The sequence below is a fragment of the Novosphingobium sp. TCA1 genome (genome assembly GCF_009811895.1).
Classification (GTDB): Bacteria; Pseudomonadota; Alphaproteobacteria; order Sphingomonadales; family Sphingomonadaceae; genus Novosphingobium; species Novosphingobium panipatense_A.
This window is the reverse complement of record NZ_BLJH01000006.1, coordinates 1-57,168: the sequence shown is the minus strand read 5'-3', so window position 1 is coordinate 57,168 and position 57,168 is coordinate 1. Positions and strand designations below refer to the sequence as shown.

The following is a 57,168-nucleotide window of genomic DNA, read 5'->3' as shown; positions in this document are numbered from 1 at the left end:
CGCGAGATCATGCGTCACGATCCGCACCTCCTCTTCGAAGGCGCGCTGGTCGCGGGCTTCGCCATGGGTGCGCGCGCGGCCTACATCTACATTCGCGGCGAATATATCCGCGAGGCAGAGACGCTGTTCGCTGCGCGTGAAGAGGCTTACGCAGCCGGTCTGCTGGGCAAGAACGCCTGCGGTTCGGGCTACGACTTCGACGTCTTCGTCCACCGCGGCGCCGGCGCCTACATCTGCGGCGAAGAAACCGCGATGATCGAAAGCCTCGAAGGCAAGAAGGGTCAGCCCCGCCTGAAGCCGCCGTTCCCGGCCGGCGCAGGTCTCTACGGCTGCCCCACCACGGTCAACAACGTCGAATCGATCGCCGTCGCGCCGACCATTCTGCGCCGCGGCGCCGCGTGGTTCTCCAGCTTCGGCCGCGAGAACAACAAGGGCACCAAGCTCTTCCAGATCAGCGGGCACGTGAACCGTCCCTGCGTGGTCGAGGAAGAGATGTCGATCCCGTTCAGCGAACTGATCGAGCGTCACTGCGGCGGCATTCGCGGCGGCAAGGACAACCTGCTGGCGGTGATCCCCGGCGGTTCGTCGGTTCCGCTGGTTCCGGCGGCCGACATCTGGGACGCGCCGATGGACTTCGACGGCCTGAAGGCGGTCGGCTCCGGTCTCGGTACCGCTGCCGTCATCGTCATGGACAAGTCCACCGACATCGTCCGCGCCATCAGCCGCATCTCGTACTTCTACAAGCACGAATCCTGCGGCCAGTGCACCCCTTGCCGCGAAGGCACGGGCTGGATGTGGCGCGTGATGGAGCGCCTGCGCACCGGCGACGCGGAAGTCGAGGAAATCGACATGCTGCAGCAGGTGACCAAGCAGGTCGAAGGCCACACCATCTGCGCCCTGGGCGACGCTGCGGCGTGGCCGATCCAGGGCCTGATCAAGCACTTCCGTCCGGAGCTTGAGCGCCGGATCGCAGATAACGTCCGCGAGGCTGCCGAGTAATGCCCAAGGTCAAAGTCGACGGCGTCGAGATCGACGTCCCCAACGGCGCAACCGTGCTGCAGGCCTGTGAGCTTGCCGGCAAGGAAATCCCGCGCTTCTGCTATCACGAACGCCTGAGCATCGCCGGCAACTGCCGCATGTGCCTGGTCGAAGTGAAGCCCGGACCGCCCAAGCCCCAGGCTTCGTGCGCGCTTCCGGCCTCCGAAGGCCAGGAAATCCGCACGGATTCCGAAATGGTCAAGAAGGCGCGGGAAGGGGTGATGGAGTTCCTCCTCATCAACCACCCGCTCGACTGCCCGATCTGCGATCAGGGCGGCGAGTGCGACCTTCAGGACCAGTCCGTCGCTTACGGTCGCGGCGCTTCGCGCTATGACGAGAACAAGCGCGCGGTCACCGAAAAGTACATGGGTCCGCTCATCAAGACGACGATGACGCGCTGCATCCACTGCACCCGCTGCGTGCGCTTCTCGGAAGAAATCGCCGGCGTGGACGAGATCGGCGCGCTTTATCGCGGCGAGAACATGCAGATCACGACCTATCTCGAACATGCTGCCAAGCACGAGATGTCGGCCAACGTGATCGACCTGTGCCCGGTCGGTGCGCTCACCTCGCGTCCCTACGCGTTCGAGGCCCGTCCCTGGGAACTTAAGAAGACGCTGGGCATCGACGTGTCGGACGCCACCGGCGCCAACATCCGCATCGATGCGCGCGGCCGCGAAGTGCTGCGCGTGCTTCCTCGTAACAACGATGACGTGAACGAGGAATGGATCAGCGACAAGGCGCGCTACATGGTCGACGGCCTTACCAAGCGCCGCCTCGACAAGCCGTTCCTGCGCCGTGACGGCAAGCTCGTCGCGGTCAGTTGGAACGAGGCATTTGCCGCCATCGCCACGCTGAACCCGGGCAATTCGATCGCCGCCGTCGCCGGCGACATGGTCGATTGCGAAACGATGTTCGCGGCCAAGAAGCTGGTCGTCGCGCTTGGTTCGAAGCTCATCGAAGGTCGCCAGACGGGGATGGACTACGCGACCGACAGCCTCGCTGCCGTCAACTTCAACACGACGTTCTCGGGCATCGAGACTGCCGATGCGATCCTGATCGCGGGCAGCCAGGTGCGCTGGGAAGCCCCGCTGCTCAACGTTCGCCTGCGCAAGGCGGTGAAGCGCGGCGCCAAGGTGTTCCTGGTCGGTCCCGAGTGGGAAACCACTTTCGGCGGCGAGTTCCTTGGCGAAGACCTCTCGGTCCTTGGCAATCTGCCGCAGAACGTCGCCGATGTGCTGTCGAACGCGAAGCATCCGGCGGTCATCCTCGGCGGTGCGGCGCTCGGCCGTGGCGGTCTGGAAGCGGGCCTTGCGCTCGCGGCCCAGTTCAACCTCGTCCGTGATCTCGAAGACGGCACCAAGTGGAATGGCTTCAACGTCCTCCACATGGCGGCGGCCCGCATGGGCGGCCTGATGCTCGGCTACGCGCAGCAGGGCGGCATTGCCGACCTCGTCGCCGCCAAGCCCAAGGTTCTGCTCGCGCTCGGCGCCGATGAAGTGGACTTCACCCAGTTCGCCGGTTCGATGATCGTCTACATCGGTCACCACGGCGACAAGGGCGCCCACGCGGCGGACGTGATCCTGCCGGCTTCGGCCTACACCGAAAAGGCAGGCACTTACGTCAACACCGAAGGCCGCGTGCAGTGGTCCGACAAGGCCGTGTTCGCACCGGGCGATGCCCGTGAAGACTGGACGATTCTGCGCGCGCTCGCCGATGCCTTCGGCGTGACCGTCGGTTTCGACACCTTCGATCAGCTGCGAAACGCAATGATCGAGGAAGTTCCTGCACTTGGCAGGGAAGGTCTTGCCGACTACGGGAGCGTTCTGCCTCTCGGCGGCGGTTCCGCTGCCGGTCAGATCGCCTATCCGATCAAGGACTTCTACATGACCAACCCGATCGCCCGTGCGAGCGCTGTCATGCAGCGCTGCTCGGCTGAACTTCTCCACGGGGAAGAGATCGCGGAGGCAGCGGAATGACCGCTTTCTTCCAGAATCTCGGGATGAGCTACGAGTGGGCATGGTTCGTGTCCACCGTCTGCGGCATCCTGCTCATCGCGCTGCCGCTGATGCTGGCCGTCGCCATGATCATCTATGTCGACCGCAAGATCTGGGCCGCCATGGCGCTGCGCCGCGGTCCCAACGTGGTCGGCCCGTTCGGTCTGCTCCAGTCCTTCGCGGACGGTCTGAAGGTCTTCCTTCAGGAAACCATCGTTCCCTCGGCGGCGAACAAGGGCCTGTTCCTGATTGCGCCGATCGTGACTTTCACCCTGGCGCTGCTGTCCTGGGCAGTGATCCCGTTCAACTCGGGCGCGATCCTGGCCGATATCAACATCGGCCTGCTCTACATCCTCGCGATCAGCTCGCTGGGTGTCTACGGCACGATCATGGCGGGCTGGGCTTCGAACTCGAAGTACCCGTTCTTCTCGGCGATGCGCGCCTCGGCGCAGATGATCTCCTATGAAGTCTCGATCGGCTTCATCCTGATCTGCGTCGTTCTCTGGGCGGGCACGTTCAACATGAACGAGATCGTCTGGGCGCAGAAGGGCCACGTCTTCGGCATCATCAACGGTTTCGTCGCGAACCCGCTGCTGTTCCCGATGTGGGTGATGTTCCTGATTTCGAGCCTTGCGGAAACGCAGCGCGCACCCTTCGACCTTGCCGAAGCGGAATCGGAACTCGTCGCCGGTTACCAGACGGAATACTCGTCGATGGCTTTCGCCGCCTACTGGCTGGGCGAATATGCCAACGTGCTCCTGATGTGCGCGCTCAACGCGACCCTGTTCTGGGGCGGATGGCTGCCGCCGCTCGACATCCCCGTTCTCTACCTCGTGCCGGGCTTCGTATGGTTCCTGCTCAAGGTCTTCTTCTTCTTCTTCGTGTTCAGCTGGATCAAGGCCACCGTTCCCCGGTACCGCTATGACCAGCTGATGCGCCTGGGCTGGAAGGTCTTCCTGCCCGTATCGCTGCTGTTCGTCGTAATCGTCAGCGGCTACCTCATGGCTACCGGACACTTCCAATGACCGTCGGACAACTCATAAAGAGCTTCACGCTCTGGGAGTTCGTGAAGGCGCACTGGCTGACCTTGAAGTATTTCTTCAAGCCCAAGGCGACGATCAACTACCCCTTCGAGAAGAACCCGCTTTCGCCGCGCTTCCGTGGTGAGCATGCCCTTCGCCGTTATCCCAACGGCGAGGAGCGCTGCATCGCCTGCAAGCTCTGCGAGGCGATCTGCCCGGCGCAGGCGATCACGATCGAGGCTGCACCGCGCACCGACGGTTCGCGCCGTACCACGCGCTACGACATCGACATGACGAAGTGCATCTACTGCGGCTTCTGCCAGGAAGCCTGTCCGGTGGACGCCATCGTCGAAGGGCCGAACTTCGAATACGCGACCGAAACGCGCGAGGAACTGCTCTATGACAAGGCCAAGCTACTGGCGAACGGGGACAAGTGGGAGCGTGCGATTGCCGCGAACCTTGAAGCCGATGCGCCGTACCGATAGGGGCCCGCGGACATGATCCAGACCATCGCCTTCTATCTGTTCGCCGTGCTGACGATCGCGTCGGCCGCTGCGACCATCCTCTCGCGCAATCCGGTCCACTCGGTGCTCTTCCTGATCCTGGCGTTCTTCAACGCCGCCGGGCTCATGATGCTCACTGGGGCCGAATTCATCGCCATGCTGCTCGTCATCGTCTATGTCGGTGCGGTCGCGGTGCTGTTCCTCTTCGTCGTCATGATGCTCGACATCGATTTCGCCGAACTGCGGGCAGGCTTCATCAAGAACTTCCCGCTCGGCATGCTGGTAGCCCTGGTGCTGCTGGCCGAGATGGTGCTCGGTATCGGTGCCTACAAGGCCGGATCCCTGACCCTCGGCACGCCGGACGGTACGGCGGCGACCCCGGCGGGCGCCTCGAACATCGAGGCCATCGGCGGCCTGATGTACAGCCGTTACCTGTTCCTGTTCGAAGCGGCCGGCCTGATCCTGCTCGTTGCGATGGTTGGCGCCATCGTGCTGACCCACCGCCAGCGCGGCGATACGCGCGGCCAGAAGATCAGCAAGCAGGTTGCGCGGCGTCCCGAAGAGGCAACCTTCAACGTCAAGCCGGAAGTCGGCAAGGGGGTCCAGCTGTGATCGGCGTCGAACATTACGTGGTCGTGAGCTCGATCCTCTTCGTGCTCGGCGTCCTCGGCATTTTCCTGAACCGCAAGAACGTCATCGTTCTGCTCATGGCGATCGAACTGATCCTGCTTGCGGTCAACATCAACCTCGTCGCGTTCAGCGCGTTCCTGCACGACCTCACGGGCCAGATCTTCGCGATGTTCGTGCTGACGGTCGCTGCCGGCGAGGCCGCAGTGGGGCTCGCAATCCTCGTGATCTATTTCCGCGGACGCGGCAGCATCGCTGTCGACGACGTCAACCGGATGAAGGGATAAGGCCTTGCACCCGATCCTATTCATCGTCTTCCTGCCGTTACTGGCAGCGATCATCGCCGGGCTCGGCAACAAGCAGCTGGGCAACGTTCCCGCAAAGGTCCTGACGACCGGCGCGCTGTTCGTCGCCTGTGCGCTGAGCTGGCCGATCTTCATCGGTTTCCTCACCGGAAACGCCGAAGCCAGCGTCGTGCCGGTCCTCAAGTGGGTCCAGTCCGGCGCCATGACCTGGGACTGGTCGCTGCGGGTGGATTCGCTCACGGCAGTCATGCTCGTGGTCATCACCTCGGTCTCCGCGCTCGTACACCTCTATTCCTGGGGTTACATGAGCGAGGAGCCGGATCAGCCGCGCTTCTTCGCGTACCTCTCGCTGTTCACGTTCGCCATGCTCATGCTGGTGACTGCGGACAACCTGGTGCAGATGTTCTTCGGTTGGGAAGGCGTGGGCCTTGCCTCGTACCTCCTGATCGGCTTCTGGTTCCGCAAGCCTTCGGCCGGTGCTGCCGCGATCAAGGCCTTCGTGGTCAACCGCGTCGGTGACCTTGGCTTCATGCTCGGTATCTTCGGCTGCTTCCTGGTGTTCGGCACCGTCTCGATCCCCGAGATCCTGCAGGCCGCACCCAGCATGGCCGGTTCGACGATCGGCTTTCTCGGCCACCGCTTCGACACGATGACCGTGATCTGCATCCTCCTGTTCATCGGTGCGATGGGCAAGTCGGCGCAGCTCGGCCTGCACACCTGGCTCCCGGACGCGATGGAAGGTCCGACCCCGGTTTCGGCGCTGATCCACGCAGCCACCATGGTCACCGCGGGCGTCTTCATGGTCTGCCGCCTGTCGCCGCTGTTCGAAACCAGCGAGACGGCGATGCACTTCATCGCCTTCATCGGCGCCTGCACCTGCTTCTTCGCTGCCACCGTCGGCTGCACGCAGTGGGATATCAAGCGCGTCATCGCCTATTCGACCTGTTCGCAGCTCGGCTACATGTTCTTCGCCACCGGCGTCGGCGCCTATGGCGCGGCCATGTTCCACCTGTTCACGCACGCTTTCTTCAAGGCGCTGCTGTTCCTTGGTGCGGGCTCGGTCATCCATGCAATGCACCACGAGCAGGACATGCGCTTCTACGGCGCGCTGCGTAAGCACATCCCGATCACCTTCTGGACGATGACGGCGGGTACGCTGGCCATCACCGGCGTGGGTATCGCAGGCTTCGTGGGCTTCGCAGGCTTCTATTCGAAGGACGCGATCCTCGAAGCGGCCTTCGGTTCGGGCACGGCAGTTGGCGGTTTCGCCTTCTGGATGGGCATTGCCGCCGCGCTGATGACCAGCTTCTACTCCTGGCGCCTGGTCTTCCTGACCTTCTTCGGCAAGCCGCGCTGGATCCAGTCGGAGCACATCCAGCACGCCGTCCACGACGCGCACGGCCACGATGATCACGGTCATGACGATCATGCCCATGCTCACGACGACCATGCCGACGATGCACATGCCCATGCCGCACCCGAACTCGGTTCGCGCGGCCCGGACTACACGCAGCACGGTGACGGCACGGGCGGATATCATCCGCACGAAAGCCCGCTGGTCATGCTGCTGCCGTTGCTGATCCTCTCGATCGGTGCCGTCGCTGCGGGCTTCGTCTTCAACCACGCCTTCGTCTCGGAAGGGACCGGCGAATTCTGGAAGGGCGCCCTGGTGTTCCACGAACACCTGATCCACGCGATGCACGGCGTGCCGACCTGGGTTAAGTGGGCACCGTTCACGGTGATGTCGCTGGGCCTGCTGATCGCATGGTACGGCTACATCAAGAACCTCTCGTTCCCCAAGGCAGTCGCCGAGCAGCTCGGGCCGGTCTACACCTTCGTGTTCCGCAAGTGGATGTTCGACGAACTCTACCACAACATCTTCGTTCGCCCGGCCTTCTGGCTCGGCAAGGTGTTCTGGAAGGTCCTGGATATCGGCGTGATCGACAAGTTCGGTCCCGACGGTGCCGCCTGGGTCGTCGCCAGGGGTTCGACTTACGCGCAGAAGGTCCAGTCGGGCTATCTGTACAGCTACGCTCTTGTCATGCTGCTGGGCCTTGTCGGCGCCATCAGCTGGGTGATCGCGGGATAAGATGATGAGTGGTTTTCCGATCCTCAGTCTGATGTTGCTGGTGCCGCTCGCGGCGGCACTGGCATGTCTCTACCTTGATGCCAAATCGGCACGCACGGTGGCGCTTCTCGCCACCCTTGCGAACCTTGCCCTTGGCGTCGTCCTCTGGCTGAACTTCGATGTCGGCGGTGCGCAGTGGCAGTTCCAGGAACGGCATGAGCTGTTCTCGGGCTTCTCCTACGCCCTCGGCATCGACGGCATCGCGCTGCTCCTGATCGAGCTTTCCGTCTTCCTCATGCCGATCTGCATCGGCGCGAGCTGGAACTCGATCGAGAAGCGCGTGGGCGAATACATGGCGGCGTTCCTGCTCGTCGAAACGCTGATGATCGGCGTCTTCGCGGCCCAGGATCTCTTCCTGTTCTACATGTTCTTCGAAGCCGGCCTCATTCCGATGTACCTGATCATCGGCATCTGGGGCGGCGCGGATCGCATCTACGCCTCGTACAAGTTCTTCCTCTACACGCTGCTTGGCTCGGTGCTGATGCTCGTGGCGATGCTGTGGATGGTCCACACCGCCGGCACGACCTTCATCCCGACGCTCATGACCTATGACTTCGACCCGCAGGTCCAGACCTGGCTGTGGCTCGCCTTCTTCGCCAGCTTCGCGGTGAAGATGCCGATGTGGCCGGTCTACACCTGGCTTCCGGCGGCGCACGTCCAGGCGCCGACCGCAGGCTCGGTGATCCTGGCAGGCGTGCTGCTGAAGATGGGCGGCTACGGCTTCATCCGCTTCTCGCTGCCGATGTTCCCGGAAGCCTCGGCCTACTTCGCGCCGCTGGTCTGGGGCCTGTCGATGGCCGCCGTCGTCATCACCTCGCTCATTGCGCTGGTGCAGGACGACATGAAGAAGCTGATCGCCTACTCGTCGGTCGCGCATATGGCCGTCGTGACCATCGGTCTCTTCGCCTTCAATCCGCAGGGCCTCGAAGGCTCGATGCTGGTCATGCTCAGCCACGGCCTCGTCTCGGGCGCGCTGTTCCTCTGCGTCGGCATTATCTACGACCGCCTGCACACCCGTGAGATCAGCCGCTACGGCGGTCTTGCCATCAACATGCCGCGTTACGCGCTGTTCTTCCTGCTCTTCACGATGGCCTCGATCGGCCTTCCGGGCACCAGTGGTTTCGTCGGCGAATTCCTGAGCCTTGGCGGTATCTACCAGGCATCGAGCTGGACGGCGCTGATCTGCACCACCGGCATCATCCTGGGCGCCGCCTACATGCTCTACCTCTATCGCCGTGTCGTCTTTGGCGACCAGAAGAATGCCGATGCCGCCGCCATGGCCGACCTCGACCTGCGTGAATACCTGATGGTGATCCCGCTCGGCCTCGCGGTGCTATGGATGGGCGTCTATCCCGAGAGCTTCATTGCTCCGATGCGCGCAGACATTGCCGCGCTCGACGCCCGGCTCGCTCGCGCAAAGCCGGAAGGAGACTCCAAGTTGGCCATGGGCAAGGAAAAGCCTGCACATGAAGAAGCAGCCGCGCATGAGGGGGCACACTGATGGACTGGTCACAGTCGCTGCGCCTGATCGCGCCGGAAGAAACGCTTAGCGTCGCAAGCCTGGTCTTGCTCCTTGTCGCCGCCTGGGGCGGTGACAAGGCGGCGAAGCTGATCTCCGTTCTCGCCGTGGCGGCGCTCGTCGCCGCCGGCATCCTGGTCGCTCCCGCGCTTTGCGGCGGCGCGATGGGCGCCGAAACCTCGGCCTTCTTCGGCCAGTACCGTGCCGACGCCTTCGCGTCCTACGCCAAGATCCTGATCTACCTTTCGGCGGCAGTGTCGCTGGTGGTGGCGCCGGCCTACTTCGACCGGTTCAAGGCCATGCGGGCCGAATATCCGGTCCTCGTGCTGCTGGCCTCGATCGGCATGGGCATGATGGTTTCGGCCACCGACCTGCTGACGCTCTACATCGGCCTCGAGATGAACTCGCTCGCGGCCTACGTTCTGGCGGCGTTCCTGCGCACCGACGGTCGTTCGGCCGAAGCGGGCCTCAAGTACTTCGTGCTGGGCGCGCTGGCCTCGGGTATCCTGCTCTTCGGCATGAGCCTGACGTACGGCTTCGCTGGCACCACTTCGTTCGCGGGTATCAGTGCCTCGATGGCGCAGGGCCTCTCGAACGGCGCGCTGTTCGGCATCGTCTTCGTCTTCGCCGGTCTGGCCTTCAAGATCAGCGCCGTTCCGTTTCACATGTGGACCCCGGACGTTTACGAGGGCGCGCCGACCCCGGTGACCACGCTCTTCGCGACGGCGCCGAAGGTTGCCGCCATGGCCCTGACCATGCGCGTCGCCATCGAGGCCTTCGGCGACCAGGCTGCGGCCTGGCAGCAGATCGTGGTCTTCGCCGCGCTCGCCTCGATCGTCGTCGGTGCCCTTGGCGCCATCGGCCAGACCAACATCAAGCGCCTGATGGCCTACTCGTCGATCAACAACGTGGGCTTCATGCTCGTCGGTCTCGCCGTGGCGACGCCGCAGGGCGTCTCGGCCATGCTGTTCTACCTCGCGATCTACGTCGCGATGTCGGCGGGCGGTTTCGCGGTGATCCTGATGATGAAGGACGCGGACGGCAACCCGGTCGAGGAACTCGCCAAGATGGCCGGTCTGTCGCGCACGCGTCCGGGCCTTGCGCTGGCACTCGCCATGGTCATGTTCAGCCTTGCCGGTATCCCGCCGATGTTCGGCTTCTGGGGCAAGTTCCTGGTCTTCAAGGCCGCTGTGGACGGTGGCATGATCGCTTTGGCGGCGATCGGCTTCGCGGCCTCGGTGATCGGCGCCTTCTACTACCTGAAGGTCGTCAAGGTCGTCTATTTCGACGAACCGGCCGATGTGGTGAAGGGTGAAAGCGACGTCTGGCACAAGCTGATCCTGGTGCTGTCGTGTGTGTTCATCTCGCCGCTCGGCTTCCTGCTGACCAAGTGGCTCGGCCACCTGAGCGAGACGGCTGCGGCCGCACTCTACTCCGGCCTTTGATAGAAGTCGTCGAAGAGACCGCTTCGACCAACGCGGACCTTTCCCGGCGCCTCGGCGCCGGGGAGGGCCTCGCGGAAGGGTTCTGGCTGCGAGCGGTCAGGCAGAGCGCCGGGCGCGGTCGCCGCGGTCGGCAATGGTCCTCGCCGGAAGGCAATCTCTACGCCAGCACGATCGTCGCGCTGAGAGCCGAGGATCCCTCGGTCCATACCCTGGCATTCGTCGCGGCACTGGCCGTTTACGACCTGATGCTGTCGCAATTGCCGCTCGAAGCGGACTGCCAGCTGAAGTGGCCCAATGACGTTCTCGTCGGTGGCGCCAAGATCTGCGGCATCCTGCTGGAGCGCGCGGGCGATCATGTCATCATCGGCATAGGCGTGAACGTGGTCAGCGCGCCCGATCTTCCCGATCGTGCAACCACTTCGATCCTTGCTGCAAACCCCGATAACGACAACGACGCGCAGGCCATTCTGGAAAAGCTCGTCGCCTGTCTCGCGGAGCGCCTGTCGCAATGGCGGCGGGAAGGCCTCGCGGCGACGCTGGCCGCATGGATCCGCCACGCGCATCCTCAGGGAACGCCGCTGCTGGTCACGCTGGACGAGGAAGGGCTGTTACCAGGCGCCTTCGCCGGGCTTGACCCGGACGGAGCATTGCGCTTGCGTCTGGCCGACGGGTCCCTACGTGTCGTCCACGCCGGTGACGTTTCGCTCGCCTGAAGGAAATTCCATGCTGCTTGCCATCGATGCCGGCAACACCAATGTCGTCTTCGCGCTGTTCGAGGGCCGTACCTTGCGCGGCCGCTGGCGCATCGCCACCGATCCGCGTCGCACGGGCGACGAGTATGCAGTCTGGCTGATGCAGCTTCTCTCGATCCGCGGCGTCGCGGCGGAAGAGATCGAGAACATCATCATCTCCACCGTGGTGCCGCGGGCGCTGCACAATCTGGAAATTCTCTGCCGCCATTATTTCGACGTCGAACCGCTGGTGGCAGGTGTCGGCAAGGCAGACTATGCGATCGACATCGACGTCGATCAGCCCAAGTCGCTGGGTGCCGACCGCGCCGTCAACGCCATCGCGGCGCATGAGCGGCACGGCGGTGACCTTATCGTCGTCGATTTCGGCACCGCGACGACGTTCGACGTGGTAGACTACAACGGCGCCTACAAGGGCGGCATCATCGCGCCGGGCATCAATCTCTCGCTGGACGCGCTGGTGGGCAATACCGCCAAGCTGCCGCGCATTGCCATTGCCGTTCCCGCCAGCAAGAGCGTGATCGGTCGCAATACCGAGGACCAGATGCTGATCGGCGTATTCTGGGGCTATGTGGCGATGATGGAGGGCCTGATCGCCCGCATGCGCGCCGAAATCGGGCGGCCCGCCAAGGTCATCGCGACCGGTGGGCTTGCCGTATTGTTCGACGAGGCTTCCGATATTTTCGACGCGGTCGATCCCGACCTGACGCTCGAAGGCCTCGCCATTCTTGCCGAAAGGGCATCGAAGACGTGATTCCAGGTAACGAACTGCTGTTTTGTGCGCTCGGGGGCTCGGGCGAGATTGGCATGAACGTCAATCTCTATGGCTGCCAGGGCAAATGGCTGATGGTCGACCTGGGCATGACTTTCGGCATGAACGAATATCCCGGCGTCGATCTGGTCTTCGCCGATCTCGACTTCATCGAAGGCGAGCGGGAAAACCTTCTCGGGATCGTGCTCACCCACGCGCACGAGGATCATATCGGCGCGGTTCCCTACTTTGCCGAGGAACTCGGCGTGCCGATCTATGCCACGCCCTTCACCGCGCGCTTGGTGGCCGCGAAGCTGGAAGAGGCAGGCATTCTCGATCAGGTCGAACTGATCGTCATCGATCACCTCGACCGTTTCGAACTCGGGCCCTTCGGCATGCGCTATGTGCCGCTCGCGCATTCGATTGCCGAAGGCAATGCGCTGCTGATCGACACGCCGTTCGGCAAGATCTTCCACACCGGCGACTGGAAGCTGGATGACGAGCCGCAAGTCGGCACCCCGGCGACCAAGGCGGAACTGACCGCGATCGGCGACGAGGGCGTGCTGGCACTGGTCTGCGATTCCACCAACGTGTTCAATCCCGAGGCTTCGGGCAGCGAAGGCGAAGTCTATCGCGGGCTGCTGGAAGAAGTGAAGAAGCATCGCGGCCGCCGCGTGCTGGTCACGACTTTCGCCTCGAACGTCGCCCGTCTCCAGACGCTGGGCGAAGTGGCGCGGAAGACCAATCGCAAGCTCTGCGTGGCCGGGCGCTCGCTCGACCGCATTATCGAGACCGGACAGGCCAGCGGCTATCTCAAGAAGCTGCCCGAACTGGTCGATGTCGAGACGGCGATGGACTTGCCGCGCGGCGAAGTGCTGATCGTCGCGACGGGCGGGCAGGGCGAGCCGCGCGCCGCGCTTTCGCGCATTTCGGAGGGCAATCACCCGATCAAGCTGGAGAAGGGTGATGTCGTCCTGTTCTCCAGCCGCCAGATCCCCGGCAACGAAATCCCGATCGGGCGTATCCAGAACCGCCTCTCGGACGCGGGGATCGTCATCGTCACCGACCGCCAGAGCATGATCCACGTTTCCGGCCATCCCGGTCGGCCGGAACTCGTTGCGCTCTATGGCTGGCTGCGGCCCGAGATCCTACTACCGGTCCACGGCGAGATCCGCCACATGCGCGAACAGGCCCGGCTCGGGCTGGAAAGCGGCATTCCGAACGCGGTATTCCAGAAGAACGGCGATCTCGTCCGCCTGGCACCGGGCAAGCCGGGCAAGTTCGGGGAGGTCCATTCGGGCCGCCTGATCCTGGACGGCGACATCATCGCGCCTGCCGACGGCGACGCCATGGTCATGCGCCGCCGCATCGCCTTCAACGGCGTGGTTTCGGTGGCGGCCGACCGTAAGGGTCATGTGCAGGTGGCGGCGATCGGCCTGCCGCTCGACGAGGACTATCCCAAGTTCGTCGAGGAAGCGCAGCGCGATGTCGCCGATGCGCTGGGCCGTGCCAAGAAGTCCGACCGCGAAGTACGTGTCGAAGCAGCTCGCCTTGCCGCGCGCCGCGCCGCCACGCGCTGGTCGGGCAAGAAGCCGCAAGTGCAGGTGATGCTGCTGGAGGATTGACGGCGATGGCGATGCAATGGACCTCGATGGTGGCGATCTACGGCCTGCTCTGGGTCTTGAGCGCCTTCCTGGTCATGCCGTTCGGCCTGCGCACCCCCAGCGAGGTGGAAGGCTACAAGGTCGAGAAAGGCCATGCCGACAGCGCCCCGGTCAATTTCCGCCCCCGCATGATCGCCCGGCGTGCGACAGTCTTGGCGCTGGTCCTGTTCGGGCTCTATTACGTGAACTATGCGGAGCAGTGGATCACGGTCAGCGATCTCAATTTCTTCGGAAAACCACCCGTCGAAGACCTCGGTTACTGAAATAAAAGGAGGCCCGCCTGCGTTACAGGCGGGCCTCTTTTTGTAGGGCGAAGATGGCTGCGGATCAGCTGCGAAGCCTTTCGATCCCCTGCGCCAGGGCGACATAGAGTTTGCCCATGTCCGAGGAGAGCAGGGTAACACCCAAGGCATTGCCGTCCCGGGTCGAAAGCACCTGACGCAGGATCGATTCGAAGTCGTGGATGTAGCGGCTCACATGCTCGCGGAAGGCCTCGTCGCGTTCGAACAGTTGCTGGATCGACTTGATTTCTCCTGCATCCAGCAGGGAAACCGCCCGGCGCGTGAAGATCCCGCGATCGCCGCGCAAGTAGGAAGCCCAGGCGGTGTCCGAGACTTCGCTCGACAGGGCCGAGGCGATATCGATGGCGTTCGAATTGAGCGCTTCCGTGATCAGGGCGACGCGGCGGGCAAAATCGTTGTCGACCTGCTCTTCGGCCTTGTCGCGGGCATCCGCGACGCGGCTTTCGAGGTTACCGACGAGTTCGTCGACTTTCGAAAGCTGGTCGCGCAACTGGATCGTCGCCTCGCGGGTGGCGCCGGATGCGTGGGCCACGGCCTGATCGAGCTGGCCGGTGACTTCGGCCACGCGCGTCCGCATCGAGCGATCGATGGCCTGCGCGCTTTCCGTGCCGAGGTTCTCGGCGACGCGGGCGATGCGAACGGCGCTGTCGGTCTCGATCGCGGTGACGGATTCCTCGATCGTCTTGCCGAGCGCGCCAATGGCTTCGCGCAGTTCGTCCTGCGCGCGTCCGGCGGCAGTCTTCGTTGCGGCGTCGATATCGTCGAGCGAGGTGCGCAGGACCTGCAACAGGCTGACGTGGGCCGCGCCGTGCTCGGACAGATCCGAGTGCATGGCCGAAAGCTCGTCGGCAAAGTCCTTCAGATTGTTGCCCGAGGTTTCGACCCCGCCTGCGAGTTCCTCGCCGCTGCGTGCCGATTGGGCAAGGCCCTCGAGTACCGCCGTAATGCCTGCCTGAAGCCGCTCGAGGCGGGTTTCGGAAACCGTGAGAGCCTCGGGAAGATCGTGATGGGCATAACGGGCGCTGCCCTGGATCAGTTCGAGGAGGCGCACGCTGGTTTCGGAAAGCCTTTCCACGTCGCCGTCGGTCGCGGAAAGCGTGGCACGGGCGGCCGTGAGGCGTTCGGTCAGGGCAGCGAGACTGCCGCGCAGGCGTGCTTCGAGCGTTTCGCCGCTGCCGACGATCGCTTCGAACCGCGCTTCATATTCGCCGAGCTCGCCGGTGACGGCGGCGGCGCGCTCGCTGAGCACGGCTGCCTGGAGGCGGTGGCGCTCCAGGCGTTCCGCGATGGCATTGTCGAGATCGCCCAGCATCTGGTCGATCCGCGAAATGGCGTGGCGTTCCTGTTCCGCCTGGCGGGCCTGACGCTCGCCGGTTTCCACCGCAAGCTTGTCCCGGCGCGCGGCGATCTGCTGGTCGAGTGCGGCGGCATCGCTGCCGACGGCTTCGAGGCCGCCGCGTAGCGCGGTTAGAGCGGCTTCCTGTGCGCGCGAAATGCCGCGTGCGACTTCGGCCTGTTCCTCGTGAATTTCCTCGAGAGCCTGTCGCCAGGCTTCGGCCGCGCGGCCTTCGCCGTCGCGCAGGGCGCGCGACACGACGTCGCTTTCCTCGCGGAGCGCAACCAGGCGTGCCCGCAGTGACGTCAGGCTTTCTTCCTCGTGACGGTCGAGCTGGCTGCGGGTGTCGATGATCTCGGCTTGCAGCGCGGCCGCGCGGGTGCGGATCGATGCGAGGGCGGCGGCTTCGTGGCCGTCCAGTTCCGCGCGCATGGTGCTGCCGTGTTCGGAGAGTACGGCGAAGCGTTCGTCGGCAAGTGTGCCGATCTGCTCGCTGCGGGCATGGATCGCGGCGAGAGCGGCGTCCACGCTTTCACCGAGCCGGGCGACCTGCCGTTCGCTGGCAGAGCCGAACTCGTTGAGGCGGTTGAAGCCGTTGATCATGTCCTCAAGCTGGACATGCGCCGCGCGGCCGGCGTTGCCGATATTGTTGGTGACGTCCTTGGCAGAGCTGGCAATTACCGGGAGCTGGCTGCGCAGCTTTTCCATATTGTCGAGCGCGGCCTGACTGACCCCGCAGATCGATTCCACGCGCGCGCCGTTGTCGCGGATCAGGTCCTGCAATCGATCGGCATTGGTGGACAGGCGTTCCGTGGCGATGCGGCCGAGTGCCTCGAGGTCGCGCGACTGGGCGGCGATGAACTCGCGCGCCAGGCTGAGTTCGCGGTTTACCGTGATCAGGCGGGTCTCGAGCTGCGCCGATTCGCTTGCCAGCGTGCGGGCGACATGGCCGAAGCGCCTGCTTTCACGGGTGCTGTGACGGATCACCAGCAGCCAGATCATGCCGATCAGCAGGAGCGGGACGGCCCACTGCATGACATAGGCAGATACCGCATCGAGACCGGCACCCTGCTCGAACACGGCGCGGTGGGCGTAGAGAAAGAAGGCGGTCCAGACGGCGGCGGCAGCGCCTGCCAGCGCCGGGGCCAGCCATTCCCGCGCGGGCGGTGTCTCGGCCGAATCGTCCGTGGCGACCCATGCATTACGCCAGACATCGTCCGAAATCTCTTGTCCGCTATCCTGCGGGGAGACGCCGAGCGCCTGGGATTCGTTCATGGGGTCTTCCGATTTTCCGTTCGAAGCGCGGCCCGAGCCGTCTTCTCGATCCGAGCCGTTTTCCCGGTCCAAGCCGTTTTCACTACCGCTCGCACCGAATGCGATGATCCTGTTTTCCCCAGCCATGCCGATCAGGATAACACGCAGGGGGCGTCGATAAAGCCCGCTTTAACCCTTTGGGCATTAAGCTGGGGAAATGGCATATGAAGCAGGCGCCCTCGAAGCGACGCTCGCCGCGGCTGCGGGCGGTGATCCCGCGCTTTTCGCGGAGCTGCGCGCGTCCTATCTGGAAAGCGTGGCGCGGCAGATAGACCTGCTGTCCCGCGCCCGGTGCGACGGCAACTGGAATCTTGCCGCGATGCGACTCAAGGGGCTGGCCGCGAGTTTCCATTCCGCCGAGCTTCTGGCCCTGGCCGAACGTGCCCTGGAGGGTGCGCCGGGCGAACCGAGCGTGATACGCCGCCTTCAGGCCTATCTTGCCGAGTTTTCCGCCGCCTGATGCACGTGCCCGGCTTGGCACCACGCAGCCCTTTGCCTAAGGGTTGAGGGTCGCTGGAGTGTAACGAACTGCGTATCGCATTGCTCGCCATGATGGAGCCTGCCGTGGCGGGCCAGTCCCTGTCGCGTGCGTTCCTGCGCGTCGGCGGCGCTACGCTTGCGCAGCATCAGCTGGGCCTCGCCCTGGCGCTGGATTGTCAGCGCATCATCTGCCTCGCGCGCGGAACCTCGCCGGAGATGATCGCCCTGCAGCGCATGGCGGAAGACGCCGGCCTGCAATTCTACATCGCGCCCGGTGCGAGGCCCCTGGCAGGACTGGTGACCGCCAGCGACGAACTCGTGGTGATCGGTGAAGGGCTTTTCGTCGATCCTGCGAGTGTCGCGCCCTTTTTCGAGGGACGGTCTTCCGCGGTTCTGGTGCAACCGGTGGAGGGCGGACTGGCGGCGGGCTTCGAGCGGATCGACATCAACCGCGCGAGCGCCGGGGTCATGCGCATTCCGGGGCATCTGGTGGAAAATCTCCAGGAGCTTCCCGACGACTGCAACGTTCCCTCGGCATTGACCCGGATCGCCCTGCAGGCGGGCGTGCCGATGCACGAGGTTCCGGCGGACCTTCGCAGCGGCGTGAACTGGCGGCTGATTCGCGACGAGAGCGAAGCGCATGTCGTGGAAATGGAATGGCTGCGGGATCGTTTTGCGGACGGGGAGGGGACGTCTCCGGGCCGGGCGATCGCGCGCTACGGGGTTCTGACATTCGGATCCTCGCTGCTCCACGCGGGCAATGCCAGCAACATGGTGAGCCTTGGCGTGATCGTGGCTCTGGCGATCGCGGGTGGTTTTGCCTGGTTCGGGTTCGCTGCTGTCGGATTTCTCGTGCTGGTCGTGGCCGCGGTACTCGTGGAAGCGAGCCGTTTCCTGCGTTCGGCCGAGCGTCATGCGCTGGGTCAGTTGCCGCCCGCGATCCCGCGCGCCAACGTTCTGCGCTGGCTTGTCGATGCGGTATTCGGGCTGTCCCTGCTTGCCGCGATTTCACGTCTCGGCGGCGAATCGCTGATCTCATGGATGTTTCCGCCGGCCGTACTGATGATGCTGCTGGCGATGATTCCCCGCTTCGTGACCGGGACGGCCGCATCGCTGGCGGCAGACCGTGCCACATTGGGACTTTTGCTGGCTTTTGCCGCAAGTTTCGGGCAAGTTGAAGCTCTGGTGGAGGTTCTGGCGATCGCGCTCATTGTGATCGGCATGTCACTTCCGCTACGTCGGAAGAACTAACCGGGGCTTAACCAGATACAGGGTAAACGGGACGGATGATCGACAACGCTGTTCATCCGGCCGACGACCAGACCGCGGAGGCCTTGCTCCGTGCGGAGCTGGCGCGCGGCGATGCCATGGCCGATAGTGTGCTGCCGATCCTGCAGTATCTGCTGGCGGCGGAAGACAGCGCGCTGTTCAGTGACGAGATTCTCGCGCGGGTGCGCGGAATGGTGGCCGACATGGCGCGCCAGATCGTGGAGCAGTTGTTCTGCGATTCTGCCGGACCGGGGCAATTCGCCGAGGATATCGAGGATCTCTCGCGCGCCTTCATGGCGGATTCGCTGCTCCTGGCCCACGTTCATGCCCTTGCGCTGGAATGGCAGATGACCGAGCGGCTTCAGTCCCGCCTTGCCCTCGATCCGGTGGTTGCGCCGCTGGTTCAGGCGATGATCGCGTCTGCCGAGGGCACCGTTCACGGGCTGGCGGTGAGCTGGCTCGCGGCGCAAGCGCGCTGGTGCCAGGCCCAGCGGCGCATGAGCCTGCCGTTGGAGGAGCTTCCGGGCGACCTGCTTCACCGAGTGTTGCTGGCGGTGCGCGGAATTTTCGGCGCAGGGAAGGCGCCGCTGGCGATCCGCTCCGGCGAAACCGGAACTTTGCGGGACGAGCGAAGCGAAAGGCTGGCACTCGCGGAAGCGGCCATTCGCCGGCAGTACGATGAAGGCTCTACCCGGCTCGGTCTGGCTTCGCGTCTTCTGACCGGTCTTGGCGGCGCGAGCCATATCGCCTTGTCGGTGAGCCATGCGGGGGTCGCCCTGTTCCTGACGGCGCTTGCGAGCGGATCGGGCCTGAGACGGGAGGCGGCGGTTCTCGCCACGCACGAAGCGCAATTGGCGCGCCTGGCTCTGGCATTGCGTGCCGCGGGCCTCAAGGCGGCGGATATCGAGAAGCAGTTTCTGGCCATTCACCCGGAAGCGATGCTGCCTGAAGGGTTTGAGAGACTGGGGGCGGACGTCGCGGCGTCCATTCTGGCCAGCGGACGGCAGGGCGGCTGATGCTGATGGAAGGTTCCATTCTTGCCCGCGCCGTCAGCGACGCGCAGGACCGGCTGCTTGAGGCGGACGAGCCTCTGGCCGGTCTTCAGGAGCGCTGCGGCGGCGAACTTCCCGGTACGATCGCCGTACCCGAACTTCTGGAGCTGGTGCGAAAGGCGCGCCGATACGGGTTCCGCCTTGCCCGGGCCGTTTCGGCACATGACGGCGGAGACGTGATCACCGCCTGGGTGGAAGTCGAGCCGCAGGGGCTGGGCGAGGGGTGCCAGATCGTCGTGCGCAACTGGCAGGCTGCGCCCGCGCCGGTGGAGGATGCCGCCTCGGTCGAACGACGGCGTACGATGATCGATCGGCATCTGGCCGAACTCAGCGCGCAGCTCGATGCCGACCAGCGCGTCCTGGCGGTCCTATCGGAGAGTACGGAACTCGCTGCCGTCGCGGCGGCGATGGGCGCCGGTTTCGGACAGCACTGGACGGAGTTTCTGCCGCCCGAAAAGGTCACGCACAAGCAGCCGTTGCACTGGCGCCTCCTCGACGGATCGCGGGTCGTGGTTCCGGGGTCGCGTCGGACCTGGCGGGTTTCGCTCGTACCGCATATGCGGCCGGGGTTCGATCCGGCCGGATTCGAGCTTCTGCTGGTATCGGAGACGCCGTCGGTGGCGGCCCGGGCGGCGCGCGAGCCGATGGAGCCGATGCTGCGGCGCAGCCTTGTCGGCCATGATCTTGCGCCGGTGCTGCGCCAGCCTATCTCCCGGATCATCGCCAATGCCGAGACGATCCGCACCCGGCTCGCCGGGCCGCTGCCCGATGCCTATGCGGAATATGCAGGGGAGATCGCGGGGGCCGGAAAGCTGCTGCTGGGCTTGCTGGAAGACCTCGCTGACCTCGAAGTGGTCGAGACGGAGGGCTTTACGACGGCGCCGGACCGGGTGGACCTGTCCGAACTGGCGCGGCAGGCCGCGGGCATCCTCAATGTGCGGGCGCAGGAGAAGGCGATCGTCATAGAGGCGCCGCACCTTTCCGAAACCCTGCCTGCCGTGGCCGAGTACCGCCGCGTCCTGCAAGTGCTGCTCAACCTGATCGGCAATGCGATTCGCTATTCGCCGGAAGGCTCGCACATCTGGATCAGGCTCGAAAGCGCGGGCGATCGTGCGCGGATTACCGTGGCGGATCAGGGGCCGGGGCTGTCCAGCGAGCAGCAGGGCAAGATCTTCGAGAAATTCGAGCGCCTGGGGCGCAGCGGCGATGGCGGATCGGGGCTCGGCCTCTATATCTCCCGCAGCCTCGCGCGGGCGATGGGCGGCGATCTGTTGGTAGACAGTGCGCCGGGGCAGGGCGCGCGTTTCATCCTGGATGTTCCCGCCGACCCGGATGCCTGATTACAGGTGCCTGATTACAGATGGTTGTCGTTGGTGCCGTTGCCGCGACGTGCCAGCCACAGCAGGATCGCGCCCACAGCCGCCATGACCGCGCCGCGCACGGCCCAGCTTCGATCATCCAGCATCAGGCTGTCGCTAGGCCAGGAGAGCAGGCCCGTTCCTTGGGCGACCCACAGCAGGCCGACGACGATACCGGAAAGTCCGATCACGACTGCAAGTATTCTGAGGAACAGCATGACAATTCCTCCCGAGAGATGCTCCAGGAATGATGACACCTTGCGGCCGATTTAAGGCACCGGCCGCGATAATACGATCATTTGCTCGCCGGATCGCGGACAAAGACCCCGTCCTTCATGATGGCGACGAAATTCTTCTCCGGGTCTGCGATGAGGTCGATATCGGAGATCGGATCGCCATCGACCAGGATGAGGTCGGCAAGTGCGCCGACCTCGACGACGCCGAGCTTGCCTTTGTAGGGTGACCTTTCGCCGGACAGTGCAAGAAGCTGGGCATTGTCGTAAGTGACCATCTTCAGGATCTCGGCAGGCGCGAACCACTGCTTCAGCTTGAGAATATAGGCATTCTGTTCGCGGTTTTCTTCCGGCCGGAACAGGAAATCGGTGCCCCAGGCGAGCTTGACGTGGTACTTCTTGGCCCAGGCCCAGGCGTGATCCGAGCCTTCACGCACTTCCATCTTCTTCGCGCGCCGTTCCGGTGGATCGCCGGGCAGCGGCGGCGGCAGGTTCTGGAGGGAAAGCCAGGCGCCGCGCTCACCGATGAGCTTGATCGTGGCTTCGTCCAGCAACTGGCCGTGTTCGATGGATTGCACGCCCGCATCGAGCGCCCGGCGCACGGCACGCGGGGTATAGGCGTGGACCGCGACGTAAGTTCCCCAGTCCTGCGCCGCGGCGACGGCTGCCGAGAGTTCCTCCGGCAGATATTGGGTGACGTCCAGCGGATCGTATTCGGACGAGGAACCGCCGCCGGCCATGAGCTTGATCTGGCTGGCACCGAAGCGCAAGTTTTCGCGGGTAGCGGTGAGCACTTCGTCGCGCCCGTCGGCAATGAACGTCGCGCCGAGTTCTTCGGCGCGGGCCGGTTTCCCGAAGAAGCGGCGCGATCGTTCGCTGGGAAGACGGAAATCGCCATGGCCGGAAGTCTGGCTGATGACGGCGCCGGAAGGCCAGATGCGCGGGCCCTGGTATTTCCCGGCGTCGATCCCCGCCTTGAGCCCGAAGATCGGCCCGCCCATGTCCCGCACGGCGGTGAACCCGCGCAGCAGCATCGCCTTGGCCTGCACGGCGGCTGCGACTTCGGCGGATTGCGGCGTGAGATCGGGCGACAGCAATTGGGGCTCGGTCAGTGCGCTGAAAGTCAGATGGACATGGACATCGATCATGCCCGGCATCAGCGTGCGTCCCTTGCCGTCGATCACATGGGCGCCGGAGGACGTGGAAGAGCCGGGACCGATCGCGGCGATGACATTGCCTTTGACCGTCACGCTGGTTGGAGCGGAAAGCCTGCCCGAATGCCCGTCGAAGACGCGCACGTTTCGAAACACGGTTTCCGTCTGCGCGGGTTTCGCGTCCTGGGCCTGTGCGGGAACGACCAGCGACGCTGAAAGCAGAAACACGGCAATCCGTCCGAAAGCATTCGGGATCATTCGCTAACGCCCCCGTCGCCAATAGTCTGGAATCCTTGGAAGGCTATATAGCGGCATTTTGCATTTCAAGTACTTGTACGAATGCGACTGAAAGTTCGGCTCCCCGGATGGCAAGATCGTTCGCGTCAAAAAGAAAGGCCCCCGCTTTCGCGAGGGCCTTCTTTTTCTCGGCAAAACCGGATCGCTCTATCGAGCGACGGGCTCAGCGCTTGTCGATCGAGACGTAGTGGCGCTGCGTCGGGCCGGTGTAGAGCTGACGCGGACGACCGATCTTCTGGCCGGGATCCGAGATCATTTCGTTCCACTGCGCGACCCAGCCCACGGTGCGGGCGAGGGCGAAGAGCGCCGTGAACATCGTGGTCGGGAAGCCGATGGCCGAAAGGATGATGCCCGAGTAGAAATCGACGTTCGGGAACAGCTTCTTCTCTGCGAAGTACGGATCGCTGAGAGCGATTTCCTCGAGGCGCAGGGCGGTCTCGAAGAGCGGGTCGGTGACCTTGAGCGCGTCGAACACCTCGCGGACGGTCTTCTGCATGACCGTGGCGCGCGGATCGTAGTTCTTGTAGACGCGGTGACCGAAGCCCATCAGGCGGAACGGATCGTTCTTGTCCTTCGCACGGTCGATGTAGTGCTGGATCTTGTCCGGCGTACCGATTTCCTTGAGCATGTTGAGCGCGGCTTCGTTCGCGCCGCCGTGGGCAGGGCCCCAGAGGCAGGCAATACCGGCTGCGATGCACGCGAACGGATTGGCGCCCGACGAACCGGCAAGACGCACGGTCGAGGTCGAGGCGTTCTGCTCGTGGTCGGCATGGAGGATGAAGATGCGGTCCATCGCCTTTTCGACGGCGGGGATCACTTCGTATTCTTCCGCCGGCACGCCGAAGGTCATGCGCAGGAAGTTGCCGGTGTAGCTCAGCTTGTTGTCGGGATAGACGAAGGGCTGGCCGACCGAGTACTTGTAAGCGGCAGCGGCGATCGTCGGCATCTTGGCGATGAGACGGTGCGAGCTGATCTTGCGGTGCTCGGGATCCGAGATGTCGGTCGAGTCGTGGTAGAACGCCGAAAGCGCGCCGACCACGCCGCACATGATCGCCATCGGGTGGGCGTCACGGCGGAAACCGCGGTAGAAGTTCGCCAGCTGCTCGTGGAGCATCGTGTGGCGCGTGATGGTGTTCTCGAAAGTCGCCAGTTCGGCTGCGCTCGGCAGTTCGCCGTTGAGCAGCAGGTAGCTGGTTTCCATGAAGGACGAGTTTTCGGCCAGCTGTCCGATCGGGTAGCCGCGATGGAGCAGGACGCCTTCGTCGCCGTCGATATAGGTCAGCGCGCTTTCGCAGCTGGCCGTCGAGGTGAAGCCGGGATCGTACGTGAACTTGCCCGTCTGGGCATAGAGCTTGCGGATATCGATGACATCCGGGCCGACACTGCCCTTGAGCACAGGGTAGTCGAATTCCGTGCCACCAGCATTCAGTTTTACCTGATCACCCACCAGTTCTTACTCCTTATATGTGCGACCCGGTCGAAGCGTCCGCCTGCGCGCCGATGCGTGCAAGGCTTTCGTCCCGGCCGAGCAGAACCAATACGTCGAAAATACCCGGAGAGGTCGTCTGACCAGTCAGGGCCGCCCGCAAGGGTTGTGCGAGCTTGCCGAGGCCCAATCCCAAGTCCTCGGCCATTGCCTTAAGGCTGGATTCCAGTGCCTCCAGAGCCCATTCGGGCTGCGAGGAAAGACGCTCGTGCATGGCGGCAAGGCGCCCCCGCGCCTCGTCCGTCAAGAGCGCCTGCGCCTTCTCGCTGAATGCGAGCGGACGCTTGGCAAAAAGGAATTCAGCACCTTCCGCAAGTTCGTTGAGGTCCTTCGCGCGGACCTTCAGCACCGGCATCGCCTGCGTCAGCAGGGGCAGATCCGGGCTTTCGTAGCCGGCCTTGGCAAGGCGCGGCGCAACCAGTTCGGCAAGGCGCGCATCGTCGGCCTCGCGCAAGTAATGGCCGTTGAGATTCTGCAGCTTGGCGAGGTCGAAGCGCGAGGGCGACTTGCCCACGTCCGCCATGTCGAACCACTCGACCGCCTTCTCACGGCTGATGAATTCCTCGTCGCCATGGCCCCAGCCAAGGCGCAACAGATAATTGAACAGGGCTTCGGGCAGCACGCCCATCTCGTCGCGATAGGCATCGACGCCCAGCGCCCCGTGCCGCTTGGAAAGCTTCGCGCCATCGGAGCCGTGGATGAGCGGGACGTGGCCGTAGACGGGTTCGTCCCAGCCCATGCCGCGAATGACCACAAGCTGGCGGAAGGCGTTGTTCAGATGATCGTCGCCGCGAAGGACATGGGTGACGCCCATGTCGTTGTCGTCGACGACAACGGCCAGCATGTAGGTAGGCGTGCCGTCCGAGCGAAGAATGACGAAGTCGTCGATTTCCTCGTTCCTGACGGTGACTTCGCCCTGAACAAGGTCGGAAATGGTGGTTTCGCCTTCACGCGGCGCCTTCACGCGCACGACGTAAGACTGGCCCGCCGGCCAGGTCGCGGGATCCGCATCGCGCCATTCGCTGTCGATACGGAAAGGCCGACGCTCTTCCTGGGCTTTCTGGCGGCGTTCGGCGAGTTCCTCGGGCGTCAGGTAGCAGCGATAGGCATGGCCTTTGGCCAACAACTCGGCGGCCACTTCGGCATGACGGTCGGAGCGGGCGAACTGGAACACCGCGGGTTCGTCACCATCCAGGCCCAGCCAGGTCAGGCCGTCGAAGATCGCCTCGATCGCAGGCTCGGTAGAGCGGGCGCGGTCGGTGTCCTCGATGCGGAGCAGGTACTTGCCGCCGTGATGACGGGCGAACAGCCAGTTGAAGAGCGCGGTCCGGGCACCGCCGATATGGAGATAGCCCGTGGGCGAGGGGGCAAAGCGCGTCACGACGGTCTTGCTTGCCGTCGCTCCGCTCGATGCACTGCCGCTTGCCATTATAAAAACCTTCCTGTCCTATGCGCGCCATGGCCAGCCACGCCGCCACGACGGTTGATTTCGAGCGCCCGGATGTCACCGGAGGCGCTGCAATGCAGCATCGCCCATGGATCAGCCAGAGCCACTTGTCGAGCAGTTTGGCCGGTGTCGAGTGTTTTCTTTCGAACTGCGGTTTCGCAAGAGGGCCATGGCTGACGGTAGCCTTTGGAATCGGCATAATTGCGTGGTTTTTATCGTTAACCGCGGAGGCATGGGCAGGCATTTGCGTAGTATGCGTCACGATTGCACTTTTAGCACTGAACTGGCGCAGCGGCATCCTGCGCTTCCCTTACAGCAGGCAGGCTGTCCTGTCCCTTTCTTTACTGTTTCTGGCGGGTTTCCTTTCCATCTGGATACGTTCGGAAATCGTTGGGCGTCCGGCGATTTCACACCCGGTCAGCGGCAGTTTCACGGCACGCGTCATCGGGATAGAAGAACAGCCGGCCCTTGACCGCTTGAGGCTCACCCTGGCCATGCGCGATCCCGAAAGCGCCAACCCGATCAAGGTGCGCGTAAATCTGCCGCTGTCTTCGGGCGACAACGAACTGGCCAGCGGCGCGGTCATCCGATTTCGCGGACGGCTTTCGCCTCCGGCTTCGCCGATGTTTCCGGGCGGGTATGACTTTGCCAGGGCCGCATGGTTCATGGGTATTTCCGCCACGGGATCGGTGACATCGCCGGTCGAGATCGTGTCCCGGGGCGGGGGCCAGGACTGGCTAACCGCACAGCGCATGGCGCTCTCGCATCATATTGCGAAACGATTGCCCGGGACGGCGGGGGGCATCGCAACGGCTCTGACGACCGGAGACATGGGCGCAATCGGCGATGTGGAAGTCCAGGCCATGCGGGATTCTGGCCTCGCGCACCTTCTGTCCATCAGCGGGCTTCACGTTAGCGCGGTGATCGGGTTCGCCTATCTCGTGGTACTTCGCCTGCTGGCCCTCTCGCCCGCTTTGGCGCTGAGGGTTCGGCTTCCGATCCTGGCGGGCATTGCCGGAGCGCTTGTGGGTATCGGCTATACGCTACTGAGCGGATCGCAGGTGCCCACCGTAAGGTCCTGCCTCGGCGCCTTGCTGGTCCTTCTGGCGGTCGTCCACGGCCGCGATGCCCTATCTATGCGGCTGCTGGCCGTTGCGGCCTTTCTGGTCTTGCTGATCTGGCCCGAGTCGATCCTCGGCCCGAGCTTTCAGATGAGCTTCGCGGCGGTCATGGTGCTTGTAGCCCTGGGCAGCGCCGAGCCGATGAAGCGCTGGCTGAGCCCCCGTGACGAAGCCGTTTCGACAAAGGGCTTGCGCGCGCTCGCGATGCTTCTCGCAACCGGGATTGCTATCGAAATCGTCCTGATGCCGATCGGCCTCTTCCATTTTCATCGGGCCGGACTTTATGGTGCTTTTGCGAACCTCGTTGCAATTCCGTTGACCACACTGGCGATCATGCCGCTGATCGCCCTGGCGCTGGCGCTCGACATTGTGGGATTGGGCGCGCCGGTCTGGTGGCTCGCTGCCCACGCCATCGATGCCTTGCTTGAAATTGCCCGATTCGTGGCAGCGCGCCCCGGCGCGGTGATCGTCACGCCCGGAATGAGCGGAGGGCACTTCCTGCTCTTCGTGGCGGGCGGTCTATGGCTTGGGCTTTGGAACGGCACATTCCGTCTCTGGGGGCTGCTGCCGATCATGGCTGGACTACTGGTGCTGCTGGTGATGCAGGCGCCGGACATCATGGTCTCAGGCGATGGCCGTCATGTGGCATGGGTCGATCCCGGCAACGGCCGCATCGCCATGCTTCGCGACAGTTCCAGCGACTATGCCCTGGAGAACATCATGGAGGCGGCAGGTCTTTCGCAGAGACCGCAAGCGGTGCGGAATAGTTCCGGTACACGGTGCAATCAGGATTTCTGTGCAGTCGCCCTGAACAGTCCCGGGAAAGTCACACATCTTCTGATTGCCCGGGGGCGCAGTATCGTGCCGGAAGAGCAATTGGCCAAGGCCTGCGCACGTGCAGATGTGGTTATCGCCGATCGGCGCCTTCCCGGCTCCTGTCGGCCAAGATGGCTAAAGGCCGATCGCCGGTTGCTGGATCGAACAGGCGGCCTTGCGATTTCTGTCGGACCCCGGACGGTCAAGTCGGTGAGCGAAACACAAGGCGATCATGGATGGTGGCGGTCGAGGACCTTTCGACCCTTCGCAAACCAAGTGGAAAGGGCGTCCTGGGCAAGGGAGACGACACTGGCGCCTCCCAGTGACACCCATCAGTGATAGCGGCGGAGCAAGCCTGCGAGTTTGCCCTGAACCTCCACTTCGTCCGGCCCGTAGATCTGGGGTTCATAGGCCCCGTTCGCCGGATCGAGCCGGATCATTCCGCCTTCGCGGCGCAAGTATTTCAGCGTGGCTTCCTCACCGCGGATGAGAGCGACGATGATCTCGCCGTCCCGCGCCGTGTTGGTGCGCTTCACCAGTGCGAAGTCGCCATCGAGAATGCCGGCTTCCACCATGGAATCGCCTGAAACTTCCAGAGCATAATGATCGCCCGAGCCCAGCAGCGCCGCCGGAACCGGAAGCGAGGACTGGCCTTCCAGAGCTTCGATGGGAACGCCTGCGGCGATCCGGCCATGAAGCGGAATTTCGATGACGTCGTTGGCGGGCACACCGACCGCAGGAGCGCGCGTAGTCGCTTCTCGCGCAGGTGTCGCGGGCGTGGCCTTGGCAGGCTTGGGGTTTGCATCTTCGGGCTGGCGAAGAACCTCCAGCGCGCGGGCGCGGTTGGGAAGGCGCCGGATGAAGCCGCGTTCTTCGAGCGCCGAGATCAGTCTGTGGACACCCGACTTGGACTTGAGGTCCAGCGCTTCCTTCATTTCCTCGAAACTGGGGGAAATGCCGCTTTCCTCAAGCCGGACCTGGATGAACCGGAGCAATTCGTGCTGCTTGCGCGTCAACATCTGCTTAGCCTCATGTGTTCTGCGGCACTTGGACCTGATTCCGCCCGCCGGGCCGTCCGTCAGCGCATTTCGCCTTTCAGCGACTTACCTGCGAACAATGAGGGAACAATTATGCAACGAACCGGGTATAGTCAAGCAATACCGCCATTTTGGAGCAAGAATACCTGAACATCGTCTCCGGCAAGGGCAGCGGGGGCGTGAGCCGGGCGGTCGATCAGAACATTGCTTGCAGCCAGGGACGAGAGCGCCCCGCTATCCTGAAGGGACAGCGCTCGAACCGTTTCGCCATCCCACCGGGCTCTTAGGAATTCCCGCCGCGCACCGCCGGGTTTCAGCGGCTCGGCGAGGCGTATCGTGATTTTCCGGGGCAGGGGATCGGCGGCGCCGAGGAGGGCGCGGAGCACGGGAAGCATGAAAAGGTAGGCGGTTACGAGGCTGGACACGGGATTGCCGGGTAATCCGATGACAAGTTGCCTGCGCGCGCCGCGATTGCGTGTTGCGATCAGAAGCGGCTTGCCCGGCTTGATCGCGATGCGCCAGAATTCGATCCGGGCGCCCCACGCCTCCAGGGCCGGACGCAGGAGATCGTGGTCCCCCACCGACGCTCCGCCGCTGGTGACTATGATGTCGGCATCCGATGCCGCTTCCAGGGCCGCGACGAGTGCCTCGATATCGTCGGGAATCGGTCCATTACGCTTGGCATCGACCGGGAGGCTGCGTGCCAGCGCCACGAGCATGGCGCCGTTGCTGGCGGGAATCTGATGCTCGGCGCAGAATTCGGGATCGCTGGAAAGTTCGTCCCCGCTGTCGATCACGGTGAGGCGGGGGATCCTGCATACCGGAAGATGCCTGTGCCCGGCGGCGATGGCCAACCCGGCCTGCGCCGGGCCGATCTGCGTTCCGGCTGCCAGCAGCAGATGACCGTCCGGGAAGTCCATGCCCTTCGCGCGAATATGGCGGTTTCCGGGCGAAGGCGCCTCTCCGGCAAGGGTCAGTTTGTCGCCTGCGCGGTGCAGGTCTTCCTGCAGGATCACGGCCCGGCCGCCGGAAGGTAGCAGGGCGCCGGTCGAGATCCGCACGGCCTCGCCGGCATTTATCGTGCCCGTGAAGGGATGACCTGCGGCGCTTTCTCCGATCACCCGCCAGGGGCCGGCAAGATCGTCTTCAGCCACGGCATATCCGTCCATGGCCGACATGTCCGCCATGGGCTGACAGCGCCGCGCATGCAGCGGCGCGGCGAGATAGCGTCCGAGCGTGCCCTCGATATCGACATGTTCGATGGCGAGCGGTTCGACCAGCGCCAGCAGGTGGGACTGCGCCTCATCCAGATCCATCGGCGGCTTCATTGCAACTGGTCTGCCGCCTTCCAATGACCAGACTTTCCGCCGATCTTCTCGATCAGCCTGATGTCGCCGATGACCATGGCTTTGTCGAGCGCCTTGGCCATGTCGTAAATCGTCACGAGAGCCACGGAAACGGCTGTAATCGCTTCCATTTCAACGCCGGTTCGCCCGTTTAGCGATACGGTCGCCCTGGCCGTTATCGCGCTGTCCTCAAAAGCGAAGTCGAGATTGACGGCGTCGAGCGGCAGCGGATGGCACATCGGGATGAGGTCGGAAGTCTTTTTGGCTGCCATGATCCCGGCAATGCGCGCCGTTCCCAGAACATCGCCTTTCGGCGCGTCGCCTGCGCGAATGGCGGCGAGGGCCGCACCGGTCATGGATATCCGGCCTGATGCCACGGCCACGCGCCGGGTTTCCGCTTTCGCGCCGACATCGACCATGCGGGCCGTTCCGTCAGCATCGATATGGGTGAGGGACTTGCTCATGCACCCAGCAGCAGTCGGCGGGTTGCCGCCTCGACATCGGCCTCGCGCATCAGGCTTTCCCCGACCAGGAAGGTACGCGCGCCGCAGGCCGACAGATGCTGGAGATCGGCATGAGCGTTGATCCCGCTCTCGCTGACCAGAAGGGTTCCTTCCGGCGCCAGGGGCGCAAGCCGCACGGTGGTTTCGATGTCGGTGACGAAGCGTTTGAGATCGCGATTGTTGACGCCGATCAGTCGCGATTTCAGGCGGCTTGCACGCTCCATTTCGGATTCGTTGTGAACCTCGACAAGGCAATCCATGCCCCGTTCGAGGGCGGCGGCTTCGATTTCCGCCATGACGACGTCGTCGAGCGCGGCGACGATGATCAGGATCGCGTCGGCGCCGATCAAGCGGGCCTCGGCGACCTGCCAGGGATCGACCATGAAGTCCTTGCGGATGACCGGCAGCGAGCAGGCTGCGCGGGCTTCGACCAGGAAATCCTCGTGGCCCTGGAAATAGGGCGCATCGGTCAGGATCGAGAGACAGGCCGCACCGCCGCGCTCATAGGCGATGGCATGTTCGGCAGGGCGAAAATCTGATCTTATCAATCCCTTGGAGGGGGATGCTTTCTTGATTTCCGCGATTAGCGCGAAACCGCCATCCGCCTTGCGGCGCAGGGCGGCCTCGAAGCCGCGCGGGGGGCTCTGATCGGCGCTGCGGGCATCGAGGTCGTTGACGGTCGCGAAGCCCTTGCGGGATTGCACTTCCGCGCGCTTGGTGTCGCAAATCTCGGTAAGCTTGTCTGACATCGGTACCTCGAAAACGCGCCAGGATCAGGCCTTGAGCGCGGAAATCCAGCAATTGAGCAGGGCATTGGCAAGGCCCTTGTCGATCGCCTCGGCTGCTTCCTCGACGCCTTCCTGCCAGGTTTCGACTTCGCCTGCGACGATGAGCGCACCTGCGGCGTTGAGAAGGACGGCGTCGCGATAGGGACCGTGCTCGCCCAGCAGGAGGCGGCGCAGGGCATCGGCGTTGTAGGCGGCATCGCCGCCGCGAATGGCGCCGACCGGAGACACCGGCAAGCCGACATCCTCGGGCGATACCCGCCGCATGGAGAGTTCGCCGTTCCTGATTTCGGCCACTTCATTGCCGCCGGCGAGGCTCAGTTCGTCGAGCCCTTCGTCGCCGGAGATCACGAAGGAATGCTCGCTGCCCAGGTGCATCAGCGCCTCGGCATAGATCGGCACATAGGCGGGGCGGGCGATCCCGACGAGTTGGCGGCTGACGTTTGCGGGGTTCGCCAGCGGTCCCATCAGGTTGAAGATCGTGCGGCGGCCGATCGCCTTGCGAATGGGCATGATCCGGCCCATCGCCGGATGATGGCGCGCGGCGAAGAGGAAGCAGATGCCCAGATCGCCCAGGGTTTCCTCGGCGGTTTCGGCGGCACGGTCGAGATCGAGGCCGAGTGCTTCGAGCGTATCGGCGGCGCCTGCCTTGGAGCTGGCGGCGCGGTTGCCGTGCTTGGCGACCGGAACGCCGCAGGCCGCGACGACCAGCGAGACCGCTGTCGAGACATTCAGCGTATGGTGTCCGTCCCCACCCGTGCCGCAGACATCGATGGCATTGGCCGGAGCGCTGATCGGGATCATGCGCGCGCGCATCGCGCGGGCGGCGCCTGCGATCTCGCTGGCGGTTTCGCCGCGATCGGTGAGGGCGACGAGGAAGCGGACGATCGCCTCGTCATCGACCTTGCCGTCGAGGATCCGGCCGAAAGCGTGTTCGGCCTCCGCCTCGTCGATCGGGTGCTGGGGATCGGGGAGCATCGCCTGAACCGTCATGCCGCGATCCGCGAAGGCAGCCTTGCCTCCAAGCCGCAAAGTCTCAGGAAATTCGCGAGCATGGCGTGGCCATGTTCGGTGGCGATGCTCTCGGGGTGGAACTGCACGCCGTGGATGGGGAGGTCGGCATGGCGGAAGCCCATGACATGGCCGTCGTCCGAGCGGGCGTTGACCTTCAGCGCCTCGGGAATATCCTCGACAATGAGCGAGTGATAGCGGGTCGCCGTGAAGGGCGAGGGGATGCCGGCGAAGACGCCGGTATCGTCATGCGTCACCGGCGAAGTCTTGCCGTGCATCAACCCGCCGCGCACCACTTTCCCGCCGAAGTACTGGCCGATCGACTGATGGCCGAGGCAGACCCCGAGCAGCGGCTTGCCAGAATCGGCAGCGGCGCCGACTAGGTCCAGGCTGATGCCCGCCTCGTTGGGCGTGCAGGGGCCCGGCGACAGGAGGAAGCCCTGGGCGCCGCTCTGGATGGCCTGCGCTGCGGTAAGGGCGTCGTTGCGGACGACTTCGACTTCGGCGCCCAGTTCCATCACATAATGGACGAGGTTCCAGGTGAAGCTGTCGTAATTGTCGATGACGAGGATCATTTCCTGCCTTTCGTCGCTTTCTCGACGACGATCAAGGGGCCGAGCGGAGGTCCGCCGTCCACTCGCCCATGCTCCGGGTCCCAGAGCGAGGATACGCTGCCGTCGAGGAACAGCGCATTGGGGCAATCAAGGCTGTCGCGGAAATAGCGCGCAAGCTTGCCGAAGGAAACCGGTTCGTCCGAGATCACGAAGTGCGCGCGGCCCTTTCGGTCGACGCCAACGGCGTTGCGCAGCTTCTTCGATGCGCCATCCGCGTCGATCTTCGGATGAAGTTTTCCGCCGATCACGAGCATCGGGCCGGACTGGGTGCCGAAATCGGGACGATCGGAAACCGACTTCGCGAAATCGGCGGCGGTGCGGATCGTCCATCGTCCTGCCGCGTCGCCATAGAACACGCCGTTGGGCTGGAGATGAAAGTTGCCCCAGCCCTCGTTGGTGTTGAGCTTGTGCAGGCGCAGGCCTTCCTCGACGTAGTAGCCGATCGGCTGCCCTTTTTCGTCGAACATCCCGCCGTTCATCGCGAAGGCCACGGCATGGTTCTTGCCGGGACGATCGACCGCCAGTTGCGACAGGCTGCGATAGGGCGCGCCGCCCTTGGGGCCGAGCACCATGTGGATGGTGTGCCGGGCCGGATCAGCCGTGCAATGGGTGAAGGATACGCCCTCGAAAGTCGCGCCGCTACAGGCCGGTGGCGGCGGCGCTGCGACTTCCTGTTTGGCGTCGCCTTGCGAGCAGGCGGCGAGAAGAAGCGCGGCCGCTGCGGCGGCCGCCCTCATTGTCCGAAACCCGGCTCCCCCGCGACGCGCACGGCTTCGCGGGCGGCGGCGAAGAGCGCGCCGGACTTGGCCTCGCACTCGCGCTGTTCATAGGCGGGGATGCTGTCCGCCACGATACCCGCACCTGCCTGGACATGGAGAACCCCGTCCTTGAGCACGCCGGTACGCAGGACGATGCAGGAATCGACCGAGCCGTCCGGGGCGAAATAGCCGACGCCGCCCGCATAGGCGCCGCGGGTTTCCGGTTCGAGTTCGGCGATGATCTCGCAGGCGCGGACTTTGGGGGCGCCGGAAACGGTTCCCGCCGGGAACCCGGCGAAGACCGCATCGATCGCGTCATGCTTTGCGGTATCCAGTCGTCCGACCACGTTCGAGACGATGTGCATGACGTGGCTGTAGCGCTCGATCGTGTAGCTGTCGGTCACTTCGACCGTGCCTGCCGCCGCGACCCGGCCTACGTCGTTGCGCCCGAGATCGAGCAGCATGAGATGCTCGGCCCGTTCCTTCGGATCGGCGAGCAGGCTCACTTCGTTGGCCTTGTCTTCCGATGCCGTCTTCCCGCGCGGGCGGGTGCCCGCAATTGGGCGGATCGTGATTTCGCCATCGCGGACGCGGACCAGGATCTCCGGGCTCGAACCGATCAGCGCAAAGCCGGGCATGTCGAGGAAGTAGAGGAACGGCGAAGGATTGACACGCCGGAGCGAGCGGTAGAGCGCCAGCGGCGGCAGCGGAAATTCGCAAGTGAAGCGCTGGGCCAGCACGACCTGGAAGATGTCTCCGGCCTCGATGTAGTCCTTGGCGCGCAGCACCATGGATTCGTAATCGGCAGCGGCCATGACCGGCGTCTGCACCGGCTCGGCAAGCTCGCCCATGGGCGCGCAGGCCGGTGCCGGAGCGGCCAGCTTGCGCAGGGCTTCGTCGATTCGCTCACTGCCCGCCTCGACCAGACGCTCCAGGGAGCCGGCTTCCGGCCAGAGCGGCGCGACGCAGAACAATTCGTCGCTGAGACGGTCGAACACGAGGATCAGCGAAGGCCGCACGAACAGCATGTCGGGCAGGGCGAGGGTGCTCTGCGGTGCGCGCGGGAGCTTTTCGACAAGGCCGATGGTCTCGTAGCCGAAATAGCCGACAAGGCAGGCAAGCGCAGGCGGAAGCTGCGGCGGAACGTCGAAACGGCAGCTTTCAACAAGGGCGCGCAGTTCCGCCAGGGTAGCGCCCGGCAGCGGCGAGAAGGCCTGACGGTCTTCCTGCCAGTTCCGGTTGATCTCGCAGGTATTGCCTTCTGCACGGAACACCAGGTCCGGGTCGAGGCCGATCAGGCTGTAGCGTCCGCGGGTTTCGCCGCCTTCGACCGATTCCAGCAGAAAGTCGCCGCGCCCTTCCTCGAAGAGCTTGAGCGCGACGGCAACCGGGGTTTCGGTATCCGCGACGAGCTTTCGCCAGAGCAGGGCCGGCTTGCCCTGGGAGAGCTGAGCCAATGCCGCAAGGCGATCCGATTCGCGTTCCATAACCCCGGTCTTCATCTTCATTGCTTACTCGGCACTGCTTACTCGGCGCTACCGGCGCCGGCGAGTTGGTCGCGCACGGCGGCGATTGCCTTGTCGTGCTTGGTGACGCCCACTTCCTTGCGGATCGCCTTGCTCAGCGCGTCGGTATAGGCCTGGCCGAGCTGGCCGCCGAGTTCACGCTGGGTGCCTTCGACGAGCTGGGCCGATTCCACCTTGCCGGGCACGACATCCTTCAGGACGACCACGAACCAGCCGCGATCCTGTCCGGCCGCCTGAACCTTCACGGTGCCCTTGGCCATGTGGAACATCAGCGAGACCGGCGGCGGTACCTGGCGGCCCGAGCGCAGCGCCGCGGTGAGCGTGGCGCGCGACATCGAGACCTGCTCGGCGGGCGGCAGCGTCTTGCCGAGGGCGGCGACGGCCTGCTCCAGGCTCTTGCCCTGACGGATCTGGGCCTGGATCTGGATCGCGGCGGCTTTTGCTGCGGCGGCGCCCTTGTCGAGCTGCCAGGCCGACTTCACGTCGTTCACGATTTCCTTGAACGGCGCGGGCGCGGAGGGCGTGATCTGCGTGACGTCGTAGACGATGAAGCTGGCTTCCGGCGAAACCTGGTTGCCGTCCTTGCCGACCTGCGCACTCTGCGGCTTTTCCTGATCCATGCCGAAAGCGGTCTTCAGCACGGGCTGGAGCAGGGCAGGCGCGGTTTCGCCGGGCTTGCCGTAAACCTGGCCGTTCGCGGTGATCGGCGCAGTGGTTTCCACGGTGGCGCCCAGCGACTTGGCGACTTCGACGAGGCTGGCGCCGTTGCCGAACTCGTCCTCGATCTTGGCGAGGAGATCGGTGAAGGCGGCGCGCTTCTTTTCCTCGGTCAGCTTGGCGACGATCTCGTCCTTCACGGCCGCGAGGGCGCGTTCCGGCTTCTTCTGCTCTTCCTCGACACGGATCAGGTGCCAGCCCAGCGCGCTCTTCTGGGGCGCGGCAAGCTTGCCGACGGGGGCCGCGAAAACGGCATCGGCGACGGCGGGCGAGAACTGGCCTGAGAGCTGTTCCTTGCTGAAGAATTCGAGATTCGCGGTCGAAAGGCCCTTTTCCTTGGCCGCCGCTTCAAGGGTCTTGCCGCCGGCGACTTCCGCAGCAACGGCCTTGGCCGCGGCTTCGGTGGGCACGATCAGCTGCGTGATCTTGCGGTTGTCCTGCGCGGCGTAAAGCGCCTTGTCCGCCTGATAGCGCTTGGCGATGTCGGCATCGCTAGGAGCGGCGACATCCTTGACGGCGCTTTCGCCGAAGGCGGCGTAACGGATCACGCGGCGCTCGGGGCGGATGAAGGCGTTGGTATGGGCCTTGTAGAACGCCTGGAGTTCGGCGTCCGACGGCGCGTTGGCCGGGAAGAAGACCTGCGAAGGCAGGGCGACGACCGAACCGGAGCGGTTTTCGTCAAGCAGCGCGGCGTAGCGCTTTGCGGCAAAGCTCGACATCGTGGTGCCGAACTGCGCGGGCAGCATGAGTTGCTGCGCGATCAGGCCCTGCGCGATGTCGTCGCGGAGCGACTTCTCGGAAAGGCCCTGCTGCGCCAGGAGCTGGCGGTAGGTGGTCTGGTCGAACTTGCCGTCCACGCCCTGGAAGGCGGGAATGCGCGCGATCTCGCTGTCGATCAGGCGATCGCCGGCGACGACGCCGATCTTCTTGCCGAAGAATGCCGTGGCGGTGCGATCGATCAGTTCATCCAGCACTTGCTCGAGGCCGCCCTGGGCGATGAGCATTTTCATGGTCATCGTCGGGTCTTCGGCCTGGACGCGGGTCAGCGCGGACTTGGCGGCGAGGCCGAGTTCGTTCTCCTGAATATCGTCCTTGCCCACGGTGGCGACGGAGGAGCCGTTGGTGATTCCGGTGGAATCGCTAAGGCCCGTAAGGTCACCGCCCACGAAAGCCAGAGTGATGAGCACCAGCACCGCCAGGCCAATGCCGGCGCCGATCTTGGACTTCAGGACGTTGCGGAAGAATGAAAGCATGTACCGTGCCGATCAGCGTGGAAATTCTGGGTTCAGGTCGCAGCGATGGCCTTGCCGTCGCACGAAATCCGGCAGGCTTTAGGGTGGCTTGTGTGATCCTGCAATGGCGACGTTCGATAACCGCGCCGCGACTCGTCGATTGGACGGTGTCGATCACTGGAGTTGGCCCGAGCCGGGGCGAACCGGGAAAGCACGGATTTTGACAAGATGGGCCTCATTGCCCTAGCAGCGCCCCGACAGCGCGGCGCGCGATTCCCGCTCCCTTGCGGGTTTCCGAAGCGCCGATGCGCCCTGAAATCAAGGTTTCTCAAGAACATGGCTGGTCTGCCCTACATCGTCGGTAACTGGAAAATGAACGGCACGCGTGCGATGCTCAACGAGGCGCGCGCGATCGACCGGGCTGCCGCACGCTTCCCGAAGGTGCAGGTGGCGGTCGCGCCCCCGGCGACGTTGCTCTACCGCCTTCGCGATGCGGTCGAACTGATCGGCGTCGGCGGGCAGGATTGCCGCGCGGAGGAAAGCGGCGCCTTCACCGGCGACATCTCCGCCCCGATGCTCAAGGATGCCGGTGCGGACTTCACCATCGTCGGCCATTCCGAGCGCCGCACGCTCCATGGAGAGAGCGATGCGGACGTGAGGGCCAAGGGCGAGGCAGCGCTGTCGGCGGGCCTCGCGGTGATTCTCTGCGTCGGCGAAACCGAGGCGCAGCGCGATGCAGGCGATGCCGAATCCGTGGTCGCCGCGCAGATCGAGGGATCCTGCCCGGCTGTCGATGGCGCGCCGGAGAAGCTTTCCGTGGCTTACGAGCCGGTCTGGGCGATCGGCACCGGCCGCGTTCCCTCGATCGAGGACGTCGCGGCCATGCATGCGGCGATCCGCGCGAAGCTCTTGACCATCTACGGCGAGGGCGGGGCGGACGTGCGCATTCTCTACGGCGGCTCGGTAAAGGCCGACAATGCCGGCGAACTGCTTTCCGTGCCTGACGTGGGCGGAGCGCTGGTCGGCGGCGCGAGCCTGAGCGCCGAGAGCTTCCTGGCCATCGTCGGTGCCGCAGCTTCGCTGGGCAACGACTGAGCCGGGGATTTTCGCCGGAACAGGGGTATTTGCCCGGTGTTCGGCTGATGACTTGCGCGGAAGGCGGGGAGCGCCTATCTGCGCCGCTTGAGATGCGGGCTTTCGGCCCCCGAGAAGACTGAGAAAAACGCAAGATGCTGTTCACCTTCCTGACCGTTGTCCAGGCGATCGTCGCGCTCCTGCTCGTCGTCGTCATTCTGATGCAGAAGTCGGAAGGCGGCGGTCTCGGCGTGGGCGGCGGCAGCCCTTCGGGCCTGATGTCGGCGCGCGGTGCGGCCAACTTCATGACGCGCGCCACCGGCGTTCTTGCGGCAGTCTTCGTGATCCTTTCGATCGTGCTTGCGGCGCTTGCGGTCAATACGACCACCGGCCGCGATATCGACACGTCCCTTCAGCGCGAGACGGCTCCGGCCGCGCCCGCGCAGCCGGCCGATCCGCTCGCCGGCGCGGCCGCACCGGCCGCTGCTCCGGCGGATGGCGCTACCTCGGCTCCGGCCGGAAACGCACCGGCCAACGATCCGCTTTCGGGTGCTGCCGGCCAGTAACCTGGCATTCGGCAGGGCTTCGCCCGGCGTATCATCGTAACAGGAATGCCGTCTGGCTCTGGCAGGCGGCATTTCATTCGTTTTGAACTGTGGATTGAGGCACAGCGCTCTTGCGCTCGTGCCCCCATGCAATTTAAGGGCCGACTCCCATGGCGCGGCATATTTTTATCACCGGCGGCGTGGTTTCCTCGCTCGGCAAAGGTCTCATGGCGGCGAGCCTCGCGGCTCTCCTGCAGGCACGCGGCTATCGCGTGCGCATCCGCAAGTTCGATCCCTATCTGAACGTCGATCCGGGGACGATGAGCCCCTATCAGCACGGCGAGGTCTATGTGACCGACGACGGTGCCGAGACCGACCTCGATCTCGGCCACTACGAGCGCTACACCGGCGTCTCGGCCCGTCAGGCGGACAACATCACGTCGGGTCGGATCTACCAGGACATCATCGCCAAGGAACGCCGCGGCGATTACCTCGGCGCCACGGTCCAGGTGATCCCGCACGTGACCGACGCAATCAAGGACTTCGCGCTGACGGAGACCGACGACCTCGACTTCGTGCTCTGCGAGATCGGCGGCACGGTGGGCGATATCGAAGGCCTGCCCTTCGTCGAGGCTCTGCGCCAGATGCGCAACGAGCTTGGCCGCGAGCAGACCTGCTTCGTCCACGTCACGCTGGTGCCTTACATCGCGGCCGCCGGCGAGTTGAAGACCAAGCCGACCCAGCACTCGGTGCGCGAGCTGACCGGCCTCGGCATCCAGCCCGACATCCTGCTGTGTCGCTGCGATCGTGAGCTTCCCGAGAGCGAGCGCCGCAAGATCGCGCTGTTCTGCAACGTCCGTCCGCAGGCCGTGATCCCTGCGCTCGACGCGCCGAATATCTATGCGGTGCCGCTCCAGTATCACCAGGAAGGTCTCGATGCGGAAGTGCTCCACCACTTCGGCATGGAATCGCACGCGCCCGACCTTTCGCGCTGGAACGACATTACCGACCGTTTCGAGCATCCCGAAGGCGAAGTGACCATCGGTGTCGTCGGCAAGTATGTCGGCCTGCAGGACGCCTACAAGTCGCTGAACGAAGCACTCGTTCACGGCGGCATGGCCAACCGCGTCAAGGTCAACGTCAAGTGGATCGATGCCGAGATCTTCGAAAAGGAAGATTCGGAAATCGCCGCAGCCCTTGAGCCGATGCACGGCATTCTGGTGCCCGGCGGCTTCGGCGAGCGCGGCACGGAAGGCAAGATCGCCTCGGTGCGCTTCGCCCGCGAGCGCGAAGTGCCGTTCTTCGGCATCTGCCTCGGCATGCAGATGGCCTGCATCGAGGGCGCCCGCTCGGCCGGTGTCGAGAAGGCGAACTCCACGGAATTCGGTCCGACCGAGGAACCGGTCGTCGGCATCATCACCGAGTGGATGGGCAAGGACGGTCTCGAAAAGCGTGCCGAAGGCGGCGATCTGGGCGGCACGATGCGCCTTGGCGCCTACAAGGCCGAACTCTCGCCCAACAGCCATGTCGCTTCGATCTACGGCAGCACCGAGATTTCCGAGCGTCACCGTCACCGCTATGAAGTGAACGCTTCCTACCGCGAGACGCTGGAAGGCAATGGGCTGATCTTCTCCGGCATGTCGCCGGACGGACTGCTGCCCGAGATCGTCGAGCGGCCGGATCATCCGTTCTTCGTGGGCGTGCAGTTCCACCCGGAATACAAGTCGCGCCCCTTCGAGCCGCATCCGCTCTTCGCAGGGTTCGTTGCCGCAGCACTCCGGCAGGCCCGACTGGTCTGATCCAGGCCGGTTCGCAGAAACAGGAAAAAGGGGGCGGAACCGGGAAGGTTCCGCCCCCTTTTTCGTCTCGATCAGCCGATCGCGGTGAGGAGGAGCGTGATCGTTCCGACGGAAAGTATCGTCGAGATCAGGATCACCTTGGCAGTAAGAGCGCCTTCGCGCCGATGGAATTCCGCGAGCATGAAGGGGCCTGTTCCAGTCGGCAGCGCGGCGAGCAGGACTGCCGCGTTGCGCAGCGGTTTGGCCAGCGGGAAGACCCAGTACGCCAGCGCGAATGTCAGCGCGGGATAGGCGAAGAGCTTCAGGGCCACGAGCAGGGCGGTCTTTCCCCCACCGCCGCTTTCCGCTTCGCGAGGTTCGGCGAGGAACATGCCGAGGCATACGAGCGCGCAGGGGCTGGCGGCGGATCCCAGCAGCTTCAGAAAGGCGTCGAGAGGCTCCGCGACGCCCACGCCGCTGAACATCACTATTGCGCCGAGCAGCGGCGCAAGGACCAGCGGATTTCGCAGCAACGCCTGGGATACCCGCAGAAGGATGGTCAATGGGCTGGCGCCGGCCTGGTTGCCGAATTCGATCAGCACGATGGCAACGGCGAAAAGCATGCACACGGTGTTGATGGTGGCGATCAGGGTGAGCGTCTGTGAGGCGGGGCCCAGCGTTGCCAGCAGGAGGGGAAATCCGAGGAAAGCGGTGTTGGAATAGGCGCCGTTCAGCCCATGGATCGCGGCATTTCCGATCTCCGCTCCGCCCATGCGGCTAATCAGCACGGTGAGGGCGAAGAAGAAGAAAGTGCCAATACCGAAGACGGCGATGAAACCGGGCTGCCAGAGCTGCGCCGCATCCGCCTTGGCAACAATGTCGAACAGCAGCGCGGGCAGGGCAAGGTAGACGACGAAGCGGTTCAGTTCCGTCGTCGATCGCGGACCGAAGATCCCGGCGCGCCGCGACAGCCAGCCGACAAGGGTCAATGCGAAGATCGGCAGGACGACCGACAGGATGGATAACATGAGAGAAATGCGGCCCGCTTGCTTGGCAAAGCTTGCGGCTTAGACGCCCGGTTCGTCCAGTCCATCTCTCTTTTGGTCGCGTTTGCCGCGTGTCACGCAACATTCCAGCAAAAAGAGCGGCCCGGGCATTCCCGGACCGCTCCATCATGTTAGTGATTAGGCCTGTCAGGCTGCGGCCGAATCGTCTCCGGCGCTGCCTTCCACCACGGTCAGCGTATTGCCGCCGATCGCGATCTTCTTGGGCTTCATCGCCTCAGGCACTTCGCGCACGAGGTCGATGATCAGAAGTCCGTCGGCAAGGTCGGCGGCATCGACGCGGACGTAATCGGCAAGTTCGAAGCGGCGCTCGAAACCGCGCTGGGCGATGCCGACATGCAGCATTTCGCCTTCGCTGGGTTCTTCGGGCTTGTGTCCCTTGACCACCAGCAGGTTCGCCTGCGCTGTGATATCGATATCGGCCGGCTTGAAGCCCGCGACCGCCAGAGTGATGCGATAGGCATCGGCGCCGCGGCGTTCGATATTGAAGGGGGGGTACTTGTCGCCCGGGTTTGCGCGGCCCTGGTTCTCGATCATGTCGAACAGGCGGTCGAAACCGACCATGGTGCGGCGATAGGGCGAAAAATCGATACGGTTCATGACAAAAATCCTCCAATGAGCAATCTTCGTGCGATCGGGGCCCGGCATTTCCGGCGCCCCGTTCCCGAGCCATGCCCTTGGCGGGCCATGACTCGAATACCTAGATATGATAGCCGCCCGGCGTTTCAAGGCCTGCGCCGAAGCGCCGCGAGCGCCCTGTTTCGGTGTCGGGTTTCGGTATCGGGTTTCGATGTCGCCAAAAGAAGAAGGAAGAGTTCGATGAGCCAGCCCAAAGTGGAAATCTACACCAAGTGGGGCTGCCCTTACTGCACCATGGCCAAGTCGCTGCTGGACGATAAGGGCGTATCCTATGAGGAATACGACATCACGATGGGCGGCCCGAAGCGCGAGGAAATGCTCGAACGCGTTCCCGGTGCGCGCACGGTTCCGCAAGTACTAGTCGATGGAACGCCTTACGGCGGGTTCGACGACATCAATGCCCTGAACCGGGCGGGCAAGCTCGATCCGGTTCTCGGGCTCTGATGGCCATGAGCCGCGCCGCACTGTTCCAGATGACGTCGGGGATTTCGCCCGAAGTCAATGCCGCCGCGATCGTGAACGCCGCGCGCGAGGCCGGCGCGGGCGGCGCGGCCATGTTGTTCACGCCCGAGATGTCCGGCCTGCTCGATCGCAAGCGGGAACGGGCCGCCGCGAACATCGTCACCGAAGCCGATGATCGCGTGCTTGCCGCCGCGCGGGAGGCGGCGGCGCGCGAAGGGATCTGGATCCATGTCGGCTCGCTGGCGGTGCGCCCGGACGGCGAAGGGGGCGATGCCCGCTATGCCAACCGCGCTTTCGTGATCGACGATAGCGGCGAGATCCGTGCGCGTTACGACAAGATCCACATGTTCGACGTCGATCTCGCCTCCGGCGAATCCTGGCGGGAATCGAATGCCTATGCGCCGGGAGACCGGGCCGTCACGGTGGAGACACCGCTCGGCCGTCTCGGTCTGGCGATCTGCTACGACGTGCGGTTCCCTGCACTGTTCGAGACGCTGGGGCGGCAGAAATGCGATGTGATCGCGGTGCCTGCGGCGTTTACCGTCCCGACCGGCCGCGCGCACTGGCATCTCATGCAGCGCGCCCGCGCGGTCGAGGCGAGCGCTTTCGTGCTGAGTGCGGCACAAGTCGGCCATCACGAGGACGGGCGCGAAACCTACGGCCATTCGCTTGCGGTCGATCCCTGGGGCGAAGTGCTGCTCGATCTTGGCGGCGATAGTGCTGGGCTGGGTTTCGTGGATATCGACCTCGCTCGCATTGCTGAAGTGCGGGCGCAATTGCCCAGTCTTGCCAATCGCCGCGATATCGCCAAATAGGCCGCGATGCCCATCGTCTTTGATCTCGAATGCCGTTCCGCGCAGCACCGTTTCGAGGGCTGGTTCAAGTCCTCCGACGATTACGCGCGGCAACAGGAGCGCGGCCTTCTGGCATGTCCGCAGTGCGGATCGGCCGAGGTGTTCAAGGCCGTCCAGGCCCCGCGCCTGGGGCGCAAGGGCAACCAGCGTTCCGAATCTGCCGCAGGCCCGCTTCCGGCCAAAATTCCCTCATCGCCGCCGAGCGCTGACCTGCCAGCCCCGCCGCCGGTCGAACTTCCGCCGCAGGCCGTGGAAGTGCTTCAGAAACTGGCGGTGATGCAGGCGGAGGCTTTGAAATCCAGTCGCTTCGTGGGCGACAGCTTCGTGGAGGATGCCAGGGCCATGCACTATGGCGAGCGCGACAGCGAATCCATCCATGGCCGCGCGACGCCCGAGCAGGCGAAGGAACTCATCGAGGAAGGCATCGCCGTTGCGCCTTTGCCGTTCCCGATCGTTCCCCCCGAAAAGGCCAATTGAAACGGCTCCATCGAACGATTGCCAAGTATCGCGCGCCAAGCTAGGAGGCCCCTCGAGTGCGCCCGTAGCTCAGCCGGATAGAGCACCAGATTCCTAATCTGGGGGCCATGGGTTCGAATCCCGTCGGGCGCACCATCCATAAAAAATGCCCGCGGAATCGCGGGCATTTTTGTTTTTAGCCTTGAGACGGGCTCAGCCGAACTTTTCCTTGAGGTCGTAGAGCGCAACGGCCGCCTTTGCCGCTTCGCCGCCCTTGTCCTTTTGCGACGGTTCGGCGCGGACGAGGGCCTGCTCCTCGTTCTCGACCGTCAGGATGCCGTTGCCGATGGGAATGCCGTCCATCGTCAGCGCCATGATGCCGCGCGCGGATTCGCCTGCGACGATCTCGAAATGGTAGGTTTCGCCGCGAATGACCACGCCGATCGCGACGTAGCCGTCATAGTCGCCGGTCGCATCGGCCAGCGAGATCGCGGCGGGGATCTCCAGCGCGCCGGGAACGGTGATGACTTCCGCCTGGTGTCCGGCAGCCTTGAGCGCGGCCTTGGCGCCTGCGATCAGCTTGTCGTTGAGGTGGTCGTAGAAGCGGGCTTCGACGATAAGGAAACGGGCCATGTCAGTTGGCTCCTTCAGAAGCAGTGATGGGGCGCTCGCCTGCGATGTTAAGCCCGTAGCCTTCCAGCGCGACAAGCGAATGATGGGTATTGGTGAGCAGGATCATGTCGTGGATGCCCAACTCGGCAAGGATCTGGGCGCCTACCCCATAATCGCGCAGTTCCTCAAGGTCCGGCGTTTCACCGGCGCGAACCTGGTGCTTGATATCCATGACCCGCGAGATCGAACCGGTGGCCTGGCGGTTGATGACGACGATCACGCCGGTGCCTTCCTCGGCGATCATTTCCATCGAGCGGTGCAGCAGGTCGCCGCGATCGGTGGATTCCTCGCCCAGCACGTCGACGAACATCGACAGGGTATGCATGCGCACGAGCGTCGGCTTGGCAGGGTCGATCCGGCCCTTGATGAGCGCCATCGTCTCTTCGCCCGTCGCCTTGTTGAAATAGCTGCGGGCCAGCCATTGGCCGCCGTAGCGGCTCTGGAAAGTGATCTCGTTCTTCTTTTCGACCATGCGGTCGTGCTTGCGACGATAGGCGATCAGGTCGCGGATCGTGCCGATCTTGAGGTCATGGATGCGGGCGAAGGCGATCAGGTCGTCCATGCGCGCCATGGTGCCGTCGTCCTTCATGATCTCGCAGATCACGCCGGAAGGGTTGAGACCGGCAAGGCGCGAGATGTCCACCGCCGCCTCGGTATGGCCGGTGCGGACCAGCACGCCGCCGTCGCGGGCGCGCAAGGGGAAGACATGGCCGGGCGTGACGATATCGGCCTTGGTCTTGGTGCCGTCGATCGCGACCGAGATGGTGCGTGCGCGGTCGCCCGCCGAAATGCCGGTGGTCACGCCTTCGCGGGCCTCGATCGAGATGGTGAAGGCTGTCTCGTGGCGCGTGCCGTTATGGCGGCTCATCAGGTCGAGGCCGAGTTCCTCCACGCGCTGGCTGGTGAGCGTAAGGCAGATCAGGCCGCGTCCATGGGTGGCCATGAAGTTGATCGCCTGGGGCGTCGCCATCTGCGCCGGGATTACGAGATCGCCCTCGTTCTCGCGATCCTCGTCATCGACGAGGATGAACATGCGGCCGTTGCGGGCCTCGTCGATGATCTCCTCGATCGGGACGAGAACCGGCCTGTCGTCGTTGGAAAGCAGGAAGCGTTCCAGCTTGGTCAGGGTTTCGGCGGTGGGATTCCAGTCGGCTTCGGTGCAGTCGCGCAGCGTATTGGCGTGAAGCCCTGCGGCGCGGGCGAGACCGGCCTTGCTCATGCCGCCCTCGTTGACGAGCCTGCGGACTTGCTCGATTACATTACCAGCCATGGGTACAATCCATTTTCACATTTCGATGTGATCGCCATATGCGCCGATCACATCGAAATTCAAGATCCCTTGAACACCGGCTTGCGCTTTTCGAAGAAAGCCTCGACGGCTTCGGCGTGGTCGTCCGTCGTATGGGCCGCGGACTGCATGGCGGCGGCCATTTCGAGCAGGGTAGGCAGATCGCTGCGGCGCCCCTCCCAGAGCAGGCGCTTGGTCATTCTCACCGCGTGCGGCGGGTTTGCGGCGATGCGGCGGGCAAGGGCGCGCGCCTCGTCCATGAGCAGGTGATCCGGCACGACCTTGGAGACGAGACCGCAGGCGAGCGCCTCGGCGGCATCGATCATGTCGCCGGTCAGCGCCATCTCGGCAGCCTTCGACCAGCCGACGACGCGGGGCAGCAGCCAGGAGCCGCCGTCGCCGGCGATAAGTCCGATCTTCACGAAGCTCTCGGCGAAGCGGGCGCTTTCGCCGGCGATGCGCAAGTCGCACATGCAGGTGAGGTCGCAGCCTGCACCGGCCGCCGCACCGTTCACGGCGGCGATCACCGGCACTTCCAGCGCGGCAAAGGCGAGCGGGAGGCGCTGGATGCCGCGCTTGTAATTGACGCGGGTACGGGTCGGCACGCCGCCGTTGACATTGCCGCCGGGCTTCATCTCGTTGATATTGCCGCCGGACGAGAAACCCTTGCCTGCACCGGTCAGGATGGCGACCCGCGCCGCCGGATCGCTTTCCAGCCTTTCGAGAGCACCGAGCAGCCCTTCGATCACTTCGGGGTCGGAGATCGGGTTGCGCATGTCCGGGCGATTGAGGGTGAGGGTGACGATGCCATCACCGTCGATCTCGTAGAGTACCGCGTCGTCCATGCTGCCAGGTCCTTCTCCGTTTTCCGGCACATGCCTTAGCAGGTTGACGCATAGGTAAAAGGGGCCGGACGTCACTCGGTCCAGCCCCCTTCGTTTCGTCGACAGGTATCAGGCCGCCTGCTTGCCCATCATCTTGGAGATATCCACCTGCCCTGTGGCAAGTCCGCCCATGAAGCCGCCATCGACCGGCATGACGATGCCATTGACCACACCGGCCAGCCTGGAGTTGATCAGCACCAGCGGTCCGGCCTGTTCCTCGGGCGTGGTATAGCGGCCGAGCGGTTCAGCGGCGGCATCGACGATCTCCTTGCCGGAAGTGGCATGGAAAGTCGCCATCATCGGCGTCTGGGTCGGGGAGGGCAGCGAGCAGTTGATGCGGATGCCCTTCTTGATCAGCTGCGCCCCCATGAACTGGGTCCAGACGATTACCGCTTCCTTGGAAAAGGCATAGCCTTCGGCGACCTGGTCGAGATTGGCTTCGCACCAGGCCAGGCCCGCGTCGAAGCCCTGCGTGGCAAGAATCTGCATATGGACGGGAATGCGTCGGCTCCAACCGAGCCCGCCGGTAGAGGCGATCGAGACGATCGCGCCGCCCGGTTCCATCATGGGCACGACGGTGTCGGTAAGGTGGCGGGTGCCGAGGAAGTTCACTTTCATGACGTCGATCGCCGGGAAACCGCCGCCACCGGGAAGGCCCGCACAGTTGAACAGGGCGTCGATCCTGCCGCCGACCTTGGTCGCGGCGGCTTCGATCGTCGACGGATCACGCAAGTCGATCTGCGTGAACGAGGCCATCGGCACCGAACTTTCCCTGAAGTCGAAGCCGTGTACTTCCGCGCCGAGATCGACCAGCATCCGCGCTGTAGCCTCTCCCATCCCCGAAAAGCACCCACTCACGATGACGCGTTTACCGCGGTATCCCAGAACGTCGTCCATGCTTGCTGTCCTTCCTCTCCTGCGGGCCCCGTTGGGGTGGGCGGGCGTTCGCGCCGATCCCGCTTCGTGCGATCCTTAGCTAGTCACAGAGCCACGGTCGCTTCAACAGCGCCGAAGGCTGATCGCAGGCGCGATGCGCAAGGGCCTGCTTGCCAGGATCGCCGGTTCCGAAGAAAGAGGCTTGATGAGACGCGACGACAGTCTTCGCAGCGATCCGCAACTGGATCCCCGTCTGGTCGAGGCCGTGATGGAGCAGATCCGCTCGGCCTTGGGCAAGTATCGTCATCGACCGGTGGTCATCGGACTGTGCGGCGCGCAAGGGTCGGGCAAGTCCACTCTGGCAGCCGAAGTCATGCAGCATTGCTCCCGGGAGAAACGGCATGCGGCCATCCTGTCGCTCGACGATCTCTACTTGACCCACGACGAGCGCGCGGACCTTGGGCGGAGTCTTCATCCTCTTTTTGCGACACGCGGTGTGCCGGGCACCCATGACATCGCCTTGGGGCTTGAAGTTCTCGACATCCTTGAAGGCGGGTTACCGGCGGCGCTGCCAAGGTTCGACAAGTTGCGCGACGATCGCATTCCTGAGGGGGACTGGCCGATCGTGGCACCGGGATGTGAGGTGCTTCTGTTCGAAGGCTGGTGCGTGGGCGCATTTCCGCAGCCGGGCAGCGAATTGCCGCAGCCGGTCAATTTTCTGGAAGCGTCGGAAGACCCGGATGGGCGCTGGCGCAGCATCGTCAACGATACCCTGGGCGATTCCTATCAGCGTCTCTTCGCGCGGATCGACCGGCTGATATTGCTGGCGGCACCAGGCTTCGAAGTGGTTCACGGTTGGAGGCTGGAACAGGAACGCGGGCTTGCGCCGAGCGATGCGGGAACGCGGCGCATGGACGAGCAGGCCGTCGCCCGTTTCATTGCCCATTACGAGCGGCTGACGCGGTGGATCCTCGCGGAAATGCCCGCACGCGCAGATCTGCTGGTGCGACTGGACGAGAAGAGGCGCGTTCTCGAAATCCGCTAATCCTGTTCCACTCGGCCTGATATCTAGTCGGCCTGATGCCGCACTTGCTCTGCCCGGCGCCGCTTGTGGCGCTCAAGGTCTGATGCGGAAGGGACGCGGTTGTCGATCAGGTCGGCCAGTACGGCGCCGCGTTCTCCGGCCGGAAGCGTAGGGCCTGTGGTCGTGTCGCAAAAGGTCTGCCGCTCGATCTCGGCATTGACGAGGGCGCCGAGCAATACGCCGTAGGCCGAGAGATAGAGCCACATCAGGAAAACGACGATGGCCGAGAGCGATCCGTAAGTCGCGTTGTAGTCGCTGATATAGGCCACATAGAGCGAAAAACCGAAGGAAACCGCGATCCACAGCAGGGTGGCCAGCAGCGAACCGGGGGCCAGCCATCGCCATTTCGCGGGGCGCCGATCCGGTCCGTAGCGCATGATCAGCGCGAAACCTGCGCTTCCCAGCGCAACGGCGGCCAGCCAGGTCAGCCACTTGAAGAGCACCGCCGTGGCATCGCCCAGGAACACGCTGGTCTGGGTCTGGAGCCAGGCGAAGACGCCGCCCGACAGTACCCCGGTCAGCGCGATGAGCACGGCGGAAACGGTAAGCCCCACGGCGCGCAGGGTAAGCGCGATGGTGCCGCGGGTCTCGCGCTCCTCATTGATGATGTTGAGCGCGCTCATCATGCCGTTGGCAGCGCGCATGCCGCCGAAGATCGCGAAGAACAGGGCGATCAGCAGCGCGAAACCGGTAACGCCGCGACTGGTGGTGACGATCTGGAGCAATTGCTGTTCCAGCATGCGCGCGACTTCGGGTGGGACCACTTCGACGATGCTCTGCATCTGCGAATGGACCGATTCCACATTGCCGATCAGGCCGTAGATCATCACGGTGGCGCCGATCAGCGGTGTCAGCGCGAGGAAGCAGTAGAACGCGAGGCCGCCCGCCAGCAGGCCCAGTTCGTGGAAGCCGCTCATCACGTAGACGCGCTTCAGGATCTTCCACCAGGCACGGCCGGGGATATTCCAGGGCGCATTTGCGTCCGTTCCGGGCTGATTTGGCACGGACTGTGTAGACATCTCGTCCTTGGCGGTTGACGTCGCTGTTCCTTCGTCGGATTTCATCGCTTACCCACTTGCGGCAGGGAACTTTCGCTGTTGCAATGCGATAGGGTATTCCACGAGGGGGCCTGTTGCCCATTCTCGACAGGGGGTTTACATCGCGCTGCTCATGCCTTGGCTAATCGATCAGAAGCCGGCTTGTTCCCTTTCGCTGCGCGACGGTGCGGGACTTGCCACTCTTTCCATACTGCTGGCCTGTACTTCCGCACCTGCCCATGCGCAGGACAAGGACGCGCAGGCATCGGTGCAGGCCGCCCCGACCGGCCAGACATCGAGCGGCCAGACAGCAACAAACCAGCCTGCATCGGACACGGACGCTTCCGCTGCGGATACCGGGAGCGACCCGGTTCAGGCGGGCAAGCTCGTCGTTCCGGCACCGCCTGCCGATGTCGTCTTGCCCGAAGTGAAGCCGGTCATTCCCGACGACGAGTTCAACAGGGCCATTCCCGCACTCGATTCGCAGGATGATCCCGAGATCGGCAAGCCGCTCGAATCCATCGAGGACTTCGAGCGCCGTATGGCGAGCGGGCAGACGGATCCCAAACCGGCTGAAGGGCAGGCCGCGCCCCTGGGGGATCCGGCGCTGTCGGATGGCGATACGAACGAAGCGGTAGGCGATGCCCCGGTGCGCGATGCGGAGCTGAACGCGCCGTTGCCGTCGATCGACCAGTTCGAAGTCACCCCGGTCCAGTTCGCGGAGCAGAAAAAGGACGACGAAAAGGATGTCGAGATCGCCTATCAGACCCGCATCGACGGGCTCGATGGCGCCGACGACGATACCGGAACGGATCTGAAGAGCGAATTCCGCTCTCACTCGGCGCTGAAGAAGGGGGATGGGAAAGCCGCGAACCTTGCCATGGTCAACGCCCGCCTGAGCGAAGACGCCACCCTGATGCAGACGGTGCTGGCATCCGAAGGCTGGTACTCGCCCATCGTCACCACCCGCGTGGAGCGGGCGCCCGAAGGGAGCGAAGGCGCTCCGCTTGTGGCGGTGATCAAGGTCGTGCCCGGCAAGCGCTATTCCTTCTCCGACATCGTGGTGAAGGCCGATCCTACCGTTCCGTCCGATCTCATCGCCAGGAACCTGTCGCTCAAGGTCGGAGAGCCGATCATTGCCGAGCGCGTTCAGGGCGCCGAGGCGCAAGTCGCGCTGGCTCTTCCCGAGAACGGCTACGCGTTTGCCAAAGTCGGCGATCGCGACATCCTGCTTGACGAGGATAGCGGCGAAGGCGTCTACACTCTTCCCGTGGACGTGGGGCCGCGAAGCCGGTTCGGCGGTTTCACCACGGCCGGAGACCAGGCTTTCGACGCCGAGCACATCGGCGTTCTCGCCCGCTTCAAGCGCGGCGATCTCTATGACAGCCGCAAGGTGGACGATCTGCGCAAGGCGCTCGTTGCCACGAGCCTGTTCTCCACCGTCGCCGTCGAACCGCGCAAGACCGGCGAACCCGCGCCGGACGATACCGAATATGTCACGCTGCACGTGCAGCAGGACGCAGGGCCGCCGCGCACAATCGCAGGGTCCGTGGGCTATGCTACGGGCGAGGGCGTTACCGCGCAGGCGACCTGGACCCATCGCAACATGTGGCCGCCGGAAGGTGCGCTGATCGCCAAGGCCATCGCCGGTACGCGGCAACAGGGTGCCGGCGTCACGTTCCGCCGCTCCAATGCCGGCAAGCGCGACCGGACTTTCGAGGTCGTGGCCGAGGCGTTCCACAACGATTACGATGCCTACAGCGCCTATACCGGCCGCATAGCCGCGCGCGTCGCCCGCGATTCCACCCCGATCTGGCAAAAGAAGTATACTTATGCCTTCGGCGTCGAAATGCTGGCCACGGCGGAAACCGACTACAACCGCACGACCGGCGACCGCGACCGCAAGCTCTATTACGTGGCGGGCGTCAATGGCCAGATCGGCCTCGATCAGACCGACAGCCTGCTCGATCCCACCAGGGGTTACCGCCTGACCACGCTGATCCAGCCGGAAGCCACCGTTCGCAACGGGTTCGATCCCTATGTCCGCGCGCGCATAGATGCATCGGCCTATTATCCGGTTTCGGACGGTCTCGTTCTCGCCGGGCGGGTCCGCTTCGGCACGATCCAGGGCGCGGGCCTGTTCGACATCGCGCCTTCGCGCCGCCTCTATGCGGGCGGCGGCGGCTCGGTGCGCGGCTATTCCTACCAGGCGCTAGGCGAACAGGCACCGGACGGCACGGCCGTCGGCGGGCGCAGCCTCAACGAAGGCTCGGTAGAGGCACGCTATCGCTTCGGCAACTACGGCGTCGTCGCTTTCGTCGATGCGGGACAGGCCTATCGGGAGACGATGCCGCAGTTCAACAACTTGCGTTACGGCGTCGGTATCGGCGGCCGTTTCTACACCAATTTCGGGCCTGTCCGCCTCGACATCGCCACGCCGGTCAATCGCCAGCCGGGTGAATCGCGCTTCAATCTCTATGTTTCGATCGGACAGGCCTTCTGATGTCGGACGATGACACCATGATCCCGGCCGACGAGCCTGAAACCGCCGAAACCGGCGCGCAAAAGTCAAAACCCTCGCTCTGGCGGCGTGCCCGCATACGTGCGCTCAAGACGGTGGTGGGCCTCGTGCTCGGCGCCGTCATCTTGGTTGCCGCGGTGATCTTCGGTATCGATACCGGGCCGGGCCACCGCTTCGTGGCCGAACAGATCGCCGGATTGCAGTTCGAGAACGGCATGCGGATCAAGGTGGGCCGCATCGAAGGCTCGCTGTACAACAAGATGACCCTTCGCGACCTCTCGGTCAGCGATCCTCAGGGTGAGTTCCTGTTCTCGCCGGAAATCGACGTCGATTGGCGGCCCTTCGCCTATCTCAGCAACCATGTCGATGTGCGCAGCGCCACCGCCCAGCGGATTATCCTGCGCCGGGTGCCGAAGTTCAAGCCGACACCGCCCAGCGATGCACCGCTCCTGCCGGATATCGACATCGACGTGGGCGAGCTGCGGATCGACCGTTTCATCTCCGAACCGCCCGTTTCCGGCAATCGCCGCATCGTCACGATAGACGGTAGCGCGCACATTTCCGATGGCCGCGCGCAAGTCGCCGCAAAGGGCGGCACGATCGCTATCGAGGGCAAGGAAGGCGGAGATCGCTTCAACCTCCTGCTCGATGCCGTGCCTTCCCGAAATCGCCTCGCCATAGATGTCGACCTCGACGCGCCGACCGGCGGCGTGATCGCGGCGCTCGGCGGGCTCAAGCAGCCGCTCAAGCTCAAGCTGGGCGGCAAGGGCGACTGGAAGGCGTGGAACGGCAAGCTGGACGCCAGCCTTGGCGGCGGCGAACTGGCCAAGCTGGATCTTGCCGCGCGCGACGGAACTTTCATGATCAAGGGCCCCACCCAGGTGGCGCGCCTCATGACCGGACCCACGGCGAGCCTGCTCGGGCCGATCACCAACCTCGACATCAAGGCGGCGCTCGACAAGCGGCGTGCGCAGGTGACCGGACGGATCTGGAGCGATGCCTTCACGCTCACGCCTAACGGTATCGTCGATCTTTCGGCCAACAGCTTCGAGGATTTCAAGCTCGACTTCGCCCTGCTGAAGCCCGCTGCCATCGCGCCGAACCTCAGCGGTTCCGGCCTGACCGCTTCCCTTGCCCTCGACGGCGCCTTCACGACGCCGAAGGTCGCCTATCGGATCAATGCCGCGCGCGTAGTGATGAACGACATGGGGCTGGAGCGTCTGAGCGCCAGCGGCGCGGCGCGGGTCGATGCGGACAAGATCCTGATCCCGGTCAGCGCACGCGTCCAGCGCATCACCGGCCTGGACACGGTCGCAGGCGGGCGGTTGGACAATGTCCGACTGGACGGCGACCTGGCCATCGATGGAACGCGCATCCTGTCCGACAATATGCGGCTGCGTTCGGATCGCATCGATGCCGGGCTGATCCTTGTCGCCGATCTGAGCAAGGGACTTTATACCGGCGCTGTCGATGGCAAGATCGACAATTACCGGCTCGATAGCGTCGGCATCTTCAATATTCGCACCAATATGGACCTGAAGAGCGAAGGTAATGGCTTCGCCCTGGAAGGTACGGTGCGCGCGCGCTCCACCAGGCTGCTCAACGAGAGCCTCCAGACTTACCTGGGCGGCAATTTCGCGGCGTCGTCGCGGGTCCGCTATGGTTCCGACGGGGTCGTGCGGTTCTCCTCGCTGCAACTGAACGCGCCCGACCTCAAGGTCAGCGGCGGGCAGGGGAGTTGGTCTCCCAATGGCCGCATCTCCCTTGCAGCACGCGGAAGTTCCAATCGCTACGGCGCCATCGGCGTGCGCGTGACCGGCACGATCGCCAATCCCGACGCCCATGTCACCGCCGAGCGTCCCGGCTTCGGGATCGGCCTTGCGAACCTTGACGCGCGGATCACCGGGATAAGGGGCGGCTACCGCTTCGACCTGACCAGCGACACCGACTACGGCCCGCTCAAGGCCGACGTGTCGCTGGGGCTGGGCAATCAGATGTCGGTGGACATCAACAGCGCCAATCTCTCGGGCGTCGATTTCGCGGGTCGTCTGGTCCAGACCAAGGCAGGGCCGTTCGCCGGGCAACTGACCGCCAACGGCAATGGCATCGGCGGTGCGCTGCGTCTCGATGCCGAGGGCAAGTACCAGGCCGTGGACTTCAATTTGCGAGGCAAGGACGCGGTGTTCCCCGGTCCGGCCAAGCTGACCATCGGCTCGGCCATCATCGACGGCCGCGCAGTCCTCTACGACAAGCCCAGCGTTGTTGCCGACGCCCAACTGGCAGGGACGTCCTTCGGGGCAGTGGATATCGCGGCAGCGCGCGTGCTGGTGGATTATCGCGACGGCCGGGGCAAGGCCAAGGGCTTGATCGAAGGCGTCAGCGGCGTGCCCTTCCGCGTAGGCCTCAATGCCGATCTCACGCCGGAAGTCTGGCGGGTCGCCTTGCAGGGCCGCGTTCGCGGGCTTTCGCTCAAGACGCAGTCACCTGCGCGGATCGTGCCGAAGGAAGGCGGCTACGAGCTTCTGCCGACCACCATCACTTTCGGGTCCGGCACGGCCAAGATCGCCGGAAGCTACGGCGCCGGGATGAAGATCCAGAGCCGGCTCGAGAATGTGGACGTCGCGCTCGTGAATGCTTTCGTGCCGGGTTACGGCCTGGGCGGAAAGGCGAGCGGCAGCTTCGACTTCGAACAGACGGACGCAGCCGCTTTCCCGCGCGCCGATGCCCGCATGAGCCTTGTGAACTTCACCCGCACCAGTTCCAGCACGGTAAGCCAGCCGGTCGATATCAACTTCGTCGGCAAGCTGCTTCCCGACGGGGGCGAGGCGCGGGCCGTGTTCCGCAAGCAGGGCAGCGTGATCGGCAGGCTGGTCGCCAGTCTGCGTCCCCTGCCGCCGGGCGAGGGCGCGTGGATGACCCGCCTCATGCAGGCGCCGCTGGGCGGCGGGATCCGCTACAACGGCCCGGCTGACACGCTGTTTTCCTTCGCAGGACAGCCGGGGCAGACGCTGACCGGTTCGGTCGGTCTTGCTGCGGACTTCTCCTGCCGTCTCTCGGACCCGTGCATCACCGGCCTGGTGAAGGGCAAGGACCTGACTTACGAGTATCAGGCCTATGGCACCCGCCTCAGCAACATGACGCTCGACGGCAAGTTCAGCGGCAACTCGTTCGAGCTCACATCGCTCAATGCCAATGCCGGAAGCGGCACGGTCAGCGCGAATGGACGGCTCAGCCTGGCTGCCGATGCCGGGTATCCGATGGACCTCAACGTCAAGCTGGACAATGCCCGCCTGGCGCGCAGCAACTCGCTCTCCGCCAGCGCGACGGGAACGCTCAATCTCAGCAAGAAGGCCGGTGAGACGCCGCTTCTTTCCGGGAACCTGCGCCTGCCGGAAACCCGCTACGAGATCGTCCGGCAGGGCGGCGTGGACGTGCCCCAGCTTACCGGGGTGCGCTTCAAGCCGCGCTCCGGCCCGACCCGCGTGACCGGCGAGGAACCGGCAACGCAGATCACCAGCGCCTTCTCGTCGGTGAGGCTGGACCTTCACTTGCGGGCGCCCGAAAAGCTCTATGTCTCGGGCATGGGCCTCGAATCGGAATGGAGCGCCGATTTCCGCCTCAGCGGAACGAGTTCGGCGCCCAGCATGGCCGGTGAGGTCAAGCTGGTGCGCGGCACTTTGGGCTTTGCCGGACGATCGTTCGAGCTGTCGGACGGCCTGATCTCCTTCAACGGCGGCCAGACCATCGATCCGACCGTGGCCATCACCGCGACCGAGACGATCGACGACGTGGATGTGACCGTCGCGGTCACCGGCCGTGCCTACAACCCGCAGATCGAGTTCAGTTCCGATCCGAGCCTGCCGCAGGATGAAGTGCTCTCGCGCATCCTCTTCGGCAGTTCGATCGAGAACCTCTCGGCGATCCAGGCGGTTCAACTGGCAACCTCGCTCAATTCGCTGCGTGCGACGGGCGGCGGCATCAACCCGCTCGGCAAGCTGCGCTCGGCGGCGGGCATCGATCGCCTGCGCATCCTCAGTCCCGACGAGGCGAGCGGACGCGGCACGGCGCTTGCGGCGGGCCAGTACCTGACGGACGACATCTACGTCGAACTCATTACCGACGCGCGCGGCTTCACCGCGACGCAGCTCGAAGTGAGCGTGACCAAGTGGCTTTCCGTTCTCAGCCAGGCGGGCGGCTCGGGCGTCAACAGCCTGAACGTGCGGATCAAGAAGGACTACTGATGCTTCGGGTGATGAGGCGGGCTTTCTTCGTGTTGGCAGGCGCGGCGGCATTGTCCGCCTGCCACAAGGAGCCGAGCTTCGAAGAGCGCTACGATGCGGCCAGCGAGAAGATCGAGCAGCGCGCCAAGGCGATAGATGCGCAGATCTCCGGTACGGGCACTCCTCCTGCGGAGAATGCCGCGCCGTGAATTTCGCGTCGGAGGGCAACCTCGGGTTTACCACTCTCTGCTAGGCCTCTGCGCCTCTACAGGCAAAAGGGGCAGGCAGTGCAGGTGCGAGACGATTGCGGCAGGATCAATCCGCGCCATGTCGTGCTGCTGGAGGCGCGCTGCCGGAAGTCGAGCTGGCACGTCTTCGGCGTGGAGCTTTCCGACATTTCCCAGGGCGGCTGCTGCATCGTCGGCAGCGCCGAGAATTTCGAGCCGAATCAGCGCGTGGCACTGCGCATTGCGAACCTGAAGGCAATCGAGGCGGAAGTGCGCTGGAGCCAGGAAGACCGCGTCGGCCTGGAATTCCTCACCCCGCTGGGCAAGGAGCAGATCGACGGAATCGCGAGCCTTTACGGCATTCCCGTCATGCGGCGGGCCATGCCCGGCATCGGAGGTCCGGCATAGGAGGTCCCGGCATGGCAGGATAGCCGCCTGCGACGCAGGACGCCCAGCAGGACAGATCATGTTTCAAGGGGGAAGGTGGTGGACGCACTTGGGCTCGAACCAAGGACCCGCTGATTAAGAGTCAGCTGCTCTACCAA

The 57,168-nt window shown here is 64.3% G+C and carries 50 protein-coding genes and 1 tRNA gene (1 of these 51 only partly in view); 30 read left to right on the top strand and 21 right to left on the bottom strand.

From position 1 onward, the window contains the following. The 13 genes in view from nuoF to NTCA1_RS09490 are tightly spaced (at most 12 nt apart) and all read left to right on the top strand, a layout consistent with a single transcriptional unit that may run on beyond the window. Positions 1-999 carry the 3' portion of an NADH-quinone oxidoreductase subunit NuoF gene (gene nuoF, locus NTCA1_RS09550; RefSeq protein WP_159830242.1) on the top strand. Its footprint begins 303 nt before the window's first position, so only the last 999 of its 1,302 coding nucleotides appear in the window; its start codon lies off the left edge, out of view; it ends in the stop codon at positions 997-999. Next, positions 999-3,017, top strand: a complete 2,019-nt coding sequence (gene nuoG, locus NTCA1_RS09545; protein ID WP_159830240.1) for an NADH-quinone oxidoreductase subunit NuoG — start codon at positions 999-1,001, stop codon at positions 3,015-3,017. The genes nuoF and nuoG overlap by 1 nt, the downstream gene beginning before the upstream one ends. Continuing rightward, positions 3,014-4,060 carry an NADH-quinone oxidoreductase subunit NuoH gene (gene nuoH, locus NTCA1_RS09540; RefSeq protein WP_159830238.1) on the top strand — a complete coding sequence of 349 codons (1,047 nt, stop codon included), beginning with the start codon at positions 3,014-3,016 and terminating at the stop codon, positions 4,058-4,060. Before nuoG ends, nuoH begins: the two co-directional genes overlap by 4 nt. Continuing rightward, the gene (nuoI, locus tag NTCA1_RS09535) at positions 4,057-4,542 is read left to right on the top strand and encodes an NADH-quinone oxidoreductase subunit NuoI (RefSeq protein WP_086490631.1); all 486 of its coding nucleotides are present in this window, start codon (positions 4,057-4,059) and stop codon (positions 4,540-4,542) included. The genes nuoH and nuoI overlap by 4 nt, the downstream gene beginning before the upstream one ends. A gap of 12 nt (positions 4,543-4,554) precedes the next feature. Beyond that, positions 4,555-5,172 (top strand): NADH-quinone oxidoreductase subunit J, encoded by a 618-nt coding sequence (locus tag NTCA1_RS09530; protein WP_159830236.1) that lies wholly within the window; start codon positions 4,555-4,557, stop codon positions 5,170-5,172. Next, positions 5,169-5,474, top strand: coding sequence for an NADH-quinone oxidoreductase subunit NuoK (gene nuoK, locus NTCA1_RS09525; protein WP_054437643.1), 306 nt, complete (start codon positions 5,169-5,171; stop codon positions 5,472-5,474). The genes NTCA1_RS09530 and nuoK overlap by 4 nt, the downstream gene beginning before the upstream one ends. Positions 5,475-5,478: 4 nt before the next feature. Then, positions 5,479-7,581 (top strand): NADH-quinone oxidoreductase subunit L, encoded by a 2,103-nt coding sequence (nuoL, locus tag NTCA1_RS09520; protein ID WP_159830234.1) that lies wholly within the window; start codon positions 5,479-5,481, stop codon positions 7,579-7,581. Between the two features lie 4 nt (positions 7,582-7,585). Further along, positions 7,586-9,121 (top strand): NADH-quinone oxidoreductase subunit M, encoded by a 1,536-nt coding sequence (locus NTCA1_RS09515; RefSeq protein WP_159830232.1) that lies wholly within the window; start codon positions 7,586-7,588, stop codon positions 9,119-9,121. Further along, positions 9,121-10,584: an NADH-quinone oxidoreductase subunit NuoN gene (gene nuoN / locus NTCA1_RS09510; RefSeq protein ID WP_086490628.1), complete on the top strand. Its 1,464-nt coding sequence runs from the start codon at positions 9,121-9,123 to the stop codon at positions 10,582-10,584. The genes NTCA1_RS09515 and nuoN overlap by 1 nt, the downstream gene beginning before the upstream one ends. Continuing rightward, positions 10,581-11,297: a biotin--[acetyl-CoA-carboxylase] ligase gene (locus NTCA1_RS09505; protein WP_159830230.1), complete on the top strand. Its 717-nt coding sequence runs from the start codon at positions 10,581-10,583 to the stop codon at positions 11,295-11,297. Before nuoN ends, NTCA1_RS09505 begins: the two co-directional genes overlap by 4 nt. A 10-nt stretch (positions 11,298-11,307) precedes the next feature. After that, positions 11,308-12,087, top strand: coding sequence for a type III pantothenate kinase (locus NTCA1_RS09500; RefSeq protein WP_159830228.1), 780 nt, complete (start codon positions 11,308-11,310; stop codon positions 12,085-12,087). After that, positions 12,084-13,709, top strand: a complete 1,626-nt coding sequence (locus tag NTCA1_RS09495; protein ID WP_159830226.1) for a ribonuclease J — start codon at positions 12,084-12,086, stop codon at positions 13,707-13,709. The genes NTCA1_RS09500 and NTCA1_RS09495 overlap by 4 nt, the downstream gene beginning before the upstream one ends. 11 nt (positions 13,710-13,720) lie before the next feature. Next, positions 13,721-14,011: a DUF1467 family protein gene (locus NTCA1_RS09490; protein ID WP_159830427.1), complete on the top strand. Its 291-nt coding sequence runs from the start codon at positions 13,721-13,723 to the stop codon at positions 14,009-14,011. 64 nt (positions 14,012-14,075) lie between these two features. Here NTCA1_RS09490 and NTCA1_RS09485 read toward each other — a convergent pair whose 3' ends face one another. Continuing rightward, on the bottom strand, positions 14,076-16,661 hold the full coding sequence (locus tag NTCA1_RS09485) for an ATPase (protein ID WP_236549209.1): 2,586 nt from the start codon (positions 16,659-16,661) through the stop codon (positions 14,076-14,078). Between the two features lie 196 nt (positions 16,662-16,857). Between NTCA1_RS09485 and NTCA1_RS09480 the strand changes: the two genes are divergently transcribed. The 4 genes from NTCA1_RS09480 (at position 16,858) to NTCA1_RS09465 (ending at position 20,841) form a co-directional block, all read left to right on the top strand. Beyond that, the gene (locus NTCA1_RS09480; protein WP_133083870.1) at positions 16,858-17,160 is read left to right on the top strand and encodes an Hpt domain-containing protein; all 303 of its coding nucleotides are present in this window, start codon (positions 16,858-16,860) and stop codon (positions 17,158-17,160) included. A 104-nt stretch (positions 17,161-17,264) separates the two neighbouring features. Next, positions 17,265-18,431, top strand: a complete 1,167-nt coding sequence (locus tag NTCA1_RS09475) for a hypothetical protein (protein WP_236549208.1) — start codon at positions 17,265-17,267, stop codon at positions 18,429-18,431. Between the two features lie 35 nt (positions 18,432-18,466). After that, complete coding sequence (locus NTCA1_RS09470) at positions 18,467-19,465, top strand: hypothetical protein (protein WP_086490621.1); 999 nt, start codon at positions 18,467-18,469, stop codon at positions 19,463-19,465. Further along, positions 19,465-20,841 (top strand): sensor histidine kinase KdpD, encoded by a 1,377-nt coding sequence (locus tag NTCA1_RS09465; RefSeq protein ID WP_159830221.1) that lies wholly within the window; start codon positions 19,465-19,467, stop codon positions 20,839-20,841. The genes NTCA1_RS09470 and NTCA1_RS09465 overlap by 1 nt, the downstream gene beginning before the upstream one ends. A gap of 14 nt (positions 20,842-20,855) precedes the next feature. On the opposite strand, the gene NTCA1_RS09460 is transcribed toward NTCA1_RS09465, so the two are convergent. From NTCA1_RS09460 to gltX, 4 genes are all read right to left on the bottom strand, one after another. After that, on the bottom strand, positions 20,856-21,077 hold the full coding sequence (locus NTCA1_RS09460; RefSeq protein ID WP_159830220.1) for a hypothetical protein: 222 nt from the start codon (positions 21,075-21,077) through the stop codon (positions 20,856-20,858). A gap of 77 nt (positions 21,078-21,154) precedes the next feature. Beyond that, entirely contained in the window at positions 21,155-22,504 is a 1,350-nt protein-coding gene (locus tag NTCA1_RS09455; protein WP_159830219.1) for an amidohydrolase family protein, read from the bottom strand. Positions 22,505-22,706: 202 nt separating this feature from the next. Then, positions 22,707-23,990, bottom strand: a complete 1,284-nt coding sequence (locus NTCA1_RS09450; RefSeq protein ID WP_159830218.1) for a citrate synthase — start codon at positions 23,988-23,990, stop codon at positions 22,707-22,709. Positions 23,991-24,003: 13 nt separating this feature from the next. Beyond that, positions 24,004-25,458, bottom strand: coding sequence for a glutamate--tRNA ligase (gene gltX, locus NTCA1_RS09445; protein ID WP_159830217.1), 1,455 nt, complete (start codon positions 25,456-25,458; stop codon positions 24,004-24,006). Positions 25,459-25,487: 29 nt separating this feature from the next. Between gltX and NTCA1_RS09440 the strand changes: the two genes are divergently transcribed. Continuing rightward, the gene (locus NTCA1_RS09440) at positions 25,488-27,752 is read left to right on the top strand and encodes a ComEC/Rec2 family competence protein (protein ID WP_159830216.1); all 2,265 of its coding nucleotides are present in this window, start codon (positions 25,488-25,490) and stop codon (positions 27,750-27,752) included. On the opposite strand, the gene lexA is transcribed toward NTCA1_RS09440, so the two are convergent. The 9 genes from lexA to NTCA1_RS09395 form a co-directional block, all read right to left on the bottom strand. After that, positions 27,746-28,432, bottom strand: a complete 687-nt coding sequence (lexA, locus tag NTCA1_RS09435) for a transcriptional repressor LexA (RefSeq protein ID WP_159830215.1) — start codon at positions 28,430-28,432, stop codon at positions 27,746-27,748. The two genes, NTCA1_RS09440 and lexA, sit on opposite strands and share 7 nt — an antisense overlap. Before the next feature lie 131 nt (positions 28,433-28,563). Further along, entirely contained in the window at positions 28,564-29,766 is a 1,203-nt protein-coding gene (locus tag NTCA1_RS09430) for a molybdopterin molybdotransferase MoeA (RefSeq protein ID WP_236549207.1), read from the bottom strand. 8 nt (positions 29,767-29,774) lie between these two features. Further along, on the bottom strand, positions 29,775-30,260 hold the full coding sequence (gene moaC, locus NTCA1_RS09425) for a cyclic pyranopterin monophosphate synthase MoaC (protein ID WP_159830213.1): 486 nt from the start codon (positions 30,258-30,260) through the stop codon (positions 29,775-29,777). After that, complete coding sequence (gene trpC / locus NTCA1_RS09420; protein WP_159830212.1) at positions 30,257-31,048, bottom strand: indole-3-glycerol phosphate synthase TrpC; 792 nt, start codon at positions 31,046-31,048, stop codon at positions 30,257-30,259. Before trpC ends, moaC begins: the two co-directional genes overlap by 4 nt. Positions 31,049-31,072: 24 nt before the next feature. Next, positions 31,073-32,077, bottom strand: coding sequence for an anthranilate phosphoribosyltransferase (gene trpD, locus NTCA1_RS09415; protein ID WP_201282451.1), 1,005 nt, complete (start codon positions 32,075-32,077; stop codon positions 31,073-31,075). Further along, entirely contained in the window at positions 32,074-32,670 is a 597-nt protein-coding gene (locus NTCA1_RS09410) for an aminodeoxychorismate/anthranilate synthase component II (protein ID WP_159830210.1), read from the bottom strand. The genes trpD and NTCA1_RS09410 overlap by 4 nt, the downstream gene beginning before the upstream one ends. After that, positions 32,667-33,446 carry a phosphodiester glycosidase family protein gene (locus NTCA1_RS09405; protein WP_159830208.1) on the bottom strand — a complete coding sequence of 260 codons (780 nt, stop codon included), beginning with the start codon at positions 33,444-33,446 and terminating at the stop codon, positions 32,667-32,669. Before NTCA1_RS09405 ends, NTCA1_RS09410 begins: the two co-directional genes overlap by 4 nt. Beyond that, positions 33,443-34,954: an anthranilate synthase component I gene (trpE, locus tag NTCA1_RS09400; RefSeq protein WP_159830425.1), complete on the bottom strand. Its 1,512-nt coding sequence runs from the start codon at positions 34,952-34,954 to the stop codon at positions 33,443-33,445. Before trpE ends, NTCA1_RS09405 begins: the two co-directional genes overlap by 4 nt. A 38-nt stretch (positions 34,955-34,992) precedes the next feature. Next, positions 34,993-36,963, bottom strand: a complete 1,971-nt coding sequence (locus tag NTCA1_RS09395; RefSeq protein ID WP_159830206.1) for a peptidylprolyl isomerase — start codon at positions 36,961-36,963, stop codon at positions 34,993-34,995. Positions 36,964-37,278: 315 nt separating this feature from the next. Between NTCA1_RS09395 and tpiA the strand changes: the two genes are divergently transcribed. The 3 genes from tpiA to NTCA1_RS09380 all read left to right on the top strand — a co-directional run bounded on the left by tpiA (position 37,279) and on the right by NTCA1_RS09380 (position 40,360). Beyond that, a complete protein-coding gene (gene tpiA / locus NTCA1_RS09390) occupies positions 37,279-38,037 on the top strand; it encodes a triose-phosphate isomerase (protein WP_159830204.1) in 759 nt (252 codons plus the stop codon). Positions 38,038-38,174: 137 nt separating this feature from the next. Further along, entirely contained in the window at positions 38,175-38,582 is a 408-nt protein-coding gene (gene secG, locus NTCA1_RS09385; protein WP_086490731.1) for a preprotein translocase subunit SecG, read from the top strand. A 149-nt stretch (positions 38,583-38,731) separates the two neighbouring features. Further along, positions 38,732-40,360, top strand: a complete 1,629-nt coding sequence (locus NTCA1_RS09380; protein ID WP_086490607.1) for a CTP synthase — start codon at positions 38,732-38,734, stop codon at positions 40,358-40,360. Between the two features lie 71 nt (positions 40,361-40,431). Here the strand turns inward: NTCA1_RS09380 and NTCA1_RS09375 are convergent, their stop codons facing one another. Beyond that, positions 40,432-41,367, bottom strand: a complete 936-nt coding sequence (locus tag NTCA1_RS09375) for an AEC family transporter (RefSeq protein ID WP_159830202.1) — start codon at positions 41,365-41,367, stop codon at positions 40,432-40,434. Between the two features lie 165 nt (positions 41,368-41,532). Further along, positions 41,533-42,003, bottom strand: coding sequence for an Hsp20 family protein (locus tag NTCA1_RS09370; protein ID WP_133083873.1), 471 nt, complete (start codon positions 42,001-42,003; stop codon positions 41,533-41,535). 219 nt (positions 42,004-42,222) lie between these two features. Between NTCA1_RS09370 and grxC the strand changes: the two genes are divergently transcribed. The 4 genes from grxC (at position 42,223) to NTCA1_RS09350 (ending at position 43,970) form a co-directional block, all read left to right on the top strand. After that, positions 42,223-42,486: a glutaredoxin 3 gene (gene grxC / locus NTCA1_RS09365; RefSeq protein ID WP_086490604.1), complete on the top strand. Its 264-nt coding sequence runs from the start codon at positions 42,223-42,225 to the stop codon at positions 42,484-42,486. 5 nt (positions 42,487-42,491) lie between these two features. Further along, positions 42,492-43,319: a carbon-nitrogen hydrolase family protein gene (locus tag NTCA1_RS09360; RefSeq protein ID WP_159830200.1), complete on the top strand. Its 828-nt coding sequence runs from the start codon at positions 42,492-42,494 to the stop codon at positions 43,317-43,319. 6 nt (positions 43,320-43,325) lie between these two features. After that, on the top strand, positions 43,326-43,835 hold the full coding sequence (locus tag NTCA1_RS09355; protein WP_159830198.1) for a DUF1178 family protein: 510 nt from the start codon (positions 43,326-43,328) through the stop codon (positions 43,833-43,835). A 58-nt stretch (positions 43,836-43,893) separates the two neighbouring features. Beyond that, a tRNA-Arg gene (locus NTCA1_RS09350) sits at positions 43,894-43,970 on the top strand. A 57-nt stretch (positions 43,971-44,027) separates the two neighbouring features. Here NTCA1_RS09350 and ribH read toward each other — a convergent pair. From ribH to NTCA1_RS09330, 4 genes are all read right to left on the bottom strand, one after another. Next, a complete protein-coding gene (gene ribH, locus NTCA1_RS09345) occupies positions 44,028-44,447 on the bottom strand; it encodes a 6,7-dimethyl-8-ribityllumazine synthase (protein WP_086490602.1) in 420 nt (139 codons plus the stop codon). A gap of 1 nt (position 44,448) precedes the next feature. Beyond that, complete coding sequence (gene ribB, locus NTCA1_RS09340; RefSeq protein WP_086490601.1) at positions 44,449-45,756, bottom strand: 3,4-dihydroxy-2-butanone-4-phosphate synthase; 1,308 nt, start codon at positions 45,754-45,756, stop codon at positions 44,449-44,451. Positions 45,757-45,815: 59 nt separating this feature from the next. Next, the gene (locus NTCA1_RS09335) at positions 45,816-46,619 is read right to left on the bottom strand and encodes a crotonase/enoyl-CoA hydratase family protein (protein ID WP_159830196.1); all 804 of its coding nucleotides are present in this window, start codon (positions 46,617-46,619) and stop codon (positions 45,816-45,818) included. Positions 46,620-46,727: 108 nt separating this feature from the next. Next, complete coding sequence (locus tag NTCA1_RS09330; protein WP_159830194.1) at positions 46,728-47,555, bottom strand: coniferyl-alcohol dehydrogenase; 828 nt, start codon at positions 47,553-47,555, stop codon at positions 46,728-46,730. Between the two features lie 184 nt (positions 47,556-47,739). Between NTCA1_RS09330 and NTCA1_RS09325 the strand changes: the two genes are divergently transcribed. Continuing rightward, positions 47,740-48,579, top strand: a complete 840-nt coding sequence (locus NTCA1_RS09325) for a kinase (protein ID WP_236549206.1) — start codon at positions 47,740-47,742, stop codon at positions 48,577-48,579. A gap of 23 nt (positions 48,580-48,602) precedes the next feature. On the opposite strand, the gene NTCA1_RS09320 is transcribed toward NTCA1_RS09325, so the two are convergent. Continuing rightward, a complete protein-coding gene (locus NTCA1_RS09320) occupies positions 48,603-49,637 on the bottom strand; it encodes a YihY/virulence factor BrkB family protein (protein ID WP_159830192.1) in 1,035 nt (344 codons plus the stop codon). Between the two features lie 151 nt (positions 49,638-49,788). On the opposite strand from NTCA1_RS09320, the gene NTCA1_RS09315 reads away from it, so the two are divergent. The 4 genes from NTCA1_RS09315 (at position 49,789) to NTCA1_RS09300 (ending at position 57,031) form a co-directional block, all read left to right on the top strand. Then, complete coding sequence (locus tag NTCA1_RS09315) at positions 49,789-52,158, top strand: BamA/TamA family outer membrane protein (RefSeq protein WP_159830190.1); 2,370 nt, start codon at positions 49,789-49,791, stop codon at positions 52,156-52,158. After that, positions 52,158-56,417, top strand: coding sequence for a translocation/assembly module TamB domain-containing protein (locus NTCA1_RS09310; RefSeq protein ID WP_159830188.1), 4,260 nt, complete (start codon positions 52,158-52,160; stop codon positions 56,415-56,417). The genes NTCA1_RS09315 and NTCA1_RS09310 overlap by 1 nt, the downstream gene beginning before the upstream one ends. Next, positions 56,417-56,605, top strand: coding sequence for a hypothetical protein (locus NTCA1_RS09305; RefSeq protein WP_159830186.1), 189 nt, complete (start codon positions 56,417-56,419; stop codon positions 56,603-56,605). Before NTCA1_RS09310 ends, NTCA1_RS09305 begins: the two co-directional genes overlap by 1 nt. An 84-nt stretch (positions 56,606-56,689) precedes the next feature. Further along, positions 56,690-57,031: a PilZ domain-containing protein gene (locus NTCA1_RS09300; protein WP_236549205.1), complete on the top strand. Its 342-nt coding sequence runs from the start codon at positions 56,690-56,692 to the stop codon at positions 57,029-57,031. Positions 57,032-57,168: the final 137 nt, after the last annotated feature.

Coding starts and splice junctions, on each gene's coding strand:
- nuoH (WP_159830238.1), top strand. CDS start 3,014: ATGACCGCTTTCTTCCAGAATCTCGGGATGAGCTACGAGTGGGCATGG.
- tpiA (WP_159830204.1), top strand. CDS start 37,279: ATGGCTGGTCTGCCCTACATCGTCGGTAACTGGAAAATGAACGGCACG.
- NTCA1_RS09430 (WP_236549207.1), bottom strand. CDS start 29,766: ATGGATCTGGATGAGGCGCAGTCCCACCTGCTGGCGCTGGTCGAACCG.
- NTCA1_RS09405 (WP_159830208.1), bottom strand. CDS start 33,446: ATGAGGGCGGCCGCCGCAGCGGCCGCGCTTCTTCTCGCCGCCTGCTCG.
- NTCA1_RS09490 (WP_159830427.1), top strand. CDS start 13,721: ATGCAATGGACCTCGATGGTGGCGATCTACGGCCTGCTCTGGGTCTTG.
- NTCA1_RS09360 (WP_159830200.1), top strand. CDS start 42,492: ATGAGCCGCGCCGCACTGTTCCAGATGACGTCGGGGATTTCGCCCGAA.
- NTCA1_RS09325 (WP_236549206.1), top strand. CDS start 47,740: ATGAGACGCGACGACAGTCTTCGCAGCGATCCGCAACTGGATCCCCGT.
- trpD (WP_201282451.1), bottom strand. CDS start 32,077: ATGACGGTTCAGGCGATGCTCCCCGATCCCCAGCACCCGATCGACGAG.
- NTCA1_RS09530 (WP_159830236.1), top strand. CDS start 4,555: ATGATCCAGACCATCGCCTTCTATCTGTTCGCCGTGCTGACGATCGCG.
- NTCA1_RS09380 (WP_086490607.1), top strand. CDS start 38,732: ATGGCGCGGCATATTTTTATCACCGGCGGCGTGGTTTCCTCGCTCGGC.
- NTCA1_RS09355 (WP_159830198.1), top strand. CDS start 43,326: ATGCCCATCGTCTTTGATCTCGAATGCCGTTCCGCGCAGCACCGTTTC.
- NTCA1_RS09375 (WP_159830202.1), bottom strand. CDS start 41,367: ATGTTATCCATCCTGTCGGTCGTCCTGCCGATCTTCGCATTGACCCTT.
- ribB (WP_086490601.1), bottom strand. CDS start 45,756: ATGGCTGGTAATGTAATCGAGCAAGTCCGCAGGCTCGTCAACGAGGGC.
- NTCA1_RS09515 (WP_159830232.1), top strand. CDS start 7,586: ATGAGTGGTTTTCCGATCCTCAGTCTGATGTTGCTGGTGCCGCTCGCG.
- gltX (WP_159830217.1), bottom strand. CDS start 25,458: ATGGCAAGCGGCAGTGCATCGAGCGGAGCGACGGCAAGCAAGACCGTC.
- NTCA1_RS09460 (WP_159830220.1), bottom strand. CDS start 21,077: ATGCTGTTCCTCAGAATACTTGCAGTCGTGATCGGACTTTCCGGTATC.
- NTCA1_RS09480 (WP_133083870.1), top strand. CDS start 16,858: ATGGCATATGAAGCAGGCGCCCTCGAAGCGACGCTCGCCGCGGCTGCG.
- nuoG (WP_159830240.1), top strand. CDS start 999: ATGCCCAAGGTCAAAGTCGACGGCGTCGAGATCGACGTCCCCAACGGC.
- trpE (WP_159830425.1), bottom strand. CDS start 34,954: ATGGAACGCGAATCGGATCGCCTTGCGGCATTGGCTCAGCTCTCCCAG.
- NTCA1_RS09500 (WP_159830228.1), top strand. CDS start 11,308: ATGCTGCTTGCCATCGATGCCGGCAACACCAATGTCGTCTTCGCGCTG.
- NTCA1_RS09485 (WP_236549209.1), bottom strand. CDS start 16,661: ATGAACGAATCCCAGGCGCTCGGCGTCTCCCCGCAGGATAGCGGACAA.
- NTCA1_RS09455 (WP_159830219.1), bottom strand. CDS start 22,504: ATGATCCCGAATGCTTTCGGACGGATTGCCGTGTTTCTGCTTTCAGCG.
- NTCA1_RS09395 (WP_159830206.1), bottom strand. CDS start 36,963: ATGCTTTCATTCTTCCGCAACGTCCTGAAGTCCAAGATCGGCGCCGGC.
- lexA (WP_159830215.1), bottom strand. CDS start 28,432: ATGTTGACGCGCAAGCAGCACGAATTGCTCCGGTTCATCCAGGTCCGG.
- NTCA1_RS09370 (WP_133083873.1), bottom strand. CDS start 42,003: ATGAACCGTATCGATTTTTCGCCCTATCGCCGCACCATGGTCGGTTTC.
- NTCA1_RS09320 (WP_159830192.1), bottom strand. CDS start 49,637: ATGTCTACACAGTCCGTGCCAAATCAGCCCGGAACGGACGCAAATGCG.
- NTCA1_RS09440 (WP_159830216.1), top strand. CDS start 25,488: ATGGCCAGCCACGCCGCCACGACGGTTGATTTCGAGCGCCCGGATGTC.
- ribH (WP_086490602.1), bottom strand. CDS start 44,447: ATGGCCCGTTTCCTTATCGTCGAAGCCCGCTTCTACGACCACCTCAAC.
- NTCA1_RS09410 (WP_159830210.1), bottom strand. CDS start 32,670: ATGATCCTCGTCATCGACAATTACGACAGCTTCACCTGGAACCTCGTC.
- NTCA1_RS09310 (WP_159830188.1), top strand. CDS start 52,158: ATGTCGGACGATGACACCATGATCCCGGCCGACGAGCCTGAAACCGCC.
- moaC (WP_159830213.1), bottom strand. CDS start 30,260: ATGAGCAAGTCCCTCACCCATATCGATGCTGACGGAACGGCCCGCATG.
- NTCA1_RS09315 (WP_159830190.1), top strand. CDS start 49,789: ATGCCTTGGCTAATCGATCAGAAGCCGGCTTGTTCCCTTTCGCTGCGC.
- grxC (WP_086490604.1), top strand. CDS start 42,223: ATGAGCCAGCCCAAAGTGGAAATCTACACCAAGTGGGGCTGCCCTTAC.
- NTCA1_RS09465 (WP_159830221.1), top strand. CDS start 19,465: ATGCTGATGGAAGGTTCCATTCTTGCCCGCGCCGTCAGCGACGCGCAG.
- NTCA1_RS09335 (WP_159830196.1), bottom strand. CDS start 46,619: ATGGACGACGCGGTACTCTACGAGATCGACGGTGATGGCATCGTCACC.
- trpC (WP_159830212.1), bottom strand. CDS start 31,048: ATGTCAGACAAGCTTACCGAGATTTGCGACACCAAGCGCGCGGAAGTG.
- nuoN (WP_086490628.1), top strand. CDS start 9,121: ATGGACTGGTCACAGTCGCTGCGCCTGATCGCGCCGGAAGAAACGCTT.
- NTCA1_RS09305 (WP_159830186.1), top strand. CDS start 56,417: ATGCTTCGGGTGATGAGGCGGGCTTTCTTCGTGTTGGCAGGCGCGGCG.
- nuoI (WP_086490631.1), top strand. CDS start 4,057: ATGACCGTCGGACAACTCATAAAGAGCTTCACGCTCTGGGAGTTCGTG.
- NTCA1_RS09470 (WP_086490621.1), top strand. CDS start 18,467: ATGATCGACAACGCTGTTCATCCGGCCGACGACCAGACCGCGGAGGCC.
- NTCA1_RS09330 (WP_159830194.1), bottom strand. CDS start 47,555: ATGGACGACGTTCTGGGATACCGCGGTAAACGCGTCATCGTGAGTGGG.